The organism is Lentzea sp. NPDC060358, from assembly GCF_042725365.1.
Lineage (GTDB): Bacteria > Actinomycetota > Actinomycetes > Mycobacteriales > Pseudonocardiaceae > Lentzea.
On record NZ_JBHXCW010000020.1, the window covers coordinates 1 to 56552 of the forward strand.

Annotated in this window: 53 protein-coding genes (1 of these 53 running past the window's edge); 26 read left to right on the forward strand and 27 right to left on the reverse strand. The window is 70.8% G+C overall.

The features are described from left to right. Nucleotides 1-185 precede the first annotated feature (185 nt). Nucleotides 186-983: a helix-turn-helix domain-containing GNAT family N-acetyltransferase gene (locus ACFWGZ_RS06690; protein ID WP_382450482.1), complete on the reverse strand. Its 798-nt coding sequence runs from the start codon at nt 981-983 to the stop codon at nt 186-188. Between the two features lie 32 nt (nt 984-1015). Then, nucleotides 1016-2458 carry a neutral zinc metallopeptidase gene (locus ACFWGZ_RS06695; protein ID WP_382450483.1) on the reverse strand — a complete coding sequence of 481 codons (1443 nt, stop codon included), beginning with the start codon at nt 2456-2458 and terminating at the stop codon, nt 1016-1018. Between the two features lie 183 nt (nt 2459-2641). Between ACFWGZ_RS06695 and ACFWGZ_RS06700 the strand changes: the two genes are divergently transcribed. The 3 genes from ACFWGZ_RS06700 to ACFWGZ_RS06710 are packed head-to-tail and all read left to right on the forward strand — an operon-like array spanning nt 2642 to nt 4427. Then, nucleotides 2642-3232, forward strand: coding sequence for a DUF6230 family protein (locus tag ACFWGZ_RS06700; RefSeq protein WP_382450484.1), 591 nt, complete (start codon nt 2642-2644; stop codon nt 3230-3232). After that, a complete protein-coding gene (locus ACFWGZ_RS06705) occupies nt 3223-3729 on the forward strand; it encodes a DUF6114 domain-containing protein (protein WP_382450485.1) in 507 nt (168 codons plus the stop codon). Before ACFWGZ_RS06700 ends, ACFWGZ_RS06705 begins: the two co-directional genes overlap by 10 nt. Next, nucleotides 3726-4427 carry a hypothetical protein gene (locus ACFWGZ_RS06710; RefSeq protein WP_382450486.1) on the forward strand — a complete coding sequence of 234 codons (702 nt, stop codon included), beginning with the start codon at nt 3726-3728 and terminating at the stop codon, nt 4425-4427. The genes ACFWGZ_RS06705 and ACFWGZ_RS06710 overlap by 4 nt, the downstream gene beginning before the upstream one ends. 7 nt (nt 4428-4434) lie before the next feature. On the opposite strand, the gene ACFWGZ_RS06715 is transcribed toward ACFWGZ_RS06710, so the two are convergent. The 6 genes from ACFWGZ_RS06715 to ACFWGZ_RS06740 form a co-directional block, all read right to left on the reverse strand. After that, entirely contained in the window at nt 4435-4761 is a 327-nt protein-coding gene (locus ACFWGZ_RS06715; RefSeq protein ID WP_382450487.1) for a hypothetical protein, read from the reverse strand. 222 nt (nt 4762-4983) lie between these two features. After that, a complete protein-coding gene (locus ACFWGZ_RS06720) occupies nt 4984-6354 on the reverse strand; it encodes a neutral zinc metallopeptidase (protein WP_382450488.1) in 1371 nt (456 codons plus the stop codon). Nucleotides 6355-6502: 148 nt separating this feature from the next. Then, nucleotides 6503-8680 carry a 1,4-alpha-glucan branching protein GlgB gene (glgB, locus tag ACFWGZ_RS06725; RefSeq protein WP_382450489.1) on the reverse strand — a complete coding sequence of 726 codons (2178 nt, stop codon included), beginning with the start codon at nt 8678-8680 and terminating at the stop codon, nt 6503-6505. 3 nt (nt 8681-8683) lie between these two features. Continuing rightward, nucleotides 8684-9994 carry an aminoglycoside phosphotransferase gene (locus ACFWGZ_RS06730; protein ID WP_382450490.1) on the reverse strand — a complete coding sequence of 437 codons (1311 nt, stop codon included), beginning with the start codon at nt 9992-9994 and terminating at the stop codon, nt 8684-8686. 4 nt (nt 9995-9998) lie between these two features. Continuing rightward, nucleotides 9999-11807 (reverse strand): maltose alpha-D-glucosyltransferase, encoded by a 1809-nt coding sequence (gene treS / locus ACFWGZ_RS06735; RefSeq protein ID WP_382450491.1) that lies wholly within the window; start codon nt 11805-11807, stop codon nt 9999-10001. 49 nt (nt 11808-11856) lie between these two features. After that, nucleotides 11857-13833 (reverse strand): alpha-1,4-glucan--maltose-1-phosphate maltosyltransferase, encoded by a 1977-nt coding sequence (locus tag ACFWGZ_RS06740; RefSeq protein ID WP_382450492.1) that lies wholly within the window; start codon nt 13831-13833, stop codon nt 11857-11859. A gap of 241 nt (nt 13834-14074) precedes the next feature. Between ACFWGZ_RS06740 and ACFWGZ_RS06745 the strand changes: the two genes are divergently transcribed. From ACFWGZ_RS06745 to ACFWGZ_RS06765, 5 genes are all read left to right on the forward strand, one after another. Continuing rightward, nucleotides 14075-15667, forward strand: a complete 1593-nt coding sequence (locus ACFWGZ_RS06745; protein WP_382450493.1) for a protein kinase — start codon at nt 14075-14077, stop codon at nt 15665-15667. Between the two features lie 63 nt (nt 15668-15730). Continuing rightward, nucleotides 15731-17041, forward strand: coding sequence for a serine/threonine-protein kinase (locus tag ACFWGZ_RS06750; protein ID WP_382450494.1), 1311 nt, complete (start codon nt 15731-15733; stop codon nt 17039-17041). Between the two features lie 144 nt (nt 17042-17185). After that, complete coding sequence (glgP, locus tag ACFWGZ_RS06755; protein ID WP_382450495.1) at nt 17186-19771, forward strand: alpha-glucan family phosphorylase; 2586 nt, start codon at nt 17186-17188, stop codon at nt 19769-19771. A 309-nt stretch (nt 19772-20080) separates the two neighbouring features. Further along, on the forward strand, nt 20081-20674 hold the full coding sequence (locus ACFWGZ_RS06760) for a hypothetical protein (RefSeq protein WP_382450496.1): 594 nt from the start codon (nt 20081-20083) through the stop codon (nt 20672-20674). 241 nt (nt 20675-20915) lie between these two features. After that, a complete protein-coding gene (locus ACFWGZ_RS06765; RefSeq protein WP_382450497.1) occupies nt 20916-21239 on the forward strand; it encodes a hypothetical protein in 324 nt (107 codons plus the stop codon). Between the two features lie 11 nt (nt 21240-21250). Here the strand turns inward: ACFWGZ_RS06765 and ACFWGZ_RS06770 are convergent, their stop codons facing one another. The 4 genes from ACFWGZ_RS06770 to glgX all read right to left on the reverse strand — a co-directional run bounded on the left by ACFWGZ_RS06770 (nt 21251) and on the right by glgX (nt 26002). Then, nucleotides 21251-22372, reverse strand: coding sequence for a hypothetical protein (locus ACFWGZ_RS06770; RefSeq protein ID WP_382450498.1), 1122 nt, complete (start codon nt 22370-22372; stop codon nt 21251-21253). Between the two features lie 337 nt (nt 22373-22709). Further along, the gene (locus tag ACFWGZ_RS06775; RefSeq protein WP_382450499.1) at nt 22710-23099 is read right to left on the reverse strand and encodes a rhodanese-like domain-containing protein; all 390 of its coding nucleotides are present in this window, start codon (nt 23097-23099) and stop codon (nt 22710-22712) included. Beyond that, nucleotides 23096-23683 carry a cysteine dioxygenase gene (locus ACFWGZ_RS06780; protein ID WP_382450500.1) on the reverse strand — a complete coding sequence of 196 codons (588 nt, stop codon included), beginning with the start codon at nt 23681-23683 and terminating at the stop codon, nt 23096-23098. Before ACFWGZ_RS06780 ends, ACFWGZ_RS06775 begins: the two co-directional genes overlap by 4 nt. A 204-nt stretch (nt 23684-23887) precedes the next feature. Beyond that, nucleotides 23888-26002 carry a glycogen debranching protein GlgX gene (glgX, locus tag ACFWGZ_RS06785; RefSeq protein ID WP_382450501.1) on the reverse strand — a complete coding sequence of 705 codons (2115 nt, stop codon included), beginning with the start codon at nt 26000-26002 and terminating at the stop codon, nt 23888-23890. A 104-nt stretch (nt 26003-26106) separates the two neighbouring features. Here glgX and ACFWGZ_RS06790 point away from each other — a divergent pair, with 104 nt between their 5' ends. From ACFWGZ_RS06790 to ACFWGZ_RS06805, 4 genes are read left to right on the forward strand one after another with little or no spacing between them, the layout of a single operon-like run. Beyond that, complete coding sequence (locus ACFWGZ_RS06790) at nt 26107-26934, forward strand: ABC transporter ATP-binding protein (RefSeq protein WP_382450502.1); 828 nt, start codon at nt 26107-26109, stop codon at nt 26932-26934. A gap of 56 nt (nt 26935-26990) precedes the next feature. Continuing rightward, on the forward strand, nt 26991-27770 hold the full coding sequence (locus ACFWGZ_RS06795) for an enoyl-CoA hydratase/isomerase family protein (RefSeq protein ID WP_382450503.1): 780 nt from the start codon (nt 26991-26993) through the stop codon (nt 27768-27770). Next, entirely contained in the window at nt 27760-28716 is a 957-nt protein-coding gene (locus tag ACFWGZ_RS06800) for a class I SAM-dependent methyltransferase (protein ID WP_382450504.1), read from the forward strand. Before ACFWGZ_RS06795 ends, ACFWGZ_RS06800 begins: the two co-directional genes overlap by 11 nt. A gap of 1 nt (nt 28717) precedes the next feature. Next, on the forward strand, nt 28718-29878 hold the full coding sequence (locus ACFWGZ_RS06805; RefSeq protein ID WP_382450505.1) for a class I SAM-dependent methyltransferase: 1161 nt from the start codon (nt 28718-28720) through the stop codon (nt 29876-29878). Here ACFWGZ_RS06805 and ACFWGZ_RS06810 read toward each other — a convergent pair. After that, nucleotides 29837-30424 carry a TetR/AcrR family transcriptional regulator gene (locus ACFWGZ_RS06810; RefSeq protein ID WP_382450506.1) on the reverse strand — a complete coding sequence of 196 codons (588 nt, stop codon included), beginning with the start codon at nt 30422-30424 and terminating at the stop codon, nt 29837-29839. The genes ACFWGZ_RS06805 and ACFWGZ_RS06810 overlap by 42 nt on opposite strands. Nucleotides 30425-30515: 91 nt before the next feature. Between ACFWGZ_RS06810 and ACFWGZ_RS06815 the strand changes: the two genes are divergently transcribed. After that, nucleotides 30516-30914, forward strand: a complete 399-nt coding sequence (locus tag ACFWGZ_RS06815) for a DUF4267 domain-containing protein (RefSeq protein WP_382450507.1) — start codon at nt 30516-30518, stop codon at nt 30912-30914. A gap of 597 nt (nt 30915-31511) precedes the next feature. On the opposite strand, the gene ACFWGZ_RS06820 is transcribed toward ACFWGZ_RS06815, so the two are convergent. From ACFWGZ_RS06820 to ACFWGZ_RS06840, 5 genes are all read right to left on the reverse strand, one after another. Further along, nucleotides 31512-32237 carry a nucleotidyltransferase domain-containing protein gene (locus ACFWGZ_RS06820; RefSeq protein WP_382450508.1) on the reverse strand — a complete coding sequence of 242 codons (726 nt, stop codon included), beginning with the start codon at nt 32235-32237 and terminating at the stop codon, nt 31512-31514. A 91-nt stretch (nt 32238-32328) separates the two neighbouring features. Further along, the gene (locus ACFWGZ_RS06825; protein ID WP_382450509.1) at nt 32329-35586 is read right to left on the reverse strand and encodes a GH92 family glycosyl hydrolase; all 3258 of its coding nucleotides are present in this window, start codon (nt 35584-35586) and stop codon (nt 32329-32331) included. 58 nt (nt 35587-35644) lie between these two features. Continuing rightward, nucleotides 35645-36499: a nucleoside hydrolase gene (locus ACFWGZ_RS06830; protein WP_382450510.1), complete on the reverse strand. Its 855-nt coding sequence runs from the start codon at nt 36497-36499 to the stop codon at nt 35645-35647. Nucleotides 36500-36628: 129 nt separating this feature from the next. Then, on the reverse strand, nt 36629-37129 hold the full coding sequence (locus ACFWGZ_RS06835) for a GNAT family N-acetyltransferase (RefSeq protein ID WP_382450536.1): 501 nt from the start codon (nt 37127-37129) through the stop codon (nt 36629-36631). Continuing rightward, nucleotides 37129-37395 (reverse strand): DUF1778 domain-containing protein, encoded by a 267-nt coding sequence (locus ACFWGZ_RS06840; RefSeq protein WP_382450511.1) that lies wholly within the window; start codon nt 37393-37395, stop codon nt 37129-37131. The genes ACFWGZ_RS06835 and ACFWGZ_RS06840 overlap by 1 nt, the downstream gene beginning before the upstream one ends. A 385-nt stretch (nt 37396-37780) precedes the next feature. Between ACFWGZ_RS06840 and ACFWGZ_RS06845 the strand changes: the two genes are divergently transcribed. Further along, on the forward strand, nt 37781-38542 hold the full coding sequence (locus ACFWGZ_RS06845) for an acyltransferase (protein WP_382450512.1): 762 nt from the start codon (nt 37781-37783) through the stop codon (nt 38540-38542). On the opposite strand, the gene ACFWGZ_RS06850 is transcribed toward ACFWGZ_RS06845, so the two are convergent. Genes ACFWGZ_RS06850 through ACFWGZ_RS06875 form a run of 6 tightly spaced genes read right to left on the reverse strand, consistent with a single transcriptional unit; the run spans nt 38505 to nt 43778 of the window. After that, a complete protein-coding gene (locus ACFWGZ_RS06850; RefSeq protein ID WP_382450513.1) occupies nt 38505-39260 on the reverse strand; it encodes an SGNH/GDSL hydrolase family protein in 756 nt (251 codons plus the stop codon). The genes ACFWGZ_RS06845 and ACFWGZ_RS06850 overlap by 38 nt on opposite strands. Before the next feature lie 48 nt (nt 39261-39308). After that, nucleotides 39309-40556 (reverse strand): glycosyltransferase family 4 protein, encoded by a 1248-nt coding sequence (locus tag ACFWGZ_RS06855; RefSeq protein WP_382450514.1) that lies wholly within the window; start codon nt 40554-40556, stop codon nt 39309-39311. A 4-nt stretch (nt 40557-40560) separates the two neighbouring features. Beyond that, nucleotides 40561-42027, reverse strand: coding sequence for a 1,4-alpha-glucan branching protein domain-containing protein (locus tag ACFWGZ_RS06860; RefSeq protein ID WP_382450515.1), 1467 nt, complete (start codon nt 42025-42027; stop codon nt 40561-40563). Next, nucleotides 42024-42752 (reverse strand): class I SAM-dependent methyltransferase, encoded by a 729-nt coding sequence (locus ACFWGZ_RS06865; RefSeq protein ID WP_382450516.1) that lies wholly within the window; start codon nt 42750-42752, stop codon nt 42024-42026. The genes ACFWGZ_RS06860 and ACFWGZ_RS06865 overlap by 4 nt, the downstream gene beginning before the upstream one ends. Before the next feature lie 10 nt (nt 42753-42762). Further along, nucleotides 42763-43110, reverse strand: a complete 348-nt coding sequence (locus tag ACFWGZ_RS06870; protein WP_382450517.1) for a hypothetical protein — start codon at nt 43108-43110, stop codon at nt 42763-42765. A 26-nt stretch (nt 43111-43136) separates the two neighbouring features. Next, nucleotides 43137-43778 carry an SRPBCC family protein gene (locus tag ACFWGZ_RS06875; protein WP_382450518.1) on the reverse strand — a complete coding sequence of 214 codons (642 nt, stop codon included), beginning with the start codon at nt 43776-43778 and terminating at the stop codon, nt 43137-43139. 113 nt (nt 43779-43891) lie between these two features. On the opposite strand from ACFWGZ_RS06875, the gene ACFWGZ_RS06880 reads away from it, so the two are divergent. Continuing rightward, on the forward strand, nt 43892-44527 hold the full coding sequence (locus ACFWGZ_RS06880; RefSeq protein ID WP_382450519.1) for a TetR/AcrR family transcriptional regulator: 636 nt from the start codon (nt 43892-43894) through the stop codon (nt 44525-44527). Between the two features lie 10 nt (nt 44528-44537). Here the strand turns inward: ACFWGZ_RS06880 and ACFWGZ_RS06885 are convergent, their stop codons facing one another. Then, nucleotides 44538-45380: a DegV family protein gene (locus tag ACFWGZ_RS06885; protein WP_382450520.1), complete on the reverse strand. Its 843-nt coding sequence runs from the start codon at nt 45378-45380 to the stop codon at nt 44538-44540. Between the two features lie 316 nt (nt 45381-45696). Between ACFWGZ_RS06885 and ACFWGZ_RS06890 the strand changes: the two genes are divergently transcribed. From ACFWGZ_RS06890 to ACFWGZ_RS06905, 4 genes are all read left to right on the forward strand, one after another. After that, nucleotides 45697-46647, forward strand: coding sequence for a hypothetical protein (locus tag ACFWGZ_RS06890; protein ID WP_382450521.1), 951 nt, complete (start codon nt 45697-45699; stop codon nt 46645-46647). Then, entirely contained in the window at nt 46644-47198 is a 555-nt protein-coding gene (locus ACFWGZ_RS06895) for a hypothetical protein (protein WP_382450522.1), read from the forward strand. Before ACFWGZ_RS06890 ends, ACFWGZ_RS06895 begins: the two co-directional genes overlap by 4 nt. Before the next feature lie 10 nt (nt 47199-47208). Beyond that, nucleotides 47209-48153 carry a hypothetical protein gene (locus ACFWGZ_RS06900; protein ID WP_382450523.1) on the forward strand — a complete coding sequence of 315 codons (945 nt, stop codon included), beginning with the start codon at nt 47209-47211 and terminating at the stop codon, nt 48151-48153. Nucleotides 48154-48471: 318 nt separating this feature from the next. Beyond that, nucleotides 48472-49278: an isocitrate lyase/phosphoenolpyruvate mutase family protein gene (locus ACFWGZ_RS06905; protein WP_382450524.1), complete on the forward strand. Its 807-nt coding sequence runs from the start codon at nt 48472-48474 to the stop codon at nt 49276-49278. Here ACFWGZ_RS06905 and ACFWGZ_RS06910 read toward each other — a convergent pair. Further along, nucleotides 49275-49421, reverse strand: a complete 147-nt coding sequence (locus tag ACFWGZ_RS06910; protein WP_330854941.1) for a hypothetical protein — start codon at nt 49419-49421, stop codon at nt 49275-49277. The genes ACFWGZ_RS06905 and ACFWGZ_RS06910 overlap by 4 nt on opposite strands. A 65-nt stretch (nt 49422-49486) precedes the next feature. Then, nucleotides 49487-50329, reverse strand: coding sequence for a DegV family protein (locus ACFWGZ_RS06915; RefSeq protein WP_382450525.1), 843 nt, complete (start codon nt 50327-50329; stop codon nt 49487-49489). Nucleotides 50330-50544: 215 nt separating this feature from the next. On the opposite strand from ACFWGZ_RS06915, the gene ACFWGZ_RS06920 reads away from it, so the two are divergent. The 7 genes from ACFWGZ_RS06920 to mnmA all read left to right on the forward strand — a co-directional run. Then, nucleotides 50545-51327 (forward strand): electron transfer flavoprotein subunit beta/FixA family protein, encoded by a 783-nt coding sequence (locus tag ACFWGZ_RS06920; RefSeq protein WP_382450526.1) that lies wholly within the window; start codon nt 50545-50547, stop codon nt 51325-51327. Between the two features lie 13 nt (nt 51328-51340). After that, a complete protein-coding gene (locus ACFWGZ_RS06925; protein WP_382450527.1) occupies nt 51341-52294 on the forward strand; it encodes an electron transfer flavoprotein subunit alpha/FixB family protein in 954 nt (317 codons plus the stop codon). Nucleotides 52295-52438: 144 nt separating this feature from the next. After that, the gene (locus ACFWGZ_RS06930; RefSeq protein ID WP_382450528.1) at nt 52439-53212 is read left to right on the forward strand and encodes a GNAT family N-acetyltransferase; all 774 of its coding nucleotides are present in this window, start codon (nt 52439-52441) and stop codon (nt 53210-53212) included. Next, nucleotides 53209-54081, forward strand: a complete 873-nt coding sequence (locus ACFWGZ_RS06935) for a lysophospholipid acyltransferase family protein (protein WP_382450529.1) — start codon at nt 53209-53211, stop codon at nt 54079-54081. Before ACFWGZ_RS06930 ends, ACFWGZ_RS06935 begins: the two co-directional genes overlap by 4 nt. Further along, nucleotides 54038-55381: an MFS transporter gene (locus ACFWGZ_RS06940; RefSeq protein WP_382450530.1), complete on the forward strand. Its 1344-nt coding sequence runs from the start codon at nt 54038-54040 to the stop codon at nt 55379-55381. The genes ACFWGZ_RS06935 and ACFWGZ_RS06940 overlap by 44 nt, the downstream gene beginning before the upstream one ends. After that, a complete protein-coding gene (locus tag ACFWGZ_RS06945; protein WP_382450531.1) occupies nt 55381-56550 on the forward strand; it encodes a cysteine desulfurase family protein in 1170 nt (389 codons plus the stop codon). Before ACFWGZ_RS06940 ends, ACFWGZ_RS06945 begins: the two co-directional genes overlap by 1 nt. Further along, on the forward strand, nt 56547-56552 hold the 5' end (the start) of the coding sequence (gene mnmA / locus ACFWGZ_RS06950; protein ID WP_382450532.1) for a tRNA 2-thiouridine(34) synthase MnmA. The gene runs 1077 nt beyond the window's last position; the window shows 6 of its 1083 coding nt (coding positions 1-6); its start codon is at nt 56547-56549; its stop codon lies off the right edge, out of view. The genes ACFWGZ_RS06945 and mnmA overlap by 4 nt, the downstream gene beginning before the upstream one ends.

Consider the following 56552-nt stretch of genomic DNA (forward strand, 5'->3'; position numbering starts at 1 on the left):
CCACGCTTTTCGGCGGTTTGACAACCCCTCCTGCTCGCAGCGAGTGCTTCGCACGGCTCGTGACGGGACCACCCCACCTGAACCTTCTGTTTCAAGCGCTTACTGCTCGGCTTCGCCGTCGCGGTTGCTCGCCTTCGCCGTCGCGGTTGCTCGCCTTCGGCTTCGCGCTTGCTCGTCTTGGCTTGCTACTTGCGCCTTCGCTCCAGCAGTACCGTGTCTCGCCACCTGCCGTGGTGCTGGGCGATTCGTTCCCGCAGGCCCACCGTCTTGAAGCCCGCCTTGTGGTGCAGCGCGATGCTCGCCCTGTTCTCCGGGAAGATCACTGCTTGCAACGTCCAGAGGCCTGCCTCGTCGGCTGCCTGGACCTGGTGGTGCAGAAGGGTTTTGCCCACGCCCCTGCCCTGGTGGGCGTCCGAGACGTAGATCGACGTCTCCGCCACGCCCGCGTAGCACTCGCGCGGGGAGACCGGGGCGGCTGTCGCCCAGCCCGCGATCTCGCCTGCTGCCTCTGCCGTCCAGCGGTGGTCGGTGAGCCACTTCGACTCCAGGGTGCGGCGGGACGGGACCTCCGTCTCGAAGGTCGCGTTGCCTGCCGCTATGCCCTCGCCGTAGATGCGGCGGACTTCCGGCCAGTCGTCCGCCGTCATCGGGCGGACGGTCACGTCGGGGGACGGGATCAGCTCGCCCGGGGTGGTCAGGGCGCCCATCACCGCGTCCGCCGCGTGGGGGAGGCCCGTGCAGCACGCCGGGTTCACCGTCACGAGGGTGGTCGTGCCCTCGCGCTGGAGTTGCACGAAGCCCACTTCCGCCAGTTTGCGCACGTGGTGGGAGCAGGTGGACTGGCTCACGCCCAGCAGGGTCGTCAGCTCGCCCACGGTGACCGGGGCCGGGGACGACGCCACGTGGTGGAGCAGGCGGACCCTGGTCGGGTCGGACAGCGTTGCGAACCACGAGGCGTACCTCGTGGCTTCATCGGTGAGCACTCACCGAGTATCGACGCCGGTCGATCCGCTCGTCACACCGAGTACTTCTTCACGCAGAACGACAGGCCGCGGAAGAAGCCGTCGCCGAAGGCCTCCACGCGGGCGAAGCCCGACGGGACCGCTTTGCCGTTCACGTCCGCCGCGATGAGGCTGTCATCGGCCAGCAGTTCCGCCACCGCCTCGTCCAGGTCGCCGGGGGACAGGCGCAGGCCCGCCGCCGCGTCCGGGCGGTTCGTCAGGCCCGCCCAGGCTCCCGTCAGGCAGGCGGTGCGCTGGCCCGCGGCGTCGTCGTCCAGCTTGAAGCCCGTCGCGTGCTGGATGGAGAGGGAGAAGCGGGAGGCGACCACGGCGAACGCCGCGAAGTCGCCGATGCCGCCCTTGCTGCCCTTCTTCGGGGGCGTGCCGATCTTCACCAGGGACGGGAGGTCGAGCTGGAGCTGGTTCACCGCCGGGCAGTAGGTGGCCGGGGAGGTGGGCTGGGCGTCCGTGCAGGGCTTGATGCCGCTCTTGTCGAAGGCGGGGAAGGCGGCGCCGCTCGACTTGTAGGCGTCCTTGAGCGACTCCTCCAGGGCCTTGAGGTAGCGCTCGTCCTTCACGTCGGCGTTGCCGCGGCCCTGGCCCTCGTCGGTGTCGGAGAGGGCGAACGGGCGTTCGGTGATGCGCTTGTTGATCTCGGCCTCGTTGATCTCCGCGCAGCGGACGGCGCCTCGGGTGAAGCCGAACTGGAAGGCCGACACGCGGTCGAACGCGCTGCCGTGGGCGCCCTGCTTCTCGAACGAGGTGCCGGCCGAGTCGCGGATGAAGAACATCGTCTGCAGCACCTGGTTCAGGCCCTCGCCGGTGGAGAGCTCGAAGTGCTTCGCCTTGTTCTCCGCGACCCAGCGCATGAAGACGCCGGTGTAGCAGTCGGCCTGCTGCTCCTTGACGATCGACGGGGTGTTCGGGCCGATGTTCGAGGCCTGGCCCAGCTTGTACTGGACGGCGTGGCCCATCTCGTGGGCCAGGACCGTGACCACGGCCATCGGGCCGAACGAGTCCTTGAGCATCGGGAGCAGCTCGCCGCGGTCCCACGTGATGCTGTCGTCGAGCGCGCAGTAGAACGCGTTCGCGACGCCGGTGGTGTCGAGCTTGCAGACCTCGACGCCCTTGCCGTTCGAGTCGTAGGAGATGAAGCGCTTCACCGGCTCGAAGCTCTTGCTGATGAAGGCCTTCGGGAACTCGATCGTCCAGAAGTCCTGCACGTCGGCCAGGGCGTTGATGGCCAGCCGGTCCATCTCGCCGCCGTCGCCGTTCTCCACGGACAGGTCCGCGTCCGGCACCCCCTGCTTGGGGCCGGACGGACCGTTCGAGATCTCGAGGCCCGCGACCTTGGTGGGGTCGGGGCGCTCGCCCTTCGGGTCGCCCTCGAGCACCGAAGAGCAGGCGGCCAGGGCTGCGGTCGCGACCACGGCGACGGCGATTCGTCCGATCCCCATGGTCCGGAACACTACTAAGTGCGGTTCCGGAGCTTTGTGGCCAGTGCCTTCGGCCGAACGTGAAAATTGCTCACCCCCAGGGGTGATTTCAAGACTGAGCGGACTCGTTTCCATTGTCCTGTGGATTGTTCGGGCGCACAGTCCGTCCCACGCAGGCCTTCGGTGTGGAAGGAGTTCGCCGGTATGGGTAGAACGCGCTGGGCACGGTTCGTCGGGGTGCTCGGGATCGGCACCGTCGGTGTCGGTGCTCTCCTGTTCGGGATGTCCCAGGGAGCGCTGGCCGCCTCGTTCGCGGTGTCCGGCACCAACTTCAAGGTCTCCGCCGACAGCTTGACCGGCCAGGGGTTCGTCCAGTTCGGCGGCGTGGACGCGGGTGCGGGACAGGTGCACGTCGTCGCGGTGAGCGGCTTCAAGACCGCGACGCTCGACAAGTTCTGCCAGTCGGTGTACGTCGCCAACATGCCGATCGTCGGTGACGTGACCCTGCGCATCACGGCGGACGGCGCGGGCGGCATGGCGGCGGAGAACCTGGTCGTCAACCTCACCGACCTCTCGGGCGACCTGACCCTGGGCAACCCGGAGATCGGCGTCGACGCGAACAAGGTCACCAAGGGACCGGACAACCTGCGCGGGTTGCCGGGCTCGTTCGGTCTGCAGGCCGACTCGGCGAGCATCACCGGGCTCAAGCAGACCGCCTGGGCCACCACGGCCCAGACCATCAGGTTCAAGGGCATGAACCTCACGATCCGCCAGGGGAAGCAAGAGTGTTTCTGAGGACCTGGCGGCGCTTCACGGCGTGGCGGCGCGGCCGGCCCTTCTGGGCCGGCCTGTTCGTCTGCGCCGGGGCGATCCTGATCCTGTTCCCGCCGTTCTCCAGCCTGAAGTTCGGCGACGCGGTCTTCGCGATGAGCACCTTCGGCGGGGTGTCCGCCCTGCTGATCGGTGCCCTGATGCTGACCTGCGGGTTGTCGCTCTGGTACCAGCCCAGGTTCCGGCTCGCGGCGGGGATCGTCACGGTGCTGCTGTCGCTGGTCGCGTTCGTCGTGACCAACTTCGGCGGCTTCATCCTCGGCACCGTGTGCAGCCTGCTCGGCGGCGCGCTGGCCGTCGCGTGGACCGACGAGCCCAAGAAACCGAAGAAGGCGAAGCACACCGGGGACACCGCGGAGGACGTCCGCGAGGACGTTCCCGCCGACGTTCCCGCCGACGTTCCCGGCGACGTTCCCGCAGAGGCGGGGCCGGACACGACCCAGAGGGTTCACCCCACATGACGCGCACCCCGCCGCTGGCCGCGGTCGCGATGGTCGCGGTCCTGGCGCTGCAACCGCCGTCGAGCTCCGAGCCGCCGCCGTCGTCGTCCTCGCCGGCGCCGACGACGAGCTCGGAACCGACGCCGACGAGCACCAGCACCACACCGCCGCCGGTGACGTCGTCCTCCGCGCCGCCGACCCCGTCGAGCAGCGCGGCCCCACCCGTGTCGACGCCGCCGTCGACCCCGCCACCGGCCCCTGCCCCGGTGGCGGCGGGCGGGCGCGAGTGGACCCTCACCGCGTCGAGGCTGGAGCTCGGCGGGCTGAACTACGCCGGGGTGGTGGACGCGCTGGTCAGCGGGAAGACCGTCAAGGTCCTGAAGTTCACCGCCGGCGACATGAAGATCACCGACCTCGTGCAGACCGCCGAGGTCTCACCGGGCCAGAAGCTCGTCACCGCGGCGCGACCGGGCAGCACCTCCACGGTCGCGCCGGGGCGGATCGAGCTCTACACGGTCCAGCTCAAGGGCAACCTGGACCTCCTCGGCATCAAGATCCCGGTCGACTACACGGCCGACCGCCCGCCACCGCTGAACGTGCCGTTCGCGGCGTTCACCGACGTCACGGTGCGCAACACCGACCTGGTCGGCGGGACCCTGAAGATCCCGGGCGCGCGGATCTACGTCGTGTCGGACCAGGCCCCCGCCGGACGGCGGTGACGCCGGCTCAGAGGCACTCCATCTCCTCGAGCACGCCGTTCGGGTCGTAGAGGAACTCGCAGCCGTAGCTCCAGTGCCACTCGGTGTAGCCGTCGGGGTAGTAGCGGATCCGGAAGAAGTCCTCGTTGTCGTCGTAGCCGGCGGTGGGGCGGCCGAAGCCGTCGAACGACGTGAAGTGCAGGCCCATGACGGCCACGCGGTCGTCGGATGCGTTCGCGGAGGCCGCGACCCCGGTGCTCGCCGGGGCCGCCGAGGCGGGGGCCGCGAGACCGAGGAACACCGCGGCGGCCGCCACGGCGCCGACGAGCACGGTCCTGACAGCTGTGTTCTTCATGGGATCTCCGTCAGTGGAAGTGGAGGTTCGCGCACTTCAGACGGTAGACAGACGGCCGTTCCCGACGCCATGCCCGCACTCGCGCGCCCACGCCTGTGCCCGCACGATCGTGTCAGAAACCACTCGATCGGGCGGGCCACCAGGGCGGCAGCGTTCACTAGTACGAGTGAACATGCACCTGATCCAGCGATCCGCGGATCAGGTGCGGTCACCTGGCAGTGGTCAGAGCCCGCACTTCTTCGGGCCCTCGAACACGCCCTCCCGGAACTTCGCCACCCGCTGGAACCCGGGGTCCACCGCGTCCTCGCCCTTCGCGTCGCGGGCGGCGTAGTCGAAGAGCAGCAGCACGGTCACGGCCTCGTCGAAGTCGCCCGGCGAGAGCCCGAAGCCGTCCTGGCGCTGGAACACCGCGCCCGTGTACGCGCCGGCCAGGCACAGGGCCGCCGCGGAGGCTTGCTCGCCCTCGGTCGGCTTGCCCAGCGCGGCCAGTTCGGCCATCGCGTACCGCGTGGCGATCAACGTGCCGGTCGCGTAGTCGCCGTAGGTCTTGTGCAGGCCGGGCAGCTCGTCCTTGGTGTCGATCTTGATCGTCTTGTCGGACGGGCAGTACGCGACGGGGCCCTGGTCGCCGGAGCAGTCCGGCTCGGTCTGGGTGGCCTCCGCGCGCGGCGACGGCCAGTTCTTGCCCGCCGCGCTGGCCAGGCCCTTGAAGTAGCCGTCGAGGTCCGGCGTCACGGACTGGAGCATCTCGTCGAACGGCAGGTTGCCGCCGTTGGCCCGGTCGCGGACGTTGGTGAACGCGCGCTGGGTGAACGTGCGGTTCTGCACGCTCATCGCCGCGCAGAACTTGGTGCCCTGCTCGTAGCCGTCCTGGAACGCGGCCACGCGGTCGAACGCGCTGCCGTGCGCCTGCTCGTCCTCCGGCGAGGTGCCCACCGGGTCGCGGAACGTGATCAACGCGTTCAGCGCCTTGTCCAGGGCGTCCGCGCCGATGTCGAGCCGCTGCGACCTGCCGTCGGTCACGTTGCGCACGAAGGAGCCGGCGAAGCAGTCGGCCTGCGCCTCGGTGAGGATCGTCGGGTACTTCTCCGGCTCGCGGCGCTCGGCCTCGGGCGTGATGCCCATCCGGTTCTGCACCGCGTGGCCCACCTCGTGCGCCAGCACCACGACCACCGCGGCCTCGCCGAAGCGGTCCTGCAGCACCGGCAGCAGCGACGAGCGGTCCCACGCGATCGCGTCGGCGGCGGGGCAGTAGAAGGCGTTGCCCTCCACGTCCGCGGCCTTCTGCGTGCACGGCGGCGGCTTGGCGCTCGAGTCGGACGTGTCGACCGAGTAGTACCCGCCGGTCAGCGGCTTCCACGGCTTGTTGAACGTCTTCTGGAACGAGTCTTTCCAGTACTCGTCGATGTCCGTGAGCGCGGTGGCGGCCAGCTTGTCGATCGGGCCGTTGTCCGTGCCCCGGACCTGGATGACCTCGGTCGAGGCCTCCTTCTTCACCACCTTCGCGGCACGCGGGCGCCCCGGTATCTCGGCGGTGCAGCCCACCGCGAGCAGGGCGGTGGCGACGATCAGCGCGATGCTCCGGTGCCGCATGAACCCATTGTGCCTGTCGGTCGGCTCTGCGGGCGTCCTACTCGACGAAGTCAGGCGCATACCTTTGCCAACGTGCGGCGGGCTGATCAGGTTCACCCGGCCGGGGCCACCCCGGTGCGGACGGCGTGTCCGCACCGGTCGAGCCCCGTCAGTCGGCCGCGCCCAGCACGCCGGGGACCTCGGGGACCAGCCACAGCACGGCCGACGGCGGCAGCTGAAGCACCGCCGAGTGCGGCCGGCCGTGCCACGGCCGCGCCTGCGCCTCGACGCCGCCGAGGTTGCCCACCCCGGAGCCGCCGTAGTGCGACGCGTCCGTGTTCACGAGCTCCTTCCACCGGCCCCCGACCGGCAGCCCGACCCGGTAGTCGTGGTGCGGCTGGCCGGCGAAGTTCGCCACGCACACGAGCTGCGAGCCGTCCTCGCCGATGCGGACGAACGACAGGACGTTGCCGCCGGAGTCGTTCGCGTCGATCCACTGGAAGCCCTCGGGCGTGATGTCGTGGCTGAACAGCGCCGCCGCCTGCTTGTAGACCGAGTTCAGGTCGCGCATCAGCTTCTGGATGCCCTGGTGCAGCGGTTCCTGCTCGACGAGGTGCCAGTCGAGCGACCGCGACTCCGACCACTCCTGCCGCTGCCCGAACTCGCCGCCCATGAACAGCAGCTGCTTGCCGGGGTGCGCCCACATGAACGCCAGCAGCGAGCGCACGCCTGCCGCCTTGTTCCAGTCGTCGCCCGGCATCCGGGTCCACAGCGAGCCCTTGCCGTGCACCACCTCGTCGTGCGAGAGCGGCAGCACGAAGTTCTCGCTCCACGCGTAGACCAGCGAGAACGTCATCTCGTTGTGGTGGAACGAGCGGTGGACCGGCTCACGCGACAGGTAGTGCAGCGTGTCGTGCATCCAGCCCATGTTCCACTTGAAGCCGAACCCGAGACCGCCCAGGTGCGTCGGCCGCGTGACGCCCGGCCACGCCGTCGACTCCTCTGCGATCATCACGATGCCGGGGTGGCGCTTGTAGACGGTCGCGTTCAGCTCCTGCAGGAACCGCACCGCGTCGAGGTTCTCGCGCCCGCCGAACTCGTTCGGCAGCCACTGGCCCTCCGGCCGCGAGTAGTCGAGGTAGAGCATCGACGCGACGGCGTCCACGCGCAGGCCGTCGAGGTGGAACTCCTCGATCCAGTACAGCGCGTTCGCGACGAGGAAGTTGCGGACCTCGTTGCGGCCGAAGTCGAAGACGTACGTGCCCCAGTCGAGCTGCTCGCCGCGGCGCGGGTCGGCGTGCTCGTAGAGCGGCGTGCCGTCGAACTTCGCGAGCGCCCACGCGTCCTTCGGGAAGTGCGCGGGCACCCAGTCGACCAGCACGCCGATGCCGCGCTGGTGCAGCGTGTCGACGAAGTACCGGAAGTCGTCCGGAGTGCCGAACCGCGAGGTCGGCGCGTAGTAGGAGGTGACCTGGTAGCCCCACGAGCCGCCGAACGGGTGCTCCGCCACGGGCAGCATCTCGATGTGCGTGAAGCCCATGTCCTCGCAGTAGTCGGCGAGTTCGGTCGCGAGCTGCCGGTAGCTCAGCCCCGGCTTCCACGAACCGAGGTGCACCTCGTAGATCGACATCGGCGCGTTCGCCCACTGCGTGGCCTCGCGCCGGGCCTCCCACTCCGCGTCCTGCCACTCGTACTCGGACCGCGTGACGACCGAGGCGGTCTGCGGCGGCACCTCCGTGGCGAACGCCATCGGGTCGGCCTTCTCGTGCCACACGCCGTCCTGGCCGAGGATGCGGAACTTGTACCGCGTGCCGGCCACGACGTTCGGCAGGAACACCTCCCACACGCCGCTGGAACCCATGGAGCGCAACGGGTTCGCGCGGCCGTCCCAGCCGTCGAAGTCGCCCGTCACGCGCACGCCGCGGGCGTTGGGCGCCCACACCGCGAACGAGACGCCGGAGACGTCGCCGGCGAGCGTCTCGTAGCACCGCACGTGCGCGCCCAGCACGTCCCACAGCCGCTCGTGCCGGCCCTCGCCGATCAGGTGCAGGTCGAGCTCGCCGACGGTCGGCAGCCACCGGTACGGGTCGTCGACCTCGACCGTGTGCCCGCCGTCGTAGGTGACCAGGAGGCGGTAGTCGCCGGGCGCCTCGGGCAGCTCGCCCTCGAAGAGAGCGTCCGCGATCCGCGGCAGCTCGACCTGCTTGTCACCCCACGACACCGCGACCGACGTCGCGCCGGGGCGCAAGGCCCGCGCGATCACCTGGTCGCCGACGGTGTGCACACCCAGCACCGAGTGCGGGTCGTGGTGCGCACCTGACAGGAGTCGGTCCAGGTCGGCCTTCACGGCTTAGTCTCCTCCAGAAGTCATCCGGGCGATCGACGACAGGGGAACCGTCAACCACTCCGGCCTGTTGGCGTGCTCGTAAGCGACCTCGTAGACCGCCTTGTCCAGCTCGAACGCGCGCAGCAGCTGCGCGCTGTCCCGCGGGTCGGCCGCCACCTCGGCGTAGCCGTCGCAGAACGCCGCCCGGTTGCGCTTCGTCCACTCCATCGCGCGGTAGGCGAGCTGGTCGTCGTCGGGCTGGCCGACGAGGAGCTGCCGTGCCGCGTAGTCGAACGACCTCAGCATCCCCGCCACGTCGCGCAGCGGCGACCGCAGCGCGAGCCGGTCCTGCACCGACGCCGCCGGCTCGCCCTCGAAGTCGATCAGCAGCCAGCCGTGCACGGTCCGCAGCACCTGACCGAGGTGCAGGTCGCCGTGGACGTGCTGGATGGAGATCTGCCCGCCGTGCTCGCGGGCCTGCTCGAACGCGGCGCGCAGCGGTTCCTCGTACTTCGCGAGCTCCGGCACGGCCTCGCTGACCTGCGCGAGGCGGCGCAGCATGCCCTCGATCGCCCGCTCGGTCGCGTCCTCGTCGGCGACCTGCGTGCCCAGCGCCTGCGCCAGGTCGGCGTGGACCTTCGCCACGGCGTGGCCCAGCCGCTGCGCCTCGCCCGCGAAGTCGCCGCCCACCTCGAACGCGTGCAGGTCGGCTTCCGCCATCAGGTCGCGGACCGAGGTCTTGGCCATGTCCCAGCCCTCGACCGCGTCCGGCAGGAACTCCTGCAGCATCGCGAGCGTGACCGGGTCGCCGTCGAGTTCGGTGGAGATCGCGCCCAGCGGCTGCGCGATGTGCTCGCAGCCGACCGACCGCAGCGCCCGGTGCAGCACCAGGTCGCGGTTCTCGCCGCGGGCGAGCTTGCGGAAGATCTTCAGGATGTACTGCTGGCCGTAGATCAGCGACGTGTTGGACTGCTCCACGCCGATCGGGCGGCCGCGCAGGCCCGTGCGCAGCTCCGTGCCGGGTTCGTGCGTGAAGACGATGCCGTCCGCGTCGTGCCCCGACGCGATCCGGTCGAGCAGCACGCCGTTGTGCTCGGGGTCGAGCAGCACGTCCCAGGCGCCGGTGCTCAGGCTGAGCGCGCCCTGGTAGTTCTCGGTGCGGCCGGGCTGCTCCACCTCGACGACCACGTGCACGAGGTCGCCGTCGACGACCGTCGTCCTCAGTGGACGAACCGCCGTGATCGGCTTGTCCTTGCCGCCGAACCACCGGGCGTGCGGGAGCAGATCGGGCAGAGAGGCGACCAGCTTGTCGACCAGCTCGTGGGGATCGGTCACGCTTTCACCTCATCTCGCTGTCGTCGCCTGCCTCTACCAGCTGGAACCAGTAGAAACCGTGACCGGGAAGGGTCAACAGGTAGGGGAGTTCCCCGATCGCGGGGAACTTGACACCTCCGGTGAGCTCCAGCGGCGTGTAGTCGCGGTGCTCGGAGAGGTCCAGCTCGACGGGCTGCGGGAAACGGGACAGGTTGTTCACGCAGAGGACGATGTCCTCGCGCCCGTCGGGCCGCTTCCACAAGCGCTTGAACGCGAGCACGCTCGGGTTCGACCCGCCGAGCTCGCTGAAGTCGCCCTCGGCGAACGCGTGGTGCTGCTTGCGCACCTCGATCATGTGCCGGGTCCAGTTGAGCAGCGACGTCGAGCTGTTGAGCTGCGCCTCGACGTTCAGGCCCTGGTAGCCGTAGACCGGGTCCATGATCACCGGCAGGTAGATCCGGCCGGGGTCGCAGCTCGAGAAGCCCGCGTTGCGGTCCGGGGTCCACTGCATCGGGGTGCGCACGGCGTCGCGGTCGGCGAGCCAGATGTTGTCGCCCATGCCGATCTCGTCGCCGTAGTAGAGGACGGGCGAGCCCGGCAGCGACAGCAGCAGCGCGGTGAACAGTTCGTGCTGGTTGCGGTCGTTCTCCAGCAGCGGGGCGAGCCGTCGGCGGATGCCGATGTTCGCCTTCATCCGCGGGTCCTTGGCGTACTCCGAGTACATGTAGTCGCGCTCTTCGTCGCTGACCATCTCGAGCGTGAGCTCGTCGTGGTTGCGCAGGAAGATGCCCCACTGGGCGTTCTCGGGGATCGCGGGCGTCTGGGCCAGGATCTCCGAGATCGGGAACCGCGACTCGCGCCGCACCGCCATGAAGATCCGCGGCATCAGCGGGAAGTGGAACGCCATGTGGCACTCGTCGCCGCCGATCTCCGGGTCGCCGAAGTACTCGACCACGTCCGACGGCCACTGGTTGGCCTCGGCGAGCAGCACCCGGCCGGGGAACTCGTCGTCGACGACCTTGCGGCACTTCTTCAGGAACTCGTGCGTGCGCGGCAGGTTCTCGCAGATCGTGCCCTCCTCCTCGAAGAGGTAGGGCACGGCGTCGAGGCGGAACCCGTCGATGCCGAGGTCGAGCCAGAACCGCAGGATGTCGAGCATCGCCTCCTGCACTTCCGGGTTCTCGTAGTTGAGGTCCGGCTGGTGGCTGAAGAAGCGGTGCCAGAAGAACTGCCCGCGCACCGGGTCGTAGGTCCAGTTCGACGACTCCGTGTCGACGAAGATGATCCGCGCGTCGCTGTAGCGCGAGTCGTCGTCGCTCCACACGTAGTAGTCGCCGTACGGGCCGTCCGGGTTCTGCCGCGACTCCTGGAACCAGGGGTGCGCGTCGGAGGTGTGGTTGAGCACCAGGTCGGTGATGACCCGGATGCCGCGCCGGTGCGCCTCCTCCAGCAGGTAGACGAAGTCCTCGACGGTGCCGAACTCGGGCAGCACCGCCCGGAAGTCGCTGATGTCGTACCCGCCGTCGCGCAGCGGCGAGGCGTAGAACGGCGGCAGCCAGAGGCAGTCGACGCCCAGCCACTCCAGGTAGTCGAGGCGCGAGGCGAGACCTCTGAGGTCGCCCGTCCCGTCGCCGTTGGAGTCGCTGAACGCGCGGACGAGCACCTCGTAGAAGACGGCGCCCTTGAACCAGCTCGGGTTCGCCGAAGCCGGCTGCGCGGACTTGAAGTCCTCGGCCTGGGGCTCGACCAGCATGCCGTCGTCGTTGACGGCCTCTCCGGTGTGCGGAATGCCTTCCAGCCCGAGCGCAGCGTCGGGACGGGAGTCGTCGACCATGATGCCCACCTCGTCGGGGGTTGTGCGGTTGAGCGGGCTGAATCGTGCCCTAGGAAAAACGTCGTTGCAGGCTCACGACGTGCGCGGTGGCACGCCAGGGTTCGAGGCGGATGTAGTTGGCCTGACCCCAGTCCCACGTCTCACCGGTGACCTCGTCGTGCGCGATCACCCGCTCGTGCCAGTCGAACCCGAGCTCCGGCAGGTCGAGGTACAGCGTCCCCTCCTGCGCGTTGTGCGGGTCGAGGCTGACCACCACGACGACCGTGTCACCGGACTCCGGGTCCCGCTTGGAGTAGGCGACCAGCGCGTCGTTGTCGATCTGCTGGAACCGCAGCGTGCGCATCTGCTGGAGCGCCGGGTGCGCCCGGCGGATGTGGTTCAGCTTGCGCAGCCACGGCTCGAGCGAGCGCCCGTCCGCGAGCGCCCGGCCGTAGTCGCGGGGCCTCAACTGGTACTTCTCGGAGTTGAGGTACTCCTCGCTGCCGGGCTTCACGGCCTGGTGCTCGAACAGCTCGTAGCCGCTGTAGACCCCCCAGGTGGGGGACAGCGTGGCCGCGAGGGCCGCGCGCAGGCCGAACATCGCCGGGCCGCCGTGCTGCAGCGACTCGTGCAGGATGTCCGGGGTGTTCACGAAGAGGTTCGGCCGCGCCTCGTCCCAGTGGTCGCGCAGGTCCTCGCCGAACTCGACCAGCTCCTGCTTGCCCGTCCGCCACGTGAAGTAGGTGTAGGACTGGGTGAAGCCGAGCTTGGCCAGGCCGTACAGGCGCGCGGGCCGGGTGAAGGCCTCCGCCAGGAACAGCGTGTCCGGGTAGACCTCCTTGACCTTCCAGATGAGCCACATCCAGAAGTCCGGCGGCTTGGTGTGCGGGTTGTCGACCCGGAAGATCCGCACCCCGTGCTCGGCCCAGAAGAGCACCACGCGCAGCACCTCGTGGTAGAGGCCCTGCGGGTCGAGGTCGAAGTTGATCGGGTAGATGTCCTGGTACTTCTTCGGCGGGTTCTCCGCGTATGCGATCGTGCCGTCGGGCAGCTGCGTGAACCACTCCGGGTGCTTGAGCACCCACGGGTGGTCCGGCGCGCACTGCAGCGCGAAGTCGAGCGCGACCTCGAGACCGAGCTCGTGCGCCCGCTCCACGAGCGCGTCGAAGTCCTCGATCGTGCCGAGCTGCGGGTGGATCGCGTCGTGGCCGCCCTCGTCCGCGCCGATCGCCCACGGTGAACCCGTGTCCTCGGGACCGGCGACGAGCGTGTTGTTGGGGCCCTTGCGGTTGACCCGGCCGATGGGGTGGATCGGCGGGAAGTAGACGACGTCGTAGCCCATCGCGGCGACGCGGTCGAGCTCCTTGGCCGCCGTGGCGAGCGTGCCGTGCACCGCCCTGCCGGTCTCGTCGATCCCGCCCGTGCTGCGCGGGAAGAACTCGTACCAGGAGCCGTACGCGGCCTTCTTCCGGTCGCACCAGATCTTGTGCGTCTTGCCCTTGGTGACCAGCTCGCGGACCGGGTGGTCGAACATGATCTTCTGGACGTCGGCGGCCAGGGCCGGCGCGACGCGCTCGGTCAGCGGCCGGTCGGTGTCGCGCAGCGCGTCCGCGGCGGTCGTGAGGAGTGCTCGCTCCTGCCGCCGGTCGGGGCGGCGGGCCACCCGGTCGAGCAGCTGGGCGCCGATCTCCAGGTCGTTCGCGAGGTCGCCCGGACCCTGCCCGGCCGCGATCTTCACCTCGACGGCGTGGTTCCAGGTGGCCCAGGGGTCGCTCCACGCGTCCACGCGGAACGTCCAGGCGCCCTCGGCGTCGGGGACGACGGTCGCACCCCAGCGGTCGAGGCCGACCCCGACCTCGTGCATGCGGGTCTGCCGGGCGACCCGGTCGGCCGGCCCGCGCCACGTCACGGTCGCGGCGAGTCTGTCATGACCCTCGCGCCACACCGTGGCTTCCACCGGAACGTGTTCTCCCACAACGGCTTTGGCCGGATATCTGCCAGCCGACACCACCGGGGAAACATCGTCGATACCGAGCCGTCCACTCATCGGCAGCGCCCTTCCGCCGTGTCGGTCCGCGTCGCCTGTAATCCTGCCTTGGGCGATCAAGCCGCTTGTCAGCGGGTTGCCCCAAGTAGATCCGTACCCGCCCGAGGTCGATCGCACACCTCGAACCACTCCTGTGTCCAGGGTCTCCCGGCCATGAGAGGGGCACTTCCCCGGACATCTCCAGTGGACCGTTTCCGTGATACTCACAGGGTTACGGGGGTGCTACGGGTACCGTGCCCGCGTGAACAAGGTTGGCGACCGCTACGTCCTGCTCGACCAGCTCGGCGCCGGGGCGATGGGCGTCGTGTGGCGTGCGCGCGACGAATTGCTGCACCGGGACGTGGCGGTCAAGCAGCTGCTTCTCAACGAAGTTCAGCCGAACGAGTTCCACGAGGCGGTCCAGCGGGCCATGCGCGAGGGCCGCATCGCGGCGCGCCTGCAGCACCCGAACGCGATCGCCGTGTACGACGTCGTGGTCGAGGACGGCAAGCCGTGCTTGGTCATGGAGTACCTGCCGTCCCGCAACCTGTCGGCGATCCTGGGCGAGCGGGGCACCCTGCCGGCGATGGAGGCCGCGCGGATCGGCGCGCTGGCGGCCGGCGCGCTCGCCGCCGCCCACGAGAAGGGCATCGTCCACCGCGACATCAAGCCGGGAAACGTCCTCATTGGACGCGATGGCGCCGTCAAGATCACCGATTTCGGCATTTCGCGAGCTTTGGGCGATGTCGCGGTGACGAAGACGGGCATGCTGGCCGGCACCCCGGCCTACCTCGCGCCGGAACTGGCCCGCGGCGCCGAGCCCGCGCCGCCGTCGGACGTCTTCTCGCTCGGCGCGACGATCTACGCGATGACCGAGGGCGAGCCGCCGTTCGGCAAGAGCACGAACGACCTGGGCCTGCTCTACAAGGTCGCCCGCGGCGAGACCCGCCCGCCGCTGCGCTCGGGCCCGCTCACGGGCCTGCTGACCCGCCTGCTGGCCAACGAGCCGTCGCAGCGCCCCACCGCGGCCCAGGCGGCGGCGGAGCTGAAGGCGATCGCGGCGGGCGTGCCGGTCCCGGCCACGCAGGTCATCCCGCCCCGCCCGCCGACCCCGCCGGCCGGCACCGCGGTGATGGGAGCCGCAGGCCCCGGCACCCCGGGCCCCCGCACGGTGCCGCCGCAGGCCCCGCGCACCGCCCCGCCGCGCACCAGGCCGCCGGCCCCGCTGCCCGCGACCTACGACGACGACTACCGGGACGACTACCGGGACGAACCGGAGCCGAGGAAGAACCGCGGCCTCGCGATCGCCGCCGCGGTGCTGGGCGTGGCCCTGGTGGCCGGCCTGCTCTACCTGCTCGTGCAGGGCATCGGCGACGAGGACAAGAGCGCGAACCCCGGCCCGTCGGTCACGAAGACCACCGAGCAGACCACGCAGGACAAGCCCTCCCCGACCGCCGAGCCCCCGAAGCAGACGACGCAGAAGCCCCTGACGACGACGCAGAGCCAGCCGCCGTCCTCGAAGCCGCCGGCCACCAAGTTCTCGCAGGCCCAGGTCGTGTCGTTCGTGAAGCAGCACTACGGCAAGCTCCCGGGCAACGTCGAGGGCGCCCGCGCCGACTGGGACCCGAAGCAGGCGCCGAACCTGTCCTCGGAGAAGGAGTACTGGGGCGCGTACGCGAAGGTCGCGGTCAAGGGCAACCCGGTCGTGGAGGCCGACGACGACGGCACGTTCACCGCCACGACGGCGCTGGAGCTGACCGAGAAGGACTCGGACAAGAGCACGGTCGTCGAGCACACGCTCGACATCTCGGGCAAGGGCGAGAAACTGCTGATCACGGGCGAGCAGAAGGGCTGACCGCGAGGCGGGACCCGCGGAGGGCGTCCGCCGGCCCCTCCGTTGCTTGTAGCGTGCGCAACCGTGCAGACAGTCGCCGATCGGTACGCACTGCTCGAACGGCTCGGCAGCGGCGCCATGGGCGTCGTGTGGCGGGCCCGCGACGGGTTGCTCGAGCGCGAGGTCGCCATCAAGCAGCTCCTGCTGCCCGACCTGGCGCCGAAGCAGGTCGAGGAGGCCTGCCTGCGGGCGATGCGCGAGGGCCGGATCGCGGCCCGGCTGCACCACCCGAACGCCATCGGGGTCTTCGACGTCGTGGTCGAGGACGGGCGGCCGTGCCTGGTCATGGAGTACCTGCCGTCCCGCAGCCTGTCGGAGGTGCTCGGGGAGCGGGGCACGCTGCCCGCCGACGAGGCCGCGCGGATCGGCCTGCACGTCGCCGCGGCACTGGCCGCCGCGCACGAGGCCGGGATCGTCCACCGCGACATCAAGCCCGGCAACGTCCTGATCGGCCACAACGGGGCCGTCAAGATCACGGACTTCGGGATCTCCCGCTCGGCGGGCGACGCGTCGGTCACCCGCACGGGCGCGTTGTCGGGCACGCTCGCCTACCTCGCGCCCGAGCTGGCCCGCGGCGCCGAGCCCGACCCCGCGGCGGACATGTTCTCGCTCGGGGCGACGCTCTACGCGATGACCGAGGGGCAGCCGCCGTTCGGCCGGGTCGAGAACAACTTCGGCCTGCTCTACAAGATCTCGACCGGCCAGGTCGTGCCGCCCACCCGGTCGGGGCCGCTGACACCGCTGCTGACCAGGCTGCTCGCGATCGAGCCCCGCGACCGCCCGGCCGCCGCCGAGGTGGTCCGGGAGCTGGCCGCCCTGACCGACGCGAAGAGCCGCCGGGCCGGGGTTCTGGCCGCCGCGGTCGTCGCCGTGGTGCTCGCCGCCGCCGTCCTGACCGCCTCGTTCGTGCTGGACCGCGACCGGGCCACCACCACCTCCAGCCCCGGCTCGACCACGCAGAGCACGTCCCAGCAGCCCAGGGTGTTCACCACCGCCGACGTCACCGCCTTCATCGAGCAGCACTTCGCCAAGCTGCCGGGCGACACCGCCGGCGCGCGGCAGGACTGGGTGCCCGAGTTCCGGCCCGCCGAGGCGGGGGACGACCAGTTCTGGAAGCAGTGGGAGGCCATCGGGGTCTACGGCGAACCCGTGGTCAGCAGCACCTCCTCGCAGGACGACCGCTTCGCCGTCGAGCTCGACCTGACGCTGCGCGAGCAGGGGGCGGCCGCGCGGGGAGCACCCCAGCACGAGGTGACGTTCGTCCGCCACCGGCTCGACCTGGTGGTCCGCGAGGGCAAGCTGCTCATCGCCCACTCCCGCGACGTGACCCCGTGAGCGGACGGCCGGCCCCGATCGGGTGAGCAGGTGCGGTTCCGCCTGCTCACGGCCCCGTGCCGTCTTGACCGGTTCTGCAAGTCGTTGCAGGTCTGACCGGGAACGTTGTCAGCCCCCGGAGGGCGGCAGGTAAGTTGCCTCGTCATGCGAGCACTTCGCCGGTTCACCGTCCGAGCCAGCCTGCCGGAGCCCTTGTCCGCGCTGAGCACGCTCGCCACCAACCTGCGCTGGACGTGGCATCCGCCCACGCAGGACCTCTTCGCCTCGATCGACTCCCGTGTCTGGTCCGAGGTGGGTGGCGATCCGCTGCGCCTGCTCTCCGTCGTCGACGCGGGGAAACTGGAGTCACTCGCGGGAGACGAGCAGTTCCTGCTCAAGCTCCACGCGCTCGCGAGTGACCTGGAGCGCTACGTCGACGGTCCGCGCTGGTACCAACGCCGCCAGGACGAGATCGCCGGGCGCAGGGAGCACGGGGCCCCCGACACGCCGTTGCCCACCAGCGTCGCCTACTTCTCGATGGAGTTCGGCGTGCACGAGGCGCTGCCGAACTACTCGGGCGGTCTCGGCATCCTCGCCGGCGACCACCTCAAGGCGGCCTCCGACCTGGGCGTCCCGCTGATCGCGGTCGGCCTGCTCTACCGGTCCGGCTACTTCCGGCAGTCGCTGTCGCTCGACGGGTGGCAGATCGAGCACTACCCGGTCCTCGACCCGCGCGGGCTGCCGCTCGAGCTGCTGACCGAGCCGTCCGGGCTCCCGCTGCTCGTGCACGTGGCCATGCCGGGCGACCGGATGCTGCGCGCCAAGATCTGGAAGGCGCAGGTCGGGCGCATCCCGCTGCTGCTGCTCGACTCCGACGTGGAGCAGAACGACGACGACCTGCGCGGCGTCACCGACCGCCTCTACGGCGGCGACCAGAACCACCGCATCCGCCAGGAGATCCTCGCGGGCATCGGCGGCGTCCGGGCCGTCCGCACGTTCTGCGAGCTCACCGGGCACGCGCAGCCCGAGGTCTTCCACACCAACGAGGGCCACGCGGGCTTCCTCGGCCTCGAGCGGATCCGCGAGTACATCACCAACGACGGCCTCGACTTCGACCAGGCGCTCACGGCCGCCCGCGCCGGCGCCGTGTTCACCACGCACACGCCGGTGCCCGCCGGCATCGACCGGTTCCCGGTCGACCTGGTCCAGCACTACTTCGGTGCCGAGAACCTCGTCCCCGGCGTGAACACCCAGCGCATCCTCGCGCTCGGCGCCGAGGACAACCCCGGCATGTTCAACATGGCCCACATGGGCCTGCGGCTCGCCCAGCGCGCGAACGGCGTGTCCAAACTGCACGGTGAGGTCAGCCGGGACATGTTCCGCGGCCTCTGGCCGAGCTTCGACACCACCGAGGTGCCGATCGGCTCGGTCACCAACGGCGTGCACGGCCCGACGTGGGCGGCTGCCGAGATGGGCAAGCTGCTCGGGGAGTCCGAAGCGGGCAACGAGAGCGCCGGCCTCGGCATCGGCGCGTTCGAGCCGGTCACCGACGCCGGTCTGTGGGAGCTGCGCAGCACGTTGCGCGGCCGCCTGGTCACCGAGGTCCGGCGGCGGCTGCGCGAGTCGTGGCTGCAGCGCGGCGCGTCGGCGCTCGAGCTCGGCTGGACCGACTCGGTGTTCGACCCGGACGTGCTGACCGTGGGCTTCGCGCGGCGCGTGCCGACGTACAAGCGCCTCACGCTCATGCTGCGCGACCCGGAGCGGCTGCGGTCGCTGCTGCTGCACCCCGAACGGCCCGTGCAGCTCGTCGTCGCGGGCAAGTCGCACCCGGCCGACGACGGCGGCAAGGCGCTGATCCAGCAGATCGTGCGCTACGCCGACGACGCGGGCGTGCGCCACCGGATCGTGTTCCTGCCCGACTACGACATGTCGATGGCCCGGTACCTGTACTGGGGTTGCGACGTATGGCTGAACAACCCGATGCGTCCCCTCGAGGCGTGCGGCACGTCCGGCATGAAGTCGGCCCTGAACGGCGGCCTGAACCTGTCCATCCGGGACGGGTGGTGGGACGAGCTGTACGACGGCTCGAACGGCTGGGCCATCCCGACCGCGGACGGCGTCAACGACCCGGTCCGCCGCGACGACCTCGAGGCCAACGCCCTCTACGAGCTGCTCGGCTCGCAGGTCGCGCCGCTGTTCTACGACCGCGGCGAGGACGGCGTGCCGACCCGCTGGATGTCGATGGTCCGGCACACCCTGGCCTCCCTCGGCCCGGTCGTGCAGGCCTCGCGCATGGTCCGCGAGTACGTGGAGACCTACTACGCCCCGGCCGCCGCGTCCGCGCAGACCGTCGTGGGCGAGGGCTTCCACGGTGCCAAGGAGCTGTCCTCGTACCGGCACCGGCTGCGCGCGTCGTGGACGCGGGTGCGGGTGCTCGACAGCGACCTGGTGATCGGCGGCTCGTCCGTGCCCGTGCTGGGCGCGCCGGTCATCGTGCGGGCGCGGGTCGAGCTCGCGGGCCTGGAGCCGTCCGAAGTGGACGTCCAGGTCGTGCTCGGCAAGGTGTCGCACGACTCCGACGAGCTGCGGGACATCGTGACCGCGCCGCTGAACTACGCGGGCAACGGCAACTACGAGGCCGAGGTGCCGCTGCCGCACGCGGGAGCGCTCGGCTACACCGTGCGCGTGCTCCCGAGGCACGGCCTGCTGGCCTCCCCGGCGGAGCTCGGCAGGGTCGTGCTGGCCGGCTGACCGCTCTCGCGTCATTGACTCAGGGCATCCGGTTCGCCTTCGCAGGGCGGGCTGGATGCCCTGATGCGTTCGTCTTGCCCCTGCGCCGCTCACTGCTCGTGACCTGGTCCAGGCGTGTCACCGCCGGAAGTATTCCCTCAAACGAATGAGGCATTTTTCGGGCGGGTGAATTCCGAATTCCCGCTGGTAGTGATGCGTGTCCGGGCTTACGCTCGGATCCGTGGAATGAACCGCACCTGAATGCGACAGGGGAATTTCCGGTGCGGCTCCAGCGAATTGCGCATTCGTGCGCTGAGGAAGAAGGTAGCCGTGAAGAAGACGATTACCGCACTCTCGCTCGTAGCAGCTGTGTTCAGCATGTCCTCCGTTCCGGCCGCCAGCGCGGCGCCAACGGCACCACAACTCCCGGCGGCCTGCGCCGGACTCGTGCAGGACCTCAGCGGAAAGCTCAAGAAAACCGTCGGCAGTCTGCTGCCCGTGCCGAACGTCGGCGCGGTGACACCGATGGTCGGCGATCTGCTCGGACTCGTGACGGCGATGCAGAGTTCGGGTTGTCTGCCGACGCCGCCGGTGAGCCTGCCGAACCTGCCGGTGCCCGTGAAGTCCGCGGAGTACGCCGGTCCGGTCGACAAGTGCCTGCCGGTCGTGCTGAACCTGATCTCGGCGATCGCGGGTCTCGGTGGAACCGTCCTGGCGCTGGTCGGAGGCGGGCTGCCGGACATCGGCCGACTCACGACGCTGCTGACCACGCTGCTCAAGACGGTGACCGACCTGCTGACCAAGTGCGGTCTGCCGGTTCCTCCCGGTGGCCTGCCGACGCTGCCGGGCCTGCCCGGTCTGCCCGGCCTTCCGGGTCTGCCCGGCCTGCCGGGTCTGCCCGGCCTGCCGATCAAGGCCGGCTGATCCAGGACGAGGGGTGCTGAAGGGCCCGTCACCGGTCTCGGTGACGGGCCCTTCTCCGTGTGCGGTGCGTAGTATTCCGATCCGAGCGGAATAGACTCATGAGCTGCGCCGTCACCCGTTTGCCGCAGTCCTGGCAATTCGGTTAAACACACAATGGGGCGACAGATTCGTTTTCCGCCGGAAGTTGTGGTTAATCTTCAATTGCTCGATCCGCTGCTGCTCTAAGAACGGAATTCTGCAGATGATCAAGAAGGCAATCGTCCTCGGTGCCGCTGTCGTGGGCATGGGACTGTTCGCGTCGACCGCACACGCCGCTCCCGCCCAGAGCCGCGACGTGCTGGACACGCAGCTCATCGGCCCCATCTCCATCACGGCGTTGTCGCACAACCCGTGGACCCCCGGCAACGGCAACGTGAACGGATCGGGCAACCTCGGAGGCAACGGCAACAACATCGGGAACAACAACAACGGCGGTAACGGGAACAGCAACGGCGGCGACGGCAACAACGTCGGCGCGGGCAACACCGGTGGCAACGGGAACAACACCCCCGGCTTCCCCGGCTGACCCGGTTCCGCTCAGCTGATCTCCAACCGTGCGCGGGTCGCCGCCACCCGCGGACTCCAGCCCGCGAGCTCGTGAGGTTCGGCCGCGAGCTCGCGGGCTTTCGCGTTGTCGCCGTCCGCCATCCACGCCCGCGCGATGGTGATGAGGTCGTCGGCACGGCCCAGCGCGGTCTCGCTCGATTCGGCGGCGTACCCGGCGAGCTGCCGGGCCTTCGCGGTGTCACCCTCGATCAGCGCCATGACCGCCAGCGTCCCGTTGGCCCGGTGCTTCGGGTACCCGGCCTCGTAGGCGTTGCCGAGCATGCTCCGCGCCGTCTCGAGCCCCACCTCGGCGGGGAACTGCCCGGCCTCCACCGCCTGCACGGCGACCCCGGCCGTGGTGGCCATGACCAGCGCCAGCTCGCGCGTGCCGAGGTCCTGCCGCCCGTTCAGCCCGATGACGGTCTGCAACGCCTCGAGGTACCGCTCCCGCGCGCACGTCGTGACGACCTTGAGCCCGACCACGGTGAGCAGGTCGGGGTGGTCGAGCGCCAGCTCCTCGTGGATCCGCTCGGCCTCGTCGAGGTCGCCGCGGTGGTAGGCGTCCATGCCGGCCAGCACCCGCGGCCGCGCCTCGAGCTCGCCCAGCGGCCGCCCGGACAGCTTCGGCAGCCGGAAGACGAACCAGCCGAGGCTCGTGTTGCCGGGCTGCTCGACCGGCCAGAGCTGCACGAGGAAGCACGCCGTCGCCGCCAGCGCGAGCCCCTTGTCGAACGCCGAGCCGACGGCGAGCCACGTCAGTGCCACGACCACGGCGCAGAAGAGGATCGCGAACGCTCCGGTGAGGACGGTCCGCCGCCGCACCCCGGGCTTCAGCCCGGTGATGCCGATCGTGGCGAGCACGGGGATCTGGCGCAGCACGACCCGCCGGTGCGTCCAGGTCCACGACTTCAGCTCGCCGCCGACCCCGATGATCACGTGGGTGATCCGCAGTCCGAACAGGACCGCACCGAGCGCGAGCCCCGCCTGCGGGGCGGTCAGCGAGAGCAGCAGCCCGACGAACGCGCCGGTCAGGCCGAGGAGGAAGTCGGAGAGGGTCCAGGCGATCGTGCCGGCCACCACCAGGGCCGTCACGGTCCAGCGCACAACTGTCACGGTCTCCAGACGCTACCTGTGCGGGAGCGGTTCCACGGCGAGATGGGCGAACGGGCGGGCACCGGCTGAGACGGGCCGCGCGGGAGCACGAGCCGAGGTCGGCCACCGCCTGCCTACGGCCCGCCGCGCCTGCCCGTGCCCCGCCTGCCGCGCCATGCGGCACTGCCGCCGTGCCTGCCCGCCGCCCACACATCGCGGGCCCACCGCGCTCAATGGTCGTCGACCTGACGCCGTCGTCCCGCCACTCGCGCCGTCGTCCCGCAGCTCATCCGCTCCCGGCCCGCGCGCCGCCCGCGCCGGGACCGCCGCTGGCGACCCGCCGTCAGGCCGCCACCCGTCACACCACCGGCTGCGACCCGCCCGCCACCACCGGCAGCCCCGCCGCCCGCCACCCCCGGAACCCGCCCACCAGGTCGGTGGCGTTCGCCAGCCCGATCCGCTGCAGGTCCCGCGCCGCCAGCGACGACGCCCAGCCCTCGTTGCACACCACGACGACCGTCGTGTCCGCGGTGAACCCCGGCAGCCGCCAGTCGCCCGCCGGGTCGAGGCGCCACTCCAGCACGATCCGCTCCACCACCACCGAGTTCTCGATCTCGCCGTCGGCCAGCCGGTTGTGCGCGGGCCGGATGTCGACGACCAGCGCGTCCTCCCGCGCGTGCAGCTCGTGCGGTTCCAGGCGCGTCAGGTGCGACCGGGCTTCCTCGAGAATCGCGTCGACCTTGCTCACGGGCCCTCCTGGTCGGCCAGCTGCCGCAGCGCGGACAGGGGCAGGCGCTGCGCGGGCAGCGGCGGGATCGAGTCGGGGATGTCGTGCAGCGACGCGTACTCGCGGGTCGGCACCAGGGGCGGCGAGTACGCGTGGACGGTGGCGGCCGGGGCGCCGGAGGTGTTGCGCACCTGGTGCGCGCGGCCCGAGCCGAAGCCGAGCGCGTCGCCGGTCTCGCGCACGGCGGTGCGGATCGGGCCCGCCGGGTAGCGGTAGTCCTCGCGCAGGCTGCCGGTCAGCACGGTGAACGACCCGGCGGAGCCGCCGTGGTCGTGCGGCTCGGTGCCCTGGCCGGGCAGCCACGACAGCAGCCACAGCTCCACGCCCTCGGTCAGGCCGAGGCGCGCCCACCAGCGGCGTTCGGGCGTGTAGTCGAGGACGGACAACAGCCCGGTCGTGAGCTCGCTCGCCACGAACGAGGTGAGGTCGCGCAGCTCGCGCGGGGTCCACAGGGATCGGGACGGGTGGATCACGTCCCGCAGCAGCCGGCCGTCCAGCGCCGGGTGCAGGTCGAATTGGTCTTGTTCGGCAAACGTCGAGGTCACCGGCTCGCTCCTGGAGGCCACGTCGGTACGGGGCAGCGATCAAGACGCGACGCGGAACGCCAGGTCAGCGCATGCGTCGCGTCGAGCTACACCCGCACGACGCCACGAGCACGAGGTCGATCGCGCGGTCAGTCCAGGAGTAGACCAGCACGCCGTGATGGTGCCAGAGGACCTCGGAACGCGGCTAGAGCGTCCACCAGGTGATCAGCGCGGCACGCGGAGCAGCAGCAGCGAGCGCGCCTGGACCTCCACCTCCGCCCGCGGTGCCAGCGAACCGGGGTCCGGCGGCGAGCCGTCCGCCGTCGTCGTGTCGAGGAACGGCTCGAACGACGGCCCGTACCGCTCGGGCGGCAGCGTCACGGTGACCGCCTCCGCGCCCGCGTGCATCAGCAGCAGCCACGAGTCGTCCGACACCAGCTCGCCGCCGCGGGTGCGCGAGAGGCAGTTGGAGCCGTCGACGAACATGCCGAGCGTGCGGCGGCTCTCGTCGAACCAGTCGGTCTCGGCCATCTCGTGGCCGTCCGGCCGGAACCACACCAGGTCCGGGTTGCCGCTGGGCGTCGTGCGGCCTTCGAAGAACTCGGGCTGCCGCAGCGCGGGAGACGACGCGCGCAGGTCGATCAGCCGCTGGGTGAAGCCGAGCAGCGCCTTGCCCGCCTCGGTCTCCGTCCAGTCGACCCACGACACCGCGTTGTCGAGGCAGTAGGCGTTGTTGTTGCCGCCCTGGGTGCGCCACATCTCGTCGCCCGCCACCATCATCGGGGTGCCGGTGGACAGCAGCAGCGTGGCGAGCTGGTTGCGCGCCTGCTTCGTGCGCAGCGCCAGGATCTCCGGGTCGTCCGTCTCGCCCTCGGCGCCGCAGTTCCACGAACGGTTGTCGTTCGTGCCGTCGCGGTTCTGCTCGCCGTTCTCCTCGTTGTGCTTGTCGTTGTAGGACACCATGTCCCGCAGCGTGAAGCCGTCGTGCGCGGTGATGAAGTTGATCGACTGCCACGGCCGGCGCAGGTCGTCCGCGTACAGGTCGGACGAGCCGGACAACCGGTAGGCGAGGTCGCGCACGGAGGTGTGGCCGCGCCAGAAGTCGCGGACCGTGTCGCGGTAGCGGCCGTTCCACTCCGCCCACTGCACGCCGAAGTCGCCGACGCGGTAGCCGTCGCCCGTCGCGTCCCACGGCTCGGCGATCAGCTTCGCCCGGCACAGCACCGGGTCGGTCGTGATGGCCGTGAGCAGCGCCGAGTCGCGGTCGAAGAACCCGCCGCCCGGCCTGCCCATCGTGGAGGCGAGGTCGAACCGGAACCCGTCGACGCCCATCTCGTCCGCCCAGTACCGCAGCGAGTCGGTGACGAGCCTCACGACCTGGGGCGACCCGGCGTCGAGGGTGTTGCCGCAGCCGGTGATGTCGACCGTGCTGCCGCCACCCGCGTGCAGGTAGTAGCCCGGCGCGTCGAACCCGCGGAAGCTCAGCGTCGGCCCGTCCGGCCCGCCCTCGCAGGTGTGGTTGTAGACGACGTCGATCAGCACCTCGATGCCCGCCGCGTGCAGCGCGGCCACCATCGTGCGGAACTCCTGCACCTCGTTGCCCGGCTCGCTCGCGTAGCCGGGGTGCGGCGCGCAGTAGGCGAGCGGCGAGTAGCCCCAGTAGTTGACCGCACCCCTGCTGATCAGCGACGGCTCGTCCTGGAACGCCTGCACCGGCAGCAGCTCGACCGTCGTCACGCCCAGCCGCACCAGGTGCTCGACCGCCGCCGGGTGCGCGAGCCCGAGGTAGGTGCCGCGCAGCCGCTCGGGGATGCCGGGGTGGTTCTTCGTGAAGCCCTTGACGTGCATCTCGTAGATGACGGCCTCTTCGAACGGCACCTCGGGCTTCACGCCGGTGGCGGCGCCGCCCGGCGAGCTCACCACGGACAGCGGCACCGATCCCAGCGAGTCGACCGCCGACGGCGGCCCGTGCATCGGGTCGCCCACGTACCCGAGGGAGGCCTCCAGGTCGGTGATCCGGCCGGTGATCTGCCGCGCATACGGGTCGACCAACAGCTTCGCCGGGTTGCAGCGCAGCCCCCGGCCCGCGTCGTACGGGCCGTGCACGCGGTAGCCGTACCTCTGGCCGGGGGTGACGCCGGGCACGAGCCCGTGCCAGACGCCGAACGTCCGCTCGGTCAGCTCGACCCGTTTCTCGGACCCGTCCTCGCCGATCAGGCACACCTCGACCGCGTCGGCGACGTGGGACGTCACCGCGAAGCGGACACCGCCGGCCTCGGCGTGCGCCCCCAGCGGGAACGGACGGCCTGCCAGCACCTCGGACTCCGGACGAGTAGCCATGCCCCCGATCTTGGCATCTGACCCCGACGGAGAACTCGAGTGTTCACACAGGCGGCGCAGTGCCCCGGCCAGTCGTGTCGGACACCCCGATGGAGGACCCGCCGATGGTCGTTCGGAACAATGGAGCCGTGGCGGACGTCGACGTGACAGATCTGGTCGTGCACATGGCGGGCGTATCGGTCCGTCGAGGGAAGAACACGCTGGTCGGAAACATCGACTGGAGCGTGGAGCTGGACGAGCGCTGGGTGGTCCTCGGCCCGAACGGGGCGGGCAAGACCACGCTGCTGCGGCTCTCCAGCGCCGAACTGCACCCCACGAAGGGCAAGGTCCACCTCCTGGGCGAACGCCTGGGCAAGACCGACGTGCAGGAGCTCAAGCCCCGCATCGGCCTGTGCTCGGCGGCCCTCAACGGCCGCGTGCCCGCCGACGAGAAGGTCGTCGACCTGGTCGTCTCGGCCGGCTACGCGGTGCTCGGCCGCTGGCGCGAGGACTACGGCAAGCAGGACACCGACCGCGCCCGCGAGCTGCTCGGCACGCTCGGCATCGAGCACCTGGCCGACCGCCTCTACGGCACGCTGAGCGAGGGCGAGCGCAAGCGCACCCTGATCGCCCGCGCGCTGATGACCGACCCGGAGATGCTGCTGCTCGACGAGCCCGCCGCGGGTCTGGACCTGGGCGGCCGCGAGGACCTCGTGGCGAAGCTGTCCGAGCTCGCGATGGACCCGGACGCGCCCGCGATGGTGCTGGTCACGCACCACGTCGAGGAGATCCCGCCGGGCTTCACGCACGCGCTGCTGCTGCGCGAGGGCTCGGTCGTGGCGCAGGGCCTGCTGGAGGACACCCTCACCGAGGAGAACCTCTCCAAGACGTTCGGGCAGGACCTGGAGCTGCAGAAGGCGGGAGACCGCTTCTTCGCCCGCCGCAAGGTCTGAAAAGCTACCGCCGGGTAACGTGACACCGCTGTCGCGACGACTGATGGAGGCTGGTTTTGGCTGAGTTCGTGAGGCTCGAGGTCGAGGACGGGATCGGCACGATCCGCCTGGAGCGGCCGCCGATGAACGCCCTGAACCGGCAGGTGCAGACCGAGCTGCAGGCCGCCGCCAAGGAGGCCTCGGAGCGTTCCGACGTCTACGCGGTGATCGTCTACGGCGGCGAGAAGGTCTTCGCGGCCGGCGCCGACGTCAAGGAGTTCGCGCAGATCTCCCACGCCGAGATGACGCTGCGGGCCAAGGGGCTGTCGGACGCCCTCGGCGCGCTGTCGACCATCCCGAAGCCGACGGTCGCGGCCATCACCGGCTACGCGCTGGGCGGCGGCTTCGAGGTCGCGCTCGGCTGCGACCGCCGCATCACGGGCGACAACGCCAAGGTCGGCCAGCCCGAGATCCTGCTCGGCCTGATCCCCGGCGGTGGCGGCACGCAGCGCCTCGCCCGGTTGATCGGCCCGGCGAAGACCAAGGACCTGCTCTACACCGGCCGGTTCGTCGGCGCCCAGGAGGCGCTGGAGATCGGCATGGTCGACGAGGTCGTCGCACCCGACGACGTGTACGCGGCCGCGGTGCGCTGGGCGAAGCAGTTCGTCAACGGACCGGTGCTCGCCCTGGCGGCGACCAAGGCCGCCGTCGACGGCGGCCTCGACACCGACCTCGAGTCGGGCCTGAAGCTCGAGAGCCACCTCTTCGCGGCCCTGTTCGCGACCGAGGACAAGAAGGCGGGCGTGGAGTCGTTCATCGAGAACGGGCCCGGAAAGGCGAAGTTCAGTGGCAACTGATCCGGCACCCAACCCGCACGCGTCGGCCGAGCAGGTCGAGGCGGCCTACAAGGACACCAAGCTCGCGCAGGTGCTCTACCACGACTGGGAAGCGGGCACGTACGACGAGAAGTGGTCGATCTCGTACGACGAGCGCTGCATCACCTACGCGACGGACCGCTTCCGCGCCGCCGCCGGTGACGTGGGCCCGTACGAGCACGCGCTGGAACTGGGCTGCGGCACGGGTTTCTTCCTGCTGAACCTGATGCAGGGCGGCGTCGTCGAGAAGGGCTCGGTCACCGACCTCTCGCCCGGCATGGTCGAGGTGGCGCTGCGCAACGCCCAGAACCTCGGGCTGGACGTCGACGGCCGGGTCGCCGACGCCGAGCGCATCCCGTACGACGACGACACGTTCGACCTCGTCGTCGGCCACGCGGTGCTGCACCACATCCCGAACGTCGAGGACGCGATGCGCGAGGTGCTGCGCGTGCTGAAGCCGGGCGGCAAGTTCGTGTTCGCCGGCGACCCGACGAACATCGGCAACTTCTACGCCCGCAAGCTCGGCCAGGCCACGTGGTGGCTGACCACCAACGTCACCAAGGCCGTGCCGGTGCTGGGCTCGTGGCGCCGTCCGCAGGAGGAGCTCGACGAGTCCTCGCGCGCGGCCGCCCTGGAAGCCGTGGTCGACCTGCACACGTTCGACCCGGACCAGCTGGAGGCGACGGCCCGCCGCGCCGGTGCCGTCGGCGTCCACGCGGTGACCGACGAGCTGTCCGCCGCGTTGTTCGGCTGGCCGGTGCGCACGTTCGAGGCCGCCGTGCCGCGCGAGAAGCTGGGCTTCGGCTGGGCGATGTTCGCCTACCGCACCTGGCAGAACCTCTCGTGGGTCGACCAGAACGTGCTGTCGAAGGTCCTGCCGCGCGAGGTCTTCTACAACGTGTCGATCACCGGCAGGAAGTCTTCCTGAGTTGGGCTACGCGTTCACCTCGTCCGACGTGGCGTTCCTGCGCGGTGACGCCGGAGCCGCCGCGCTGGCCGAGGTGGACGCGTTGCCCTTCACCGACGCCTCGCGGCTGCACGACGTGGGCGTCGCCCGCAAACTGCTGGGGGAGTCGTTCGCCCCGGTCGTGGAAACCGTGCTGCTGCGCCGCCGCGCTTCGTCCAAACTGGACGGTGCCGCTTCCTGGCTCTTCACCGACGACGCTCTGCAGCAGGCCACCGCGTCCGCCGTCGCCCGGCACCGCGCGGCGCGGTTCGCCGGTCGTGACGTCCACGACGTGACGTGCTCGATCGGCGCGGACCTCTCCGCGCTGGCGTCGGTCGCCTCCCGGTGCCTGGGCTCGGACCTCGACCCGGTGCGGCTCGCCATGGCGCGCCACAACGTCCCGGGTCAGGCGGTCGTGCGGGCCGACGCGCTGCGGCCGGTCTCGCGCGCCTCGGCCGTCACCGCGGACCCGGCTCGCCGCGACTCCTCCGGCCGCCGCAAGTGGAACCCGTCGGACTTCGTGCCACCGCTGGACGAGCTCGCGGAGGTCTACGCGGGCGTCGACCTCGCGGTGAAGTGCGCTCCCGGCATCGACTTCGCCGTCGCGCCGTGGGCCGACGAGATCGAGGTCGTGTCGCTGGACGGCGCCGTCCGCGAGGCCTGCCTGTGGACGCGCGGCCTCGCCACGCCGGGGGTGTCCCGCCGCGCCTCGGTCCTGCACGGCTCCTCGTCCTGGACTCTCACCGACGCCGAACCCGACGACTGCCCCGTCGCCGCGCCGGGGGAGTGGATCATCGACCCGGACGGCGCCGTCGTGCGCGCGGGCCTGGTGCGCCACTACGCGGCCCGGCACGGCCTGTGGCAGCTCGACGAGCGCATCGCGTACCTGAGCGGGTCCGTGCCGCCGCCCGGCATCCGCGCGTTCCGCGTGCTCGAACACGGGCACTACACCGAGAAGTCCCTCAAGTCGTTGCTGAAGACCCGCGGAGTCGGCCGGCTGGAGATCCTGGTGCGCGGCCTCGACGTCGACCCGAACCCGTTGCGCAAGCGCCTCAAGCTCTCCGGTCCCGCCGAGGCCACCGTCGTGCTGACCCGCGTCGGCTCAAAGCCGTTCTTCCTGCTGTGCCAGGCTGAGCGCACCTAGCGCCAGGTCGAGCCGGGCCTCGTGGTGATCGGGCCGCAGCCGCTTGCCGTGCGTCAGCGTCGCGATCCCGTGCAGCGTGCTCCAGAACAGCTCGGTCAGCGTCTCCAGGTCCCGATCGCCCTTGACGGGGTCGACCGCCGCGACGAGCTCGCCGAACGCGTCGCGCAGCTCCTGGGGGATGTCGTCGGTGCCGAACGGGATGTCGACCCGCAGCACGAACATCGCGTCGTAGAGCGCCGGACGCTCCCGTGCGAACGCGAGGTACGCCTCGGCCGCGGCCCGCAGCCGTGACCCGCCTCGGGCCGGTCGCGCCTGGCGCAGCTGCCGCGCCAGCTCACCGGCGCCCTGGATCGCCACCGCGCGCACGATCGCGTCCTTGCCCTTGAAGTGGCTGTAGAGCACCGGCTGGCTGTACTCGACCTTGTCGGCGAGCCGGCGCGTGGTGACCGCGTCCCAGCCCTCCTCCTCGGCCAGCTCCCGAGCGGCGTCGATGATCAGCTGATGGCGTTCGGCCCGCTCGCGCTCACGCCGGTTCTGGATGCTCACCACCCGAATCTAGCACCGCTAGACATCCGAGCACAGCTTCTGTTAGCGTCGCTCCAGTAGCTAGCAACGCTAGATTTGTTCGGAGGAAGCAATGCGGTTCACCACGGTCATGGCCTCGCTCGTCGTGCTGGCGGGCTTCTACTTCGGCCTGAGCTACCTGCTGGCCGGCAACTGGGCGGCGGCGGGCTTCGGCATCGTCGACCCGGACGGCTACTACGTCGTGAAGGGCGTGCGCGACATCGCCTACGGCCTGACCGCGCTGATCCTGCTGCTGATGAAACAGCGGCGGGCACTGGGCTGGGTGGTCCTGGCCGACGCGATCATCCCGATCGGCGACTGCATGGCCGTGATCACCCACGGCGGCACGGTGGGCTACGCGCTCATGGTGCACGGCTCGGCGGCGGTGCTGGTGCTGTTCACGGCGTGGCTGCTGCTGCGGGAGAAGGCGCCCGCGCGGGCGGTGCAGGCCGAGCCCGTCCCGGCCGCGTGAGCGAGCGGCTCGGTGGGCGGGCGGCTCGTTGAGTGGGCGGCTTGGTGGGCGGGCGGCTCAGCGGGCGCGGCGGCTCAGTGGGCGCGGGTGAGCGAGACGCCAAGGCCTGCGGCCTCCGCGCTCCTCGGTGGTGGAGGCTGAGCCGGGCGGCTTTCCGCCGCGGCTGGTTCCGAGAACCCGCTTACCCCGCCTCGCTTACCCCGCCTCGCTCACCCCCACCCGGCTTTCTGTAGCCCGGCTCGGCTCGCTCCCGCTCTGCTCGCCTGGCCCTGCGCGCTTCCCGCCCGGCCCGCTCCCGCCCGACTCGGCTCGCGCTCGCCCTGCCCCGTCCGCCCTGCCCTGCTCGCCCCGCCTGGCTCGCCCCCGCCCGGCTCGGCCAGCCCCGCCCGGCCAGCCGCCAGCCCCGCCCGGCCAGCCCCGCCCGGCTCGCTCCCGCCCGACTCGGCTCGCTCCCGCCCCGCGCTCGCGCTGCCCCGCGCGCCCCGCCGTGCTTGTCCCCGCCCTGCTTGCTCCCGCCCGGCCCGGCTCGACCAGCCCCGCCTCGCTCGTCCTGCCCCACCCCGCCCGGCACACCCCGCCCGGCACACCCCGCCCGGCTCAGCGGGGCGCGGCCACCCCGGGCGACAGCGCCCGCACCGCCTGCGCCAGCCCCGAGTCCGTGATCTCGCGCAGCAGCAGCCCGGTCAGCACGTGGAACGCCCGGCTCACCTCGTCGGGCTGCGGGGACAGCACGAGCGTCCCGGCGAACTCGGAGGCGTCGGCGAGGTCGTCCAGCCCGCGTCCCTGCACCGCGTTGACGCCCTCGGCGAGGCAGCGCAACGACATCACGTGGTCGCGCATCCCGTTGACCATGTAGACGGCCTGCCACACCAGGCCCCGCGCGATCGACGACCGCGCGTGCAGCCCGTACAGCCACGCGAGCCCGACCAGTTCGGCGCGATCGGGCTGCGCGGACCGCGGCAGCGGGTTGGCCTCGCCGAAGAGCAGCCGGAACGCCGGCCCGGTCGCGCCGAACTCGGTGGAGGGCCAGAACGCGACGTCCACCTGCAACGACGAGCGCAGCAGGAACACCCGGAAGAGCACCGAACCGCGCCGCACGTCGACGTGCCCCACGGCGTCGCACGCGTACATCAACGCGGTCCAGTCGGTGATCACGGCGTCCAGGTCGCGGTCGACCGAGAGCGCGAAGTCGATGTCGGACCAGCGGTCTTCCTCGCCGAGGGCAGCCGAACCGGTCACCGCCGCCCCGACCACGCGCGGGTCGATCTCGGCGGCGTTGACGAGGTCGCGGTGCAGTTGCTCGCGTTCGGAAACCGAGAACACCGCCCCACTTTATTGGCCGCTGCTCGAAGAGCCGACGAAAGTGGCTCCTGTCACGTGCGGACAGGAGCCACTTCCGTCGTGCAGGAACGGACTAGCCCAGCGCCACCGCGAAGATGTGCATGTCGCCGTCCTCCGGCAGCACGACGGACGCCAGCGTCTTGCCCTCCGGCGCCGCGTACGTCTTCGTGGCGAAGATGTGCGTGGCCACCTTCTCGTTGCCGCCGCCGAGCTGGTTGCGGTACGGCGTGTTCGCGACGATCACGTTGCCGTAGCTCGGCGCCGCCCCGCCGCCGCCCAGCGTCCAGTCGCTGAACCCGATGTCCACCGACGCCGTGGTGCCGTCGGTGAACGTCACCGTGGCCGGCTTGGTGCGGGCGCCGTTCGCCGCCGAGCCGAGGAAGGCCAGGCGGGTGCCCGAGAGGGTCAGCGTCTGCTTCTGCGCGGTCGCGTTGTCGGCGCGGCCGGGAGGCGACGACGGCCAGGTGAACGTCAGGCCGTCGACGGTGCCCGTGCCGCCCGGCGGGAGGCCGGCCGCGGCCAGCGCCTCGCGCGAGTAGCTGTAGCCGCCGCCGTCGAAGTCGCCCTCACCGGTGGCGTCGGCGGAGGCGCCGACGTTGTTCACCGCGGCGAGCATGCTGCCCGCCGGCGCGACCTTCACCGTCTGCGGCAGGGCTACCGGCTTCGCGGCGCCCTCGACGGTCACCGTGACGGTGATGTCGTAGAAGCCCTGCGGGGTCGAGGCGTCCGCCGAGACCGTGAACTCACCCGGCACGCTGCCGCTCACCGGCGTGAACTCCAGCGCGTCCGAGCCGGTGATCGTGTACGTCGCCAACGGGTCGCCGTCGTAGAGCTTGACCGCGTTCACCTTCGCCGTCACGGACTTGCCCGGTTCGACGACGAGCTGGCGCGGTTCGACGGTCAGGAAGTACGGCTGGTCGTGCCTGATCGGCTGCTCGCCTTCGCGGAACGACGGGGGCGCGTCGGTCGCGCCCGTGCCCCAGGACGAGGGCGCCTTGCCGAGCACGAAGTCGAGCTTGCCGCCGCGTTCGACGAACGACTCGGGCAGCCAGGTCTTCGACGACGCGCGGCCGTCGACCTTCAGCGACTGCACGTACTTCGTCGCCGTGTTCGCCTGCGGGGCGGTGATCGTGATGTCCTTGCCGCCGCCGCGGTTGATCTTCACCGAGGTGAACAGCGGGCTGCTCAGCACGAGCTCCGCGCGCGACGGGACCTGCGGGTAGATGCCCATCGACGTGAAGACGAACCACGACGACATCGCGCCGAGGTCGTCGTTGCCGGGGATGCCGCCGGGGGCGTTCTTCCACAGCGTGGTGATGGTCTCCCGCAACGTCTCCTGCGTCTTGGCGGGCTTGCCCGTGTAGTTGTAGAGCCACGGGGCGTTCACCGACGGCTCGTTGTCCAGCTCGGACTTCGCCCCGCCCTTGCCCGTCAGGGCCCAGCTGCCGTCGGCGTTGTGGAAGAAGTCGTCGAGGCGCTTGGTGGCGCGGTCCCTGCCACCCAGCGACTCCACGAGCCCGGCGACGTTGTGCGGCACCATCCAGGTGTACTGGGCGCTGCTGCCCTCGACGAACCCGTTGCCGGTGTCGGGCGTGAAGTCCTTGACCCACGTGCCGTCGGCGTTGCGGTTGCGGATGTAGCCGCCGGTGCTGTCCGCGACCGGGTCGAAGTTGTTCTGCCACCACTGCGCGCGCTCGGCGAAGGTCTTGGCGACCTTCTTGTCGCCCGTGCGCCCGGCGAGCTGGCTGATCGCGAAGTCCGCCGCGGAGATCTCCAGGGTCTCCGCCGCGCCGCCCCACGCGTTCGACACGGCCGGCATGTACTTGTTCTGCAGGTACTTGTCGAGCGACGGCCGCTGGCCGACCGACATGACCGCCCAGCCGTCCTTGCTCAGGTCGAGCGGCGTGGGCACGGTCGCGGCCTTCACCAACGACTTGAGCGAGGACTTGAGGTCGTACCTGTCGCCGCCGAACGCGGAGATCGCGGCAAGCGCGATCGGTGCCGGGTCGCCGTTCATGACGTGCGTGCCGCCGGCGGCGTGCGTCCAGCGGTCCCAGACCCCGTTGTTCTGGTTGGCCTGGTTGAGCAGCGACTGCGCGATGTCCGAGCCGATCTGCGGCTCCAGCAGCGTGAGGAGCTGCAGCTGCGAGCGGTAGATGTCCCAGCCGGAGAACGTGCCGTACTGGGCCTTCTGCCGACTCTTGTCGATCTTGTGCACCTTGCCGTCGAAGCCGGCGTACTCGCCGTTGACGTCGCTGAAGAGGTTGGGGTGCAACAGCGAGTGGTACAGCGCGGTGTAGAACTTCGTCCGCTCGTCGTCGGTGCCGCCGCCGACCTCGATGCGCTTGAGCTGTTTCTGCCACGCGATGTAGGCGTTGTCGCGCATGTCCTCGATGGACTGGCCCTTGTTCTCGGCCTTGAGGTTCTGCTTGGCGTTGTCCAGGCTCACGTACGAGATGCCGACCTTGACGCCGACCTGGCTGCCGGGCGCGAAGCCCAGGTAGGCGCCGGAGCCCTTGCCCAGCACCGGCCAGCCGTTCGTGCCGTACGTCGTGCCGCCCTGAGCGCTGGTGCCACCGGGCGTGACAACGTTGTCCTGGTACGTGCCGACCTCGGTGAACGGCTGGTCGAACTCCGCGACGAAGTGCAGCGTGTAGTAGCTGCGGCGGCCGACCTGGTTGATGTAGCCGCAGAAGTTGCCGGACGTGACGCTGCCGGTGATCGTCCGCTTGTCCTTGTCGACCACGGTCTGCGCGTCGCTGGAGCCGACCTGCGACTTGGAGGTGTTGACGAGCACCGTCGCGGGCTTGTCGGCGGGGAAGCTGAACCGAGCGGCACCGGTGCGTTCGGTGGCGGTCAGCTCGGCCTTCGCGCCCGACTTGAGCGTCACGTCGTAGCGGCCGGGCTTGGCCACCTCGTCGGCGTGCGCGAACTCGCTCGCGTAGACGGCGTCGGTCGCGTCCGTGGTCGGCGACGTGGTGACGGTCCCGACGTGCGGGAAGATCGGGATGTCACCGCTGCCGCCCGCGCACCCCGTCCCGGACATGTGGGTGAGGCTGAAGCCGCGGATCTTCGTGGCGTCGTACCGGTACCCGCCGGGAGCCGCGGCGCGCAGGGTGTTGCCGCGCGAGGCCTCCGGGCTGAAGGAGAACATGCCGAACGGCACGACCGCGCCGGGGAAGGTGTTCCCGAGGTTGGTCGTGCCGATGAACGGGTTCACGTGTGCCGCCGGATCCGGCACCACCTGAACCTGGGGCTGAGCGGAGGCAGGGACCACTCCGAACGTCATGGCCACCGCCACCGCAGCTGTCGTGAGGACTCTTCGCTGCATGGTCGCGGACCCTACTTACCGTGCCCGCCCAACCCCAGAGTGTGAAGCCGTTTTGTCGTCAACCGGACAAGCGCTGCTCCATGAACGACCTCAGCGCGGGCCAATCGGTCTCCTCCGCGACCTCTACCTGGTGCTTTCCCTCGACGAGCGCGCCCTCGTCGTCGATGTCGAGCCCGTGGACGGCGAGCTGCAGCGTGCCGGGCACGATCGCCTCGGCCACCGCGACGGCGTCGTGGACGAGGATGCCCTCGTCCTGCCGGGAGTGGTTCTGCTCGCGGTGCCCGGCGAGGTAGGCCCGGTAGGTGCCGGTGAGACCGCTGAGCACCGGGTCGACCCGCGAGAGGAACTCGGTGTCGGCGACGCACCTCTGGGTGAGGTTGAGCGGCACGATGATCGGCCTGGCACGGCGGATCACCGTCTGGGCGGCCTTGGCGTCGGCCCAGAAGTTGAACTCGGCCCGCAGCGTCATGTTGCCGATCCCGAGCCCGCCGCCCATGACGACGAGCCGCGGGAACTCGACACCGGCCTCGATCGCCCTGGCGATGTTGGTGAGCGGCCCGATCGCGGCGACGACGGTGTCGGGCGTGATCGTGTCGGCGAAGAACCGCGTGGTGTCGTCCCCGGCGATCGGCCGCGGGTTCTCCGGCAACGTGAGCGCCTGCCCGCCGAGCCCGTCCTCGCCGTGCACGTCCGCCGCGCCACCCGTGCCGGCGCTGCCCCGGACCACGGGCACGTCGGTGCGCCCGAGGTGGGCGAGCAGCCGCAACGCGTTGGCGGTGGTGAGGTCGAGCCCGACGTTGCCGAACACCGTGGTCAGGCCCTTGAGCTCGACCTCGGGGCTGCGCGCGGCGAGCGCGATCGCGAACGCGTCGTCGACGCCGGGGTCGGTGTCGATGATGAGGGGAGTCGCCATGCGCCCCAGCCTGCCCGACCGCGCCGCGCATGTCCTGGTGGTGGTTCGTTCGCCCGACGCCAAGTTTCACTTGGATCAAAGCGGCCCCGCCTGGAGCCGCCATGAAGATCCAGTCCTACGCGCAGATCTTCACAGATCGAAAGCGCGTCGAACAGTTTCCACCTTGATCACCAATCGGCGATGATTCCCGGCGATTGGTTTGAAGTCATGCTTTCGGTAGAAAGCCGCCGCATTGTCGTTGATCGCATCGACGACAATGAGTCGACCTGATGCCACATTCGCGGCCTCGACGATCCGCGTCAGTGCATCGTGCAGTAGCTCGGCGCCATGCCCTTGGCCCTGGTGCTCTCGGTCGAGAGCGAGCTTGGCCAGCAAGTAGCCCGGTATTGGCGTGCTCAACCCACCCGCAAGGGAGGATGAGACGCCTTCCCTGGCGACCTGGTGGGGAGTGATCGCGTAGTAGGCGTAGACGCGATCACTCCCGACCTGTGTCCAGACGTAGGTCCTTGCTGTGCCGCGCTTTCCGGCATCAACGGCATGATTCCTGAGCCACTCGTCCAGCGCTGGAACGCCGCAGTCGAACTCAGAGAGTTCGTGCTGCCCGTCCAGTGCAGAAGAGGCCCAGTTCATCACTTGCGCACATACCCCCGATAACCCGAGTTGAGTTTGGCCAGGTTGGGCGCCTCGTCCGCCGTGTCGAGCGCAGCCATGAGCTCATCGAACTGCTCGGCGGGCATGATCGTCACGTCAGCGCGGGCAAGGACTTTGTCTGCCGCTTCGGTAGCGGCTTCCACGACGAACGAACTGGTTGACTGCTTGCTCAGCTCCGCAGCTCGCTCAACGCGAGCCTTGGCTTTCTGATCTAGCCTGACCTCCAGACGGGCTTCCTTGATCAACAATGCGGGTTCACCTCCAGTCGGCAACTGTGGCGCAGTCGTCGACAATGACACTGTGTCCCCCGAGTGTACGGCGTTTGTACGGAAGAGACTAGCCCAAGCATCTTGACCAGCGGTTTTGGATGTTGGCGAACCGGAGCGGAAGGCGCCTCGTTGCATTCCGACCGCAGGCGTGCCGATCTTGAGGACCCGCAACCAGAAAGCCCTGCTGGACAGCGCTCGCTGCCCCTTTACGAGCTTGAGGCGGCGGCCGTGAAGTGGGTGAGCCGCTTGAGTTCCTGGCCGTCAGAGGTCCAAAACCGACCAGATGCAGCGAAGAGGAAACCAGCAGGTCAGGACAAGGTCTGTCGATCGCGCCACAAGCCGAAAGCTAGAGTCTTCGGTCATGACTTCGATGTGGGGCGCGCCGGTGTGGACGCGCTGGGCCAGGTCGCGCCGCGACCCGATGCAGGCGCGCTTTCTCACCCTGGCCTCCCTGCGCTGGGTCCTGCGCCACCGCGCCTACACGCCGTGGTATCTGGTCCGCTACTGGCGGCTGCTCAAGTTCCGGCTGCTCAACCCCCACGTCGTGCTGCGCGGCATGGTGTTCTTCGGCAAGCGCGTCGACGTCATGGCCCGTCCCGGCTACGGGCGCCTCGAGATCGGGCGCTGGGTGCACATCGGCGACGGCAACGCCATCCGGTGCCACGAGGGGTCGTTGCGCATCGGCGACAAGGTCGTGTTCGGCAAGGACAACACGGTCAACTGCTACCTCGACATCGAGATCGGCGCGTCGTCGCTGGTGGCCGACTGGGTCTACATCTGCGACTTCGACCACAAGACCGAGGACATCACGCTGCCCATCAAGGACCAGGGCATCGTGAAGTCGCCGGTGCGGATCGGGCCGGACTGCTGGCTCGGCACCAAGGTGACGGTGCTGCGCGGCACGCGCGTCGGGCGCGGGTGCGTGCTCGGGGCGCACGCCGTCGTGCGCGGGGACGTGCCGGACTTCAAGATCGCCGTCGGCATGCCGGCCCGCGTGGTGCGGGACCGGCGGGCCGACTACGAGGCGGACGCGCAGCGGCGGGCGGACATCGCGGACATGGCCCGCAAGGCCAAGGAGGCACTGGCTAAGCGAGCGGAAGAAGCGTCGGACGCTTCGGCGTGAAGCCGTCGCCCGGTTGCCGGCCGATGAGCTTGTTGCGCGCCCGCGTGCAGGCGACCGGCAGCACCTGCTCGCGCAGCCACCGCCAGTGGTCCCGCAGCGACGACGGCGCGGCGGTCCCGTCCAGCGGCGCGAGCCACGCCGGGTCGAACGGGACGTCCAGCGCCGACAGCAGGTGTCCCGCCAGCCGGCGGTGCCCCAGCGACGACAGGTGCAGGCGGTCCGGCCCGAAGTAGCGCGAGTCGTGCACGCACGCGTCGGCTTCGACGTCCACCAGCACCGCGCCGTGCCGGTCCGCCGCGGCACGCATCGCCGAGTTCAGGGCCTGGATCCGCGGGCGCACTCGCCACCCGAACGGCATGCGGTGCGAGACATCGCTCAACGTGAACACGGCGACGGTGGGCGCGAACGACGTCACGGCGCGCACCAGGGCATCGGCGCGAGCGGAGATCTCCGCGGCGGAGGCGCCCGACATCACGTCGTTGCCGCCGCCGAACACCGCCACCAGGTCCGGTTCCAGCGCCGCGGCGGACGGCACCTGTTCCACCAGCATCTGGTCCAGGCGCCGGCCGCGCACGCCGAGGTTGGCGTAGCGGAAGCCGGGCGCGTCCAGCACGGACGCGACCCGGTCGGCCCAGCCGCGGTAGCGGCCGTCGGGCAGCAGGTCGTCCAGGCCCTCGGTGCAGCTGTCGCCGAGCGCCACGAAACGTTGGTACGTCATTCAGTCCTCGGTCACCTCGTGTTCACGGGACCGGCGACTGTAGCCGAGCTAGGTGAACAGGTTCCCGGTCGCGATCTTGGGCCGGCCGAGGACGCCCGGCTCCCGCACGCGAGCGGCCGCGTAGACGGACGCCGTGTCCTCGGCGATCGTCGCCCAGTTGAAGTCCGTGGCCAGGCGCGCTTTCGCGGCACGGGCGCGGGCGGCGGCCGACGCGGGGTCCGACAGCACGTCGCGCACGGCCCGCGCCAACCCGTCCACGTCACCGGGGGCGAACGACAGGCCCGTCACGCCGTCCAGCACGACCTCGCCGAGCCCGCCCGCGGTCGAGGCGACCAGCGGGGTCCCGGCGGCCGCGGCCTCCAAGGCCACGATGCCGAACGGTTCGTAGCGCGAGGGCAGCACGACCGCGTCGGCCGCCGTCAGCAACGCCGCCAGCGCGCGGTCGGAGAGGTGCCCGACGAACTCGACCGCGCGCAGCACGCGGTGCTTGCGCGCCTGTTCCCGCAACCACTCCGTCTGCGAGCCGCCGCCCGCCACGACGACGCGCGTGCCGCGGTGCGCCCGGCGGATCCGGGGGAGGGCGGCGATCAGGTCCTGGATGCCCTTCTCCCACTCGATGCGGCCGAAGAACAGCAGCAACGGGTCGCCGTGCGGCGAGTACGCGCGCTTCGCCGCGCCGACGTCCTTGGGGCGCACCTTCCAGCCGCCGGGCTCGATCCCGTTGTGCAGCACCGAAACCAGGTCGGTGTCCACGTCGAACAGGTGCGCCACCTCGCCCCGCATCGCCGACGAGCAGGTGATCAGCGCGTCGGCGCGGTTCGCGAGCCACCACTCCACCGAGTGCACCTGCTGGTTCAGCGGGTGCGACAGCCAGCCGGAGTGCCGGCCCGCCTCGGTCGCGTGGACCGTCGCCACCAGCGGCACGCCGAAGGCCTCCGCCAGCGCCACGGCCGGGTGCGCCACCAGCCAGTCGTGCGCGTGCACGACGTCCGGGCGCCACGCACCGAGAGCCAGTCCTGCGCGCGTCATCGCGTGGCCCATCGCGAGCGTCCACGCCAGCAGGTCCTTCTCGAACACGAAGTGCGCGGGGTCCTCGGCGACGCGGACCAGCCGCACGCCCTCGCTCACCACGTCGGTCGTCGGGTGCGTGACCGCGTCCGTGCCGGACGGCTGCCGACAGAGCACGACGACCTCGTGCCCCTGCGCGGCCAGCTGTGTCGCGAGCGCGTGGACGTGCCTGCCCAGCCCGCCGACCACCACCGGCGGGTACTCCCACGACAACATCAGCACGCGCATCCCGTTACCCCATTCCTCGCGCGTCCAGGTGCCCGAACGGGCCGTCCGCCGCGCGGAGCTCCGCCGCCCTCGCCCGTCCACGACCGCCGCGCGCCAGCGCCGCGAGCTCGCTGAAGCGGTCGCTGTGAATCTTCGCGCGGTACCGGGCGTAGTCGGCGGCCGAGTCCTTGGTGACCATGAAGGCCCAGTCGCTCGACAACGCCAGCAGCGCCTCGCGCACCGCCTGGTCCAGCACCGGGTCCCGCACGTCCGACGAGAAGTCGAGGCCCAGGAGCTCCTGCTGCACCGAGGAGTTCAGCGACACGATGTCGGCCACCTGCGCGCCGTCCCAGACGCGCCAGTCCTTGCCGCTGCCCCACGACGACGCGGGCAGCTCGACCGGCGCGCCCACGTGCCCGGCCTCGACCGCGCCGCGCAACGTCGTGACGCGGACACCCGCTTCCGGCAGCGCGCGCAGCACGGCTTCGAGCCACGACGGACCCTCGTGCCACCAGTGCCCGTACAGCTCGGTGTCGTACGCGGCCACGACCAGTCCGCCGTCGATCGCGCGCAACCGGCGCACGACCGTGTCCACGAAGTCCTCGACGTGGCGCGAGAGTGCTTCCCGCGCAAGCGAAGGGTCGTACGGCCGCTTGTCCTGCGGCGCGACGTTCTTGCCCGTCACCCGCGACGGCTTCAGTCCCGTCGGATGATCGAAAGTGTGAAAATCTCGATAGGCCGAATCACCCGGATAGCCGACCTTCGGCGACCAGACGCGGTACGAGACCTCGAGATCGCGGCCGAAAGCCAGCACGTCCGACGATCCCACGGGGTGCGCGGCCGAGGTGTCGCCGTGCAGCGCGGGCCCGTCGACCATGAACCGCCGCACGCCCGCCGCCGCGTAGCCGGCCTCCATGCCGGGCGAGTAACCGCACTCCGGTGCCCAGATCCCCTCCGGGGCGCGGCCGATGCGCAGCGCGGTGTCCTCGAGGCCGGTCCGCAGTGCGAACGACCGCACGCGCGGGTCCAGCAGCGGCTGGAACGGGTGCGTCGCCGGACCGCCGAGCAGTTCGATCGTCGAGGAGTCCACAAGGGACCTCAGGACCGGCGAGAAGCCGTGCCGCCAGTGGGTTTCGAACTGCTCCAGCGCCCAGGACGACGCGCGGTGCTCGTACGCCGAGAGCTCCGGCAGGCGTTCGCCCGCGTACTGCGCGCGCAGGTGCCAGTTGCCCAGCCAGTCGTGCGCACCTCGTAGCGAGTACGGGTCGTCGAGCTGCGCGGCGAGCACCGGCGTGATGCCGAGCGTGAGGACGTCGGAGCGGCCCTCGTCGGCGAAGCGGCGCAGCATGTCCACGACGGGCAGGTACGAGTGCGCCCACGCCTGGTAGAGCCACTCCTCGCCGACCGGCCACGTGCCGTGGTGCGCGAGCCAGGGCAGGTGGCTGTGCAGGACCAGGCAGAACGTGCCCTCCGAGGGCTTCGGTGTGCTCACCCGCGCACCGCCACGGCCACCAGGTCCAGGCACGTGTCCATGTCGTCGGACGTGATGTCGAAGTCCCGCACCGTCACCGACTCCACCGCCTCCTTCAGCTCGGCGGGCCACGGCGCACCGGACAGGGCGACTTCGACCTGTGCGTCGATGATCTGTCCGTTGAGGAGCGTGTCAAGTCTCGGCCCGTGCCGCAGCCCCGTCAGTTCGTCAACGCGGAAACCAGCCCCCCGCAGCATCTCGTCCAGTTCGGACGGTGCGAGCTCCCTGGTGTGGAACGGGTTCAGCGGCGTGTCCTGCCCCGGCGAGAACGTGAGCCTGTTCGGCGTCGTCACGATGAGCGTCCCGCCGGGACGCAGCACGCGCCGGCACTCGGCGAGGAACCCCTCCTGGTCCCACAGGTGCTCGATGACCTGCAGGTTCGCCACCACGTCGACGCTGCCGTCGCGCAGCGGCAACGCCGCGAGGTTGCCGCGCAGGACGTCGAGCTCCGGGTACGCGCGGGCGACGTGCCGGGACGTCAGCTCGTCGTAGTCCAGTGCGACGACTCTCCGCGCGACCGTGCGGATCAGCTGGGCGCCGTAGCCCTCGCCGCAGCCGGCCTCCAGCACCACGGCATCGGCGCAGCGGCCGAGCAGGTGCAGGTAGGCCGCTTCGTGGCGCCGGAACCAGTAGTTCTCTTCCGCGATACCGGGCACCGTGCGTTCGCCGGTCAGGGGGAGGGTCACGCCCGCCAGGTTACTTGTGAGTAGAGCGACGGCGAACCACCTGGTGCGCAACGGCGGTGACGACACCGGCCGCCGTCAGCACCGCGGTCGTCGGCGTGTCCATGTACTTCGTCAGGCTGGGCGCCTCGCTCGGTCCGGCGAGCCACATCGTCAACGGGGTGGCGTAGGCGAGCGTGAGCGCACCGGTGAACCAGCGCAGGTGCTTCGAGCGGCGGTCGCGCAGGCTCGCGACGAGCACCGCGGCGATCGGGATCCCGGAGAGCAGGCCGAAACCCCCGGCCACCATGACGGGGGCGGCCCAGGCCGCCACGAGAACGGGCGTCGACGGGTGTGCGGACGTGCGGGTGCGGGCGGGCATGGCGGGTTCTCCTCGTGGTCTCGGGTTCACTTCTGCGGGGAACGGGCTTCGGCGGTGGCCTTGAGGTCGGCCAGCCAGAAGTCGAGGCCGGGCGCGAGATAGGTGATCGACGTCGCCGGGTCGGCCTCGAGCTGCGGACCGGCCCAGCTCTCCTCGGTGCGGACCAGCACGCCGCCGTCGACCTCGGTGAACGTCCAGACGTGCACGCCCTCGTCGATGCTCAGGCCCTGGCCGATCGCCGGTCCGCGCCACCGGACGCACTCGCGCTCCTTCACGTCGAGCACGGTCGAGGTGATGTTCAGCGTCGTGGCGGGCGTGGTCGCGGTCGCGGGCGCCGGGGAGGTCCACTCGAACTTCGAGCCCGGCCGCAGCGCGCCGGAGTCCGCCCTCTTCGCGGTGGCGACCGCCTTCTGCCAGCTGGGCCAGCCGTCGATCGACGTCTGCGTCTCCCAGACCGTGCTCAGCGGCGCGTTGATCCGGGTCTCCGTGCGGTGGCTGAGCTTCGTGGCGGTGTTGATGCCGTTGCCGCCGCAGGTCACCGCGCCCGTCGGGACTGCGGCGGTGCTGGTGGGGGCCGGTGCGCCGGTCGGTGCGCTCTGGCAGGCGGCGACGGCGAGCAGGCCGGTGCCCAGTGCGAGGGCGGTCAGGGCGGAACGGGTGCGGGTCATGGGAACGTCTCCTGTTGCTAGAAGCAATCGCGTTGGTTAGAGGTTGTAACTGGAACTAGACGGTAGAGTGCTTCCGTGCAGGAGTCAATAACGAAAGTGAGAGGGTCTAACGGATGACGGACTCGGCGCGGAGCCCGCGGGAGCGCTACCGGGAGCAGGTGCGCGAGGAGGTCAAGAGGCTCGCGTGGGCGCAGATCGCCTCGGCGGGCGTGACCGCGTTGTCCCTCAACGCCATCGCCAAGGAGATGGGCATGAGCGGACCGGCCCTCTACCGGTACTTCACGAACCGGGACGAGCTGATCACCGCGCTCATCCGGGACGCCTACCGCAGCCTCGCCGACGCCGCGCGCGCCGCGGCCGACGACGGCACCACCGCGGCCGCGCTGGCCGGTGTGATCAGGGCGTGGGCGCTGGCGGACCCCCACCGGTACCTGCTGATCTACGGCACGCCGGTGCCCGGCTACCACGCGCCGGACGACATCACCGCGATCTCGGACGAGCTCCTCGCCGTGCTGCTGGAGGTCTGCGCCTGCCCGCCGGGCCGGGAGCGGGGGAGCGCGTTCGACGACGAGCTGGGGTCGGGGCGCGGCTGGGCGGCCGCCGTTCCGGCGTCGCCGGCGACCGTGCACCGCGCGCTGTCGTTCTGGACGCGCGTGCAGGGGGTGCTCTCACTGGAGCTCGCCGGCCACTTCGCGCCGATGGGGATCGATCCGGGCCTGCTCCTCGCGGAGGAGGTCGCGGCCCTGTAGGCCCCGCGGGTCAGAAGGGCGAGACCGTCACCGCGAGCGCACCGGGGCCGACGTGCGCGCCGATGGCCGCGCTGACCTGCGTCAGCACGATGTCGCGCGCGTTCGGGATCCGCTTCTGCAGCTGCTGGAGCAGAACGTGTCCGTCCTTCTCGGCGCCGAGGTGCTCCACCGCGAGGTCCACGTTGCGCCCGTACGCGAGCGCCACGGCCCTGTCGACGAGCCTGCCCAGGGCCCGGTCCCGGCCGAGGACCCGGTCGAGCGGCTTGACCTCGCCGTCCACGACCGTGAGCAGCGGCTTGACCGACAGCGCGTCGCCGAAGAGCTTCGCCACCGCGCTGATCCGGCCCGACTGGCGCAGGTACTGCAGCGTGTCGACGTAGATGAGCCCGGTGGCGCCGCGCCCGCGCTGCTCGGCGACGGCGCGCGCGTTCTCGGCGTCGCCGCCCGACTGCACGACCCGTGCGGCCGCGAGCGCTGCGAACCCGAGCGTCATGCCCGTCGAGTGCGAGTCGACGATGAACACGGGCACGCGCGACTTGGCCGCCGCCTGTTTGGCCGAATCCACCACCGCGGAGAGCTTCGGTGTCACGTGCACCGACACGATCGTCTCCGCGCCCCTGGCCCACGCGTCCTGGTAGGCCCAGGAGAACGCGTCCGGACCAGGCGGTTGCGTCGTGATCGGGATCTGCTCCTCCATCGCGCGGAGCAGGCCGTCCGGAGCCAGCTGGCCCTCGTCGACCAGTTCCGACCCGATCCTGATCTGCGCGGGGACCGTGATGATGTCGAACCGGTCCGCGAGGCGGGCGGGCAGCGATGCGGTCGAGTCGGTGACGACGGCTACTCGTGAGGGCACGAACGAGAAGGTTAACGAAGCGTGATCGCGGTAGCCACCAACGATGGAAGGCAATTCGTGTGATCTCAGACTGGGTGGTTGCTTTCCGTGCGCGGCGAACGCGCGGAGTAACCCCACCGAAATGGGTCGAGCCTTGACACCATCGGGTGACTGCTCGTTCTTTGGAGTTGATCTAGAGAACTCTCGTTTGCGCTGCAAGGACAGGTTTCCCCGCCCGGTTCGCTGTACCGTTTCGTCCTTTGTCGACGCTGGTTGGGCGTAACGGGCATGGGTAAGCTCCGCCCAATCTTCGGCCCGGTTGAGCGAGTAGGTGACCATGGGTGCAAAAGAGCAGGAACTAGTTCCGCTGCACACCGCTTTCGACGTTGTGTACCGAGGTTTTCACCGGCGTCAGGTCATCGAGCACATCGAGAATCTCGAAGAGCAGCTGCGGTTCACGAGTCTCGACCGGGCGGAGGCCCTGGCGCAGGCGGCCGATTTGCGCAAGCTCCTGGAAATGACGCGCCAGGACCTCGAGGAGGCGCGCGCCAGGATCGAACGCCTGGAGACCACGTCCGGTTCGCACGCGAGCGCGACGGAACGCATGCACCGCATGCTCCGCCTCGCCGAGGACGAGACCGCGGAAATGCGCCTGCAGACCGAACGCGAATGCGGGGACCTCCGCGCGCGCACCGGCGTCGAGCTGGCCGCGTTGCGCGCGGAAGCCGAACGCGAGGCGGCGGCGATGCGGTCCGAGGCCGAGTCCGAGCTCTACGCCACCCGGCAGGACTGCGCGTCGCGCGCGGCGGCGGTGGACCGGCTCGAGGTCGAGATGGAGCGCCGCTGCGCCGACCTCGAGGCGCAGCACCGCCAGCGCGCCGACGAGGTGGAGCGCGAGTGCGGGGAGGCCGTGGCGCAGGCCCAGGCCGACGCCGACCGGTTGCTGCGCGAGACCGCCCTGCAGTGCAACGCGCTGGAGGCCGACTCCGACCGCAAGCGCGAGAAGGCGCGGCAGTTCTTCGAACTCACCACGACCCGCCGCCGCAACGAGGCCGCGCAGCACCTGCGGGAGCAGGAGGCGCTCGCCAAGGCGCGAGCCGAGTTCGTGGTGAAGGTGGCGTGCCGCGAGGCGAACCGCCGCCTGGCCGAGGTCGCCGAACGCACCGACGAACTGCACGAGCTCCGCCGCGCCGTGCACGCGCAACTGGCCGCGGCCAGGACGGCCCTCTCGGCCGCCGCCGACCGCGTGACCCCGCTGCACATCCCGGAACAGGTGGCCGCGTCGTGAAGCGCTGGGCGCCGTTGGCCGCCGGTGCGCTGATGGTGCCCGCTTCGGTGACGGCGCTCGGCTTCTCGGTCTACGGCGAGGAACTGGAGACGGCGCTGTCGTCCGCACCCGCCGCACCCGCGGTGCTGTCCGGCCCGGTGCCGGTGCCGGACTTCGTCGCGCCACAACGCATGGAACCCGCCGCCCCGCTGGTGCTCTCGGCGACCGCGGCGCAGCAGTCCGTGCGCGACCTGTTCGACGAGCACGCCGTCAAGGGCATCACCTTCGCGCCGGGCACGGCGTTGCTGGTGGGCCGCGGCGAGGCCGTCCAACGCTCGCTCGCCACCGTCCTGCGCCACGCCACCGGCTCGGTGACGCTGGTGGCACACGCCTGGAATGGCGAGACGGCCTCGCACCGCTGCGACGTGCTCGCGCTGGAACGCGCCGGGCTGGTGCGCCGGTACCTGGCGGAGCAGGGCGTGGGCGGCGACATCACGACCCGCGTGATCGTGGACCCCGTCTGGGGTCCGCCGGCGGACTTCGGACCTCAGATCGACGTCCTCATCAGCTAGGAGCCTGGCAATGGCAGTCGGGATCGTCTTCGGGCTGTGCGTGCTGTCCTTCACCCTCGGGGCAGCCGCCATGTACGTCCTGGTGCGGCGCCGCGAAGACGCCGCATCTTCCGCGGCTTCCACGGCGGACGCGCCAGCGGAACGCGCGTGGGCGCCGAAGCCCGCGGCCGTGGAACCGGTGGCCGACTACGACACGCGGCCGATCCACCGCAACCCGGTGGTGGGGTTGCGGCAGTGGGAACCGGCTCTGGCGGCATTGGCGGTGCCGGTCGCGGAGGCGGAGTCCGCTGTGGCGGAACCGGAGTCCGCGGTTGGGTCGCGGTCCGCGGGTGGGCGCGGGGGTGAGTCCGGGTCTTGGCGCTTGCCGGAGCAGGGGCGGGTGCCGGAGTCGGAGCGGGTGCTGGAGTCGGAACGCGCGTCGGAGTTGGAGCGTGCGCCGGAACCGGTGGTGGCAACCGCGCCGGAACCGGCCGAGGCGCCGGAGTCTGTCGGGGCAGCGGAATCCGTCGGGTCGGCGGAACTCGTCGGATCGGCGGAACTCGTCGGGTCGGCGGAGCTCGGTGCGGCAGCGGAACTTGGTGCGGCAGAGGAACCCGTTGACGCAACCGAGCCTGTCGAGGCGGTCGAGCCCGTTGGGACAACCGAGCCCGCCGGGGCAGCCGAGCCCGCCGGGGCGATCGCGCCCGTCGGGGCAACCGAGCCCGAGGCTGAGCCCGCCGAGGAGCCGAAAATTGTCGGTGCCGCTGGATACGATCGGGATGGGGACTCCGCGCCCCCCTTGGAGGATCGCGAAGCCCCCGAACCAAGCCTAGCGGTGAGCACCGACAGTCCCGAGCTGCCGCCGCCGGCCGCGCCCCAGCCCGCCGAGCAGACGACGTGGGTGGAGAAGGAGGACTTCCGCCGGCGTTACCTGCGGACGTTCGAAGAGGCGCGGCGCAAGGCCGACAGCAACTAGCGCGACCTGAAGCTGGGACAGGCCTGCAACCGGGCCGGCCCGCGACCGACCGTCGGGTGACAACCGGCGGCGTACGGGTAGCAGCCGGGCGAGCGGCGGCCGAGAGCAGGCGCCAGCCCGCGGCGGACGTCGGCCGAGCGGCGAACAGCAACCGCACCACCACCTCAGCAAGACCGCACCACCACCCAGCAAGACCGCGCCCAACCCGAAAGAGCGGCCTCCGAAAGAGCAGTGTCCGAAAGAGCGGTGTCCGAAACTCATCGGTTCCTGTCCGAAACTCGCCGGACCCGCCCCACCCCGCGCTGATATCACTCGATCATGACTTCCACCGCTGCCCGCACCACCCACTTCCACGCCCTGCACCGACCCGGCCCGCTGGTCCTGCCCAACGCCTGGGACGTCGCGTCCGCCCTGGTCACGGCCCGAGCGGGGGCGAAGGCGGTGGCCACCACGAGCGCCGGCGTCGCGTGGAGCCTCGGTGCCCCCGACGGCGACGCGCTCGACCGCGACCGGGCGGTGGACCTGGTGGCCAGGATCGTGCGGGCCGTCGACGTCCCGGTGACCGCCGACATCGAGTCGGGTTTCGGGGTGAGCGCGGCGGAGGTGGCGCAGACCGTGCGGGCGATCGCGGACGCGGGAGCGTCCGGCGTCAACATCGAGGACGGTCTCGGCGGTGGGCTGCGCGACGCCGCGGAACAGGCCGAAAGGTGTGCGGCGGCTCGAGAAGCCGCGCCGGAGATCTACCTCAACGCGCGCATCGACGTGTACCTGCGCGGCGTCGGGGAACCGGAGAGCAGGCTGGGCGACACCCTCGACCGGGCGGCGCGGTACCTCGAAGCCGGTGCCAGCGGCATCTTCGTGCCCGGCGTGGTCGACCTCGAACTGGCGAAGACGCTGGCGGACAACATCGACGCGCCGCTCAACGTCCTCGTGTGGCCCGGCGCGCCCGCCGTCGACGAGTTCGCGAAGGCGGGCGTGGCGCGGGTCAGCCTCGGCTCGGGTGTGGCCGAGGCCGCCTACGCCGTCGCCAGGCGGGCAGCGGAGGAGATGCTGACCCTGGGCACGTACAGCAGCGTCGAGAACGGCATTCCGTACGGCGATCTCAACGCGCTGTTCCAGCGTTAGTGCTTCCTGCCGCGGAACTTGCGCAGCAGCTGTTCGGCCTGGGCGCGCTTGCGCGGGTCCTGGGCCATCTGCCGGGCCTTGGTCTGCAGCTTCTGGCCCTGCGGGCTGCGCAGGAACCGGGTGATCTTGTCCATGAACGCCATCGGGTCCTCCAGGTGTCCGTTACGTCCATTTCAACGGACGAAACCGCGCCTGGAGTTCCCGGTGGTCACACCGGCGAAACGGTGATGCCCAGCGCACCCGGTCCGACGTGGGCCCCGATGGCCGAACTGACCTGCGTCAGCATGAACTGGCGGACGTTCGGCACACGGCGGCGCAGGGTGCGCAGCAGGCGCGAGGCCTTCTCCTCCGCGTCGAAGTGCTCCACGGCCACGTCCACCTCGCCGGTACCCGCGCGCTTGGCCGCGATGTCCAGCATCCGGTTGAGCGCGCGGTCGGCGCCGATCACCTTGTCCAGCGGGGTGATCTGGCCGTCGGCCATGGTCAGCAGGGGCTTCATCGACAGCACGCCGCCCACCAGGGCCGTCGCCGCGCCGATGCGCCCGCCGCGGCGCAGGTACTCGAGCGTGTCCACGTAGATCAGCTCGGTCGACCTGTCGAAGCGGTCCTGCGCGGTCGCGAGGACCCGCTCCACGGTGCCGCCGGCCTCCGCGACCTTCGCGGCCGCCTGGACCGCGTAGCCGATGCTCATCCCGCACGTGTGCGTGTCGATCACGTGCACGGGGATGCGGACCTTGGCCGCCGCCTCCCGTGCCGCCTCGACGGTCTCCGACTGGCGGCCCGACACGTGGATCGACACGATCGAGCGAACGCCCTGCGCCGCCAGGTCGGAGTACGTCCAGTAGAACGCGCCGGGGTCGGGCGGGATCGTCGCCACGGGCACGTTGGACCGCATGGCCGAGACCAGGTCGGGAACCGGGACGCGGGACTCGTCGTCGGTGCGGTCGCCGATCCGCACCTGGATCTGCACCACCTCGATGCCGAGCCGGTCGGTCAGCTGAGCCGGGAGGCAGGCCGTGGAGTCCGTCACGATAGCTACTCGCCGGTACATGTCAGCGCAGCCTAGTCGCCCGAATGGGGTAGGTCTCAGTTGGTGGCGTCACCGGGTGACAACTGTCACGCTGGTGGGGCGCTTGCTCCTGTTTGCAGGGGTGCTACTGGCGGGTAACATCCGGGTGATGGCAGGGTCGTGAACACCCGGCGGCGCGGTTCTGGAGTCCTCCGCGCAAGCGTCGCCGCCCGTCCGCAGGAGGTCGAAGAGGACCTATGAACATTGTTGTCCTGGTCAAGCAGGTGCCTGACACCTGGTCCGAGCGCAAGCTCACCGACGCCGACCACACCCTTGACCGCGAGTCCGCGGACGCCGTGCTCGACGAGATCAACGAGCGCGCCGTCGAAGAGGCCCTGCAGCTGCAGGAGGCCCACGGCGGCGAGGTGACCGTGATCGCGATGGGTCCCGACCGCGCGACCGACGCCATCCGCAAGGCGTTGTCGATGGGCGCCGACAAGGCGATCCACGTCAACGACGAGGCGCTGCACGGCTCCGACTCGGTGGCCACGGCCAAGGTCCTCGCCAAGGCGATCGGCACGGTCGAGAACGTCGACCTCGTCATCGCGGGCAACGAGGCCACCGACGGCCGCTCGGGCGCCGTCCCGGCCATCCTCGCGGAGCTGCTCGGCCTGCCGCAGGTCACCCAGCTGCGCAAGGTCACCGTCGAGGGCACCACGATCAAGGGCGAGCGCGAGACCGACGAGGGCGTCGCGTTCCTCGAGGCGACGCTCCCGGCCGTGGTCTCGGTGACCGAGAAGATCAACGAGCCGCGCTACCCGTCCTTCAAGGGCATCATGGCCGCGAAGAAGAAGCCCGTCTCCACGCTCACCGTGGCGGACCTCGGCATCGACGCGTCCGAGGTCGGCCTCTCCGGTGCGTGGACCCAGGTGCTGGAGGCTTCGCCGAAGCCGCCGCGCAGCGCGGGCCAGCGCGTCGAGGACGGCGGCGACGGCGGGTCCAAGATCGCCGAGTACCTCGTCGGCCAGAAGCTCATCTGAGGGAGGGGAAATCATGTCTGAGGTACTGGTTCTCGTCGACCACGTCGACGGCGAGGTCAAGAAGGTCAGCTTCGAGCTGCTGACGGCCGCGCGCCGCCTGGGCACCCCGGCCGCCGTGGTCGTGGGCGCTCCCGGCACCGCCGCGAAGATCCGCGAGTCGCTCGGCAAGTACGGCGCCGCGAAGGTCTACGCCGTCGAGTCCGACGACGCCGCCGCCTTCCTGGTGACCCCGAAGGTCGACGCGCTGGCGTCCCTCGCCCCCAACGCGTCCGCGGTGCTCGTCTCCGCGACCGTCGAGGGCAAGGAGGTCGCGGGCCGGCTCGCCGTGCGCATCGACTCCGGCTGGCTGGTCGACGTCGTGGACGTCGAGGCCGACGGCACCGGCGTGCAGTCCATCTTCGGTGGCGCGTTCGTCGTCAAGGCCAAGGTCAGCAAGGGCACCCCGGTCATCACGGTCCGCCCCGGCGGCATCGACGCCGAGGAGTCCGCCGCGGACGCCGTCCTCGACGAGTCGGTCTCCGTGTCCGTGGACGCCGCCAAGTCCGCCCGCGTGACCTCCCGCGAGACCGTCGTCGGTGGCGACCGCCCCGAGCTCACCGAGGCCTCCGTGGTCGTCTCCGGTGGCCGCGGTGTCGGCTCGGCGGAGAAGTTCTCCACGGTCGAGGAGCTCGCCGACTCGCTCGGTGCCGCGGTCGGCGCCTCGCGCGCCGCGGTCGACTCCGGCTACTACCCGCACCAGTTCCAGGTGGGCCAGACCGGCAAGACGGTCTCGCCGCAGCTGTACGTGGCGCTGGGCATCTCCGGTGCCATCCAGCACCGCGCGGGCATGCAGACCTCGAAGACGATCGTCGCGGTCAACAAGGACGCCGAGGCGCCGATCTTCGAGATCGCCGACTTCGGCGTCGTGGGCGACCTGTTCGCCGTCGCGCCGCAGCTGACCGAAGAGGTCAAGAAGCGCAAGGGCTGAGCCTCCCGCTCGGATCCAGGGCCGTCCCGTTCACGGGGCGGCCCTGTCGCGTTCACGCGACCACCGGCGGTTCACCGACCTGCCACCGACCGGTCATCGGGCAGACCTGCTGTCATTCGCCGGTGCGGCATCACCCTGGTTCGCATGACGCAGCCGGAACTGCTTGTCAGCACCCCCGCCCAGCAGGACGGGAACGCGCCCCGCTACTCCCTGCTCGTCGCCCGCGACAGCGCGGAGGTCGTCGCCGCGCAGAAGCTCCGGTACGAGGTGTTCGCCGGCGAGATGGGGGCGGCGCTGCACACCACCGTGCCCGGCCACGACGTCGACGAGTTCGACGAGCACTGCGACCACCTCGTCGTGCGCGACGACCGCACCGGCCAGATCGTCGGCGGCTACCGCATGCTGCCGCCCGAGCGCGCCAGGGACGCCGGGCGCCTCTACGGCGACGGCGAGTTCGACCTCTCCAACCTCGACGACATCCGGTCCTCGACGGTCGAGACCGGCCGGTCGTGCGTGCACCCCGACCACCGCAACGGCGCCGTCGTCAGCCTCGTGTGGGCGGGCATCGCGCGGTACATGCTGCTGAGCGGCCACCAGTGGCTCGTCGGGTGCGCCTCGATCCCGTTGCAGGACGGGGGGAGCTTCGCCGCCGGCGTGTGGGACGTCGTGCAGGCCAAGCACCTGGCGCCCGCGCGGTACCGCGTCACGCCGCACGTCCCGTGGGACGTCGACTCGGTCGAACGGCCGGCGAAGACCGCGTTGCCGCCGCTGCTCAAGGGCTACCTGCGGCTCGGCGCGAAGATCTGCGGACGGCCCGCGCTCGACGCGGACTTCGGCGTCGCCGACCTCTTCATCCTGCTCGGCATGGACCAGGTGGACCAGCGCTACCTCAAGTTCTTCCTGGGGGAGACGGCATGAGCCACGCCTGGATGCCCTCGTCGCCGTGCGGCGACGGCTGCGTCAGCGGGTCACCGCGGGAAGTCGGCAGGATCAGGCAGGTGTGGCGCGCGGTCACCGCCGTCACCGCGATCCTGTGCGGCGTGCTGGTCGCCCTCGCGCTCCTGCTGCCGAGCAGGCAGCGGGAGAACGTCGTCCGCCTGTGGTTCCACGCGGTGCTCAGGGCGTTCGGGGTCCGGCTGCGCGTGCACGGTGCCAGGCGGTACCAGGAGATCCCCGAACGCGGCGTGCTCGTCGTGAGCAACCACGTGTCGTGGCTCGACGAGCTCGCCATCGACTCGGTGCAGCCGATCAAGCTCGTGGCCAAGAAGGACATCAAGGGCTGGCCGGTGCTCGGCCCGATCATCACGGCCGTCGGCACGGTCTACCTCGACCGCGAGAAGCTCCGCGAACTGCCGAAGACCGTCGGCGAGCTCGCGGTGGCGCTGCGCGGCGGCAGCGCGGTCGGCATCCACGCCGAGGGCACCACGTGGTGCGGGCTCGCGTCCGGGCGCTACAAGCCCGCGCTGTTCCAGGCCGCGATCGACGCCGGTGTGCCCGTGCGGCCGATCGTGCTGCGCTACCGGATCGGCGACCACCCCACGACGCAGCCCGCGTTCATCGGCGGCGACACCCTCGTCGACTCGATCCGCCGCGTGCTCAAGGTCCGGGACCTGGTCGTCGAGGTCCACGTGCTGGACGAGATCGCGCCCGGCCGCGCGGGCACGCGCCGGGAGCTCGCGAAACTTGCCGAAGAGCAATCAAATCGCTTGACCTCGACCGAACTGGAGATAGCACCATCAAGGGGTGACAGTCACCGCGCCCGCGCCGTCCCACCTCTGGTCGCCTGACCGACGCTGGCCCACCACGGGCATCCTGCTGCTGGTCACCCTGCTCGCCTTCGAGGCGATGGGGGTCGGCACGGCGATGCCCACGATGGTCCGCGAGCTCGGCGGTGAGGCGCTCTACGCGTGGCCGTTCCTCGCGAACCTCGCGGCGAGCGTCATGGCGACGGTGTTCTCCGGCCGGCTGTCGGACCGGCGCGGCCCCAAGCCCGCCGTGCTGGCCGGCGTCGTGCTGTTCCTCGCGGGACTCCTGGTCGCGGGCACGGCGGAGACCATGACCGTGCTGCTCGCCGGGCGCGCGCTGCAGGGCTTCGGCGCCGGGTTCCTGATCGTCGCCGTCTACGTGCTGATCGCCGTCGCCTACCCCGAGGCCTCCCGGCCCGCCGTGTTCGGCGCGCTCTCCGCGGCCTGGGTGATCCCGTCGCTCGTGGGACCGGCGGTCGCGGGCTGGGCGACCGAGCACCTGAGCTGGCGGCTCGTGTTCCTCGCGATCGTGCCGCTCGTGCTGGTCGGCAGCGTGCTGCTGGTCCCCGTCCTGCGCGGCCTGCCCCCGCACTCCGCGGCCCCGCCGGTGCGGAAGTACCTGCCGCCCGCTGCGGTGGCCGTCGGGCTCGGCGTGGTGGGCCTGAGCTGGGCGCTGCAGCACCGGACGTGGTGGCTGCTCGCGCTCGCGGTGCTGCTGCTGGCGCCCGCGCTGCGGATCCTGCTGCCCAAGGGCACGCTGCTGGCCCGCCGCGGTCTCCCCGTCACGATCCTCGCCCGCGGCATGCTCGCGGGCACGTTCTTCGCGGTCGAGTCGTTCATCCCGCTCACGCTGACCGTCGTGCACGGCTACTCGCCGCTCGAGTCCGGCCTGCCGCTGACGCTGAGCGCGCTCGGCTGGGCGGGCGCGTCGAACTGGGCGTCGCGGCATCCCCGGATCGAGCGCTACACGCTCGTGCGGGCCGGGTTCCTGTTCACCGCGGCGGGCATGGCGGCCGTGACGCTCATCGCACCGTCGTGGGGCCCGGCCTGGCTGACGCCGGTGCTGTGGGGCGTCGCGGGAGCCGGCATGGGCATGGCCACGTCGAGCGTCGGCGTGCTCATGATGGCCGCATCACCCGAGGCCGACCGCGGTTTCAACTCGGCGGCGCTGCAGATCTCCGACATGGTCGGCTCGGCCGCCATGATCGGACTCGGCGGCGTGCTGGTCCTCGCGACCGCGCCGACCGCGGGCGTGGTCGTGCTGAACCTGTCCATGGCGGCGTTGGCCGTGGTGGGAGCGATTCTGACCGGACCCCGCATGCGGGCTACGCTTGAGCCCTGATGGCTTATCTCGACCACGCGGCCACGACCCCGATGCACCCCGAGGCGGTCGCGGCGATGACCGAGGCGTTGTCCACCACGGGCAACGCCTCGTCGCTGCACACCTCGGGCAGGCGGGCCCGGCGGGCCGTCGAGGAGGCCCGCGAGACCATCGCCGACGCCCTGGGCGCCCGGCCGTCCGAGGTGATCTTCACCGGCGGCGGCACGGAGAGCGACAACCTCGCGGTCAAGGGCGTCTACTGGGCGAGCGGGAAGCGCCGCGTGCTGGCCTCGGCCGTCGAGCACCACGCCGTGCTGGACGCCGTCGAGTGGCTGGAGCAGCAGGGCGCCGAGGTCACCTGGCTGCCCACCGACCGGTTCGGCCGCGTGTCCGCCGAGTCCGTGGCCGGCGCGCTCGGCGACGACGTCGCCCTCGTCACCACGATGTGGGCGAACAACGAGGTCGGCACGATCAACCCGGTGCACGACATCGCCCGCGTGTGCGCGGAGCGCGGTGTGCCGTTCCACACGGACGCGGTGCAGGCCGTGGGCGCGATCCCGGTCGACTTCGCCGCGTCCCGCGCCTCCGCGCTCACGATGACCGGCCACAAGGTCGGCGGCCCCTACGGCGTCGGTGTGCTGCTGCTGGCGCGTGACGTGAAGTGCGCGCCGTTGCTGCACGGCGGCGGCCAGGAACGAGACGTGCGGTCCGGCACGCTGGACGTGCCGTCGATCGTCGGCCTGGCGCGTGCGGTGCGGATCGCGGTCGACGAGCAGGAGCAGCGCGCCGCCGAACTGACGGCGTTGCGCGACGAGCTGATCTCCTCGGTGCGCGCGGTGGTGCCGGACGTGGTCCTCAACGGCGACCCGTCCGACCGCCTGCCCGGCAACGCGCACCTGACGTTCCCCGGCTGCGAGGGCGACAGCCTGCTGATGCTGCTCGACGCCCAGGGCGTCGAGTGCTCGACGGGCTCCGCCTGCACGGCCGGTGTGGCGCAACCGAGCCACGTGCTCGTCGCGATGGACGTGGAACCAGCCCTGGCCCGCGGGTCGCTGCGCTTCTCGCTCGGGCACACGTCGACGCGCGCCGACGTCGAGAAGCTCGCGTCGGTGATCGGGCCGGTGGTGGAGAGGGCCCGCACGGCGGGTCTGGCAGGCATGAGGCGTTCCCGGAAGGTGGTCGAGCGGTGAAG

Bases quoted from the DNA above. Each gene is read 5' to 3' on its own strand.
- ACFWGZ_RS06695 (WP_382450483.1), bottom strand. From the start codon at position 2,458: ATGGGGATCGGACGAATCGCCGTCGCCGTGGTCGCGACCGCAGCCCTG.
- ACFWGZ_RS06700 (WP_382450484.1), top strand. From the start codon at position 2,642: ATGGGTAGAACGCGCTGGGCACGGTTCGTCGGGGTGCTCGGGATCGGC.
- ACFWGZ_RS06710 (WP_382450486.1), top strand. From the start codon at position 3,726: ATGACGCGCACCCCGCCGCTGGCCGCGGTCGCGATGGTCGCGGTCCTG.
- ACFWGZ_RS06715 (WP_382450487.1), bottom strand. From the start codon at position 4,761: ATGAAGAACACAGCTGTCAGGACCGTGCTCGTCGGCGCCGTGGCGGCC.
- ACFWGZ_RS06720 (WP_382450488.1), bottom strand. From the start codon at position 6,354: ATGCGGCACCGGAGCATCGCGCTGATCGTCGCCACCGCCCTGCTCGCG.
- treS (WP_382450491.1), bottom strand. From the start codon at position 11,807: ATGGTCGACGACTCCCGTCCCGACGCTGCGCTCGGGCTGGAAGGCATT.
- ACFWGZ_RS06740 (WP_382450492.1), bottom strand. From the start codon at position 13,833: ATGAGTGGACGGCTCGGTATCGACGATGTTTCCCCGGTGGTGTCGGCT.
- glgP (WP_382450495.1), top strand. From the start codon at position 17,186: ATGCGAGCACTTCGCCGGTTCACCGTCCGAGCCAGCCTGCCGGAGCCC.
- ACFWGZ_RS06765 (WP_382450497.1), top strand. From the start codon at position 20,916: ATGATCAAGAAGGCAATCGTCCTCGGTGCCGCTGTCGTGGGCATGGGA.
- glgX (WP_382450501.1), bottom strand. From the start codon at position 26,002: ATGGCTACTCGTCCGGAGTCCGAGGTGCTGGCAGGCCGTCCGTTCCCG.
- ACFWGZ_RS06790 (WP_382450502.1), top strand. From the start codon at position 26,107: ATGGTCGTTCGGAACAATGGAGCCGTGGCGGACGTCGACGTGACAGAT.
- ACFWGZ_RS06815 (WP_382450507.1), top strand. From the start codon at position 30,516: ATGCGGTTCACCACGGTCATGGCCTCGCTCGTCGTGCTGGCGGGCTTC.
- ACFWGZ_RS06825 (WP_382450509.1), bottom strand. From the start codon at position 35,586: ATGCAGCGAAGAGTCCTCACGACAGCTGCGGTGGCGGTGGCCATGACG.
- ACFWGZ_RS06830 (WP_382450510.1), bottom strand. From the start codon at position 36,499: ATGGCGACTCCCCTCATCATCGACACCGACCCCGGCGTCGACGACGCG.
- ACFWGZ_RS06835 (WP_382450536.1), bottom strand. From the start codon at position 37,129: ATGAACTGGGCCTCTTCTGCACTGGACGGGCAGCACGAACTCTCTGAG.
- ACFWGZ_RS06845 (WP_382450512.1), top strand. From the start codon at position 37,781: ATGACTTCGATGTGGGGCGCGCCGGTGTGGACGCGCTGGGCCAGGTCG.
- ACFWGZ_RS06850 (WP_382450513.1), bottom strand. From the start codon at position 39,260: ATGACGTACCAACGTTTCGTGGCGCTCGGCGACAGCTGCACCGAGGGC.
- ACFWGZ_RS06855 (WP_382450514.1), bottom strand. From the start codon at position 40,556: ATGCGCGTGCTGATGTTGTCGTGGGAGTACCCGCCGGTGGTGGTCGGC.
- ACFWGZ_RS06870 (WP_382450517.1), bottom strand. From the start codon at position 43,110: ATGCCCGCCCGCACCCGCACGTCCGCACACCCGTCGACGCCCGTTCTC.
- ACFWGZ_RS06875 (WP_382450518.1), bottom strand. From the start codon at position 43,778: ATGACCCGCACCCGTTCCGCCCTGACCGCCCTCGCACTGGGCACCGGC.
- ACFWGZ_RS06880 (WP_382450519.1), top strand. From the start codon at position 43,892: ATGACGGACTCGGCGCGGAGCCCGCGGGAGCGCTACCGGGAGCAGGTG.
- ACFWGZ_RS06890 (WP_382450521.1), top strand. From the start codon at position 45,697: ATGGGTGCAAAAGAGCAGGAACTAGTTCCGCTGCACACCGCTTTCGAC.
- ACFWGZ_RS06900 (WP_382450523.1), top strand. From the start codon at position 47,209: ATGGCAGTCGGGATCGTCTTCGGGCTGTGCGTGCTGTCCTTCACCCTC.
- ACFWGZ_RS06905 (WP_382450524.1), top strand. From the start codon at position 48,472: ATGACTTCCACCGCTGCCCGCACCACCCACTTCCACGCCCTGCACCGA.
- ACFWGZ_RS06910 (WP_330854941.1), bottom strand. From the start codon at position 49,421: ATGGCGTTCATGGACAAGATCACCCGGTTCCTGCGCAGCCCGCAGGGC.
- ACFWGZ_RS06915 (WP_382450525.1), bottom strand. From the start codon at position 50,329: ATGTACCGGCGAGTAGCTATCGTGACGGACTCCACGGCCTGCCTCCCG.
- ACFWGZ_RS06920 (WP_382450526.1), top strand. From the start codon at position 50,545: ATGAACATTGTTGTCCTGGTCAAGCAGGTGCCTGACACCTGGTCCGAG.
- ACFWGZ_RS06925 (WP_382450527.1), top strand. From the start codon at position 51,341: ATGTCTGAGGTACTGGTTCTCGTCGACCACGTCGACGGCGAGGTCAAG.
- ACFWGZ_RS06930 (WP_382450528.1), top strand. From the start codon at position 52,439: ATGACGCAGCCGGAACTGCTTGTCAGCACCCCCGCCCAGCAGGACGGG.
- ACFWGZ_RS06935 (WP_382450529.1), top strand. From the start codon at position 53,209: ATGAGCCACGCCTGGATGCCCTCGTCGCCGTGCGGCGACGGCTGCGTC.
- ACFWGZ_RS06945 (WP_382450531.1), top strand. From the start codon at position 55,381: ATGGCTTATCTCGACCACGCGGCCACGACCCCGATGCACCCCGAGGCG.